Origin of the sequence: Polaribacter gochangensis, assembly GCF_046224025.1 — a bacterium.
GTDB lineage: Bacteria > Bacteroidota > Bacteroidia > Flavobacteriales > Flavobacteriaceae > Polaribacter > Polaribacter gochangensis.
Genome location: NZ_JBJXRF010000003.1, coordinates 1 through 57671 on the forward strand (window position 1 = coordinate 1; position 57671 = coordinate 57671).

The following is a 57671-nucleotide window of genomic DNA, read 5'->3' on the forward strand; positions in this document are numbered from 1 at the left end:
TACAAACAACAATTTATCCATTTAAAATTAAAGAAATATCAGTTGGAGCAACTCTAATCGCTTTTTCTAAAGCACGATTTAAATGTAGGTCGTTTCCAATAATTCCGAATCGTTGTTTTATTACTTGTAAGTTTTCCATTTTTTTTTTTTTTTTTTTTTTTTTTTTGAGGTTCAGAGGTTCATAGTTACAAAGGCTCAAAGTGAATTTTATTTTCGCTTTGTAACTTTGAAACTTTGCTGCTTTTTTTCAATTTAATTGTTATCAGAATAACCAACTGCGGTTCCAATTAAAGTTGCAGAAGTACAATCTTCTACTTTTACATCAACAAAATCACCTATTTTATAATGTTCTTTCGGAAAAACAATTACCATGTTTTGAGTGTTTCTTGCTTTCCAATGTAGATTAGATTTTTTAGACTCGCCTTCAATTAAGAACTCTTCTGTTTTTCCTAAATGTTGTTTTGTTCTAAATAAACTATGTGCTCTTTGTAACTCAATTACTTCTGCTAATCTTCGTTTTTTAACGTCAAACGGAACATCATCTTCCATTTTTTTTGCAGCCAATGTTCCTGGTCTTTCAGAGTACGCAAACATATAGCCGTAATCGTATTTTACGTATTCCATCAAACTTAAAGTATCTTGATGATCTTCTTCTGTTTCTCCACAAAAACCAATAATCATATCTTGTGATAAAGACATTTCTGGAACAATTTTTAGAACATTGTCAATCAATGCTATATATTCTTCTCTTGTATGTTGTCTGTTCATGGCTTTCAGCATTTTTGTACTTCCGCTTTGCACAGGCAAGTGTAAATATTTACACACATTTTTGTGTTTTGCCATCACATGAATTACATCTAAGCTCATATCTTGCGGATTGGAAGTAGAAAAACGAAAACGGGTTTTTGGGAAACGCGTTGCCGCCATATCTAACAACTGAGCAAAATCAACTGCTGTTGCTTGCGCCATTTCTGAGGCTTTCTTAAAGTCTTTTTTTAATCCGCCACCATACCATAAATAGCTGTCAACATTTTGTCCAAGCAAGGTAATTTCTTTGTAATTCTGATCTACCATAGACTGAATTTCTTCTAAAATACTTTGCGGATCACGACTTCTTTCTCTTCCACGCGTAAATGGTACTACACAAAAAGTACACATATTATCGCAACCACGAGTGATTGATACAAAAGCAGAAACTCCGTTGTTGTTTAAACGTACTGGAGACACATCTCCGTAGGTTTCATCCTTTGATAGAATTACGTTTACAGCATCTCTACCAGCGTCAATTTCTTCTAGTAAATTTGGTAAATCTCGATACGCATCTGGACCAACAACCAAATCAACAATTTTTTCTTCTTCTAAAAATTTTTCTTTTAATCGTTCTGCCATGCAACCTAAAACTCCAACTTTCATTTTAGGATTTGTCTTTTTTACCGCATTGTATTTTTCTAAACGCTTTCTAACAGTCAATTCTGCTTTTTCACGAATAGAACAGGTATTTACTAAAACTAAATCAGCATCTTCAAGATTTTGAGTGGTGTTAAAGCCTTGTTCTGCAAGTATTGAAGCAACAATTTCGCTGTCGTTCATATTCATTTGACAACCATAACTTTCTATAAAAAGTTTTTTGGTATTTTCAGATTTATTCTCTTTTACAAGTGCTTTTCCTTGTAAACTTTCATCTATTATCTTTTCAGCTTGTTCCATATTTGTATTCAAAATGAAAGGCAAAGATACAACCAAATTCTAAAAATTGTGACATATTGGCAGAAAATTAACGTTCATTTTTCAGCTAAAATGAGCTAAAAAGCAATAGTAAAATTTGAAATAAAAAAAAACTACCTACTTTTGCAAATCGAATTCACCTTAATGTATTAGGTGTACTTATTTTAAGAGAGCAGATTTTATGGCAAAGAATTTAGTAATAGTTGAGTCACCAGCAAAAGCAAAAACAATAGAAAAATTTCTTGGAAAGGATTTTCAAGTTGAATCTAGTTTTGGACACATTGCAGATTTACCATCCAAAGAATTAGGAATAAATGTAGAAGGCGATTTTATGCCAGAATATATTGTTTCGGACGATAAAAAAGCCGTCGTAAAAAAGCTGAAAGCACTAGCGAAAAAAGCAGATACTGTTTGGTTAGCAAGTGATGAGGATAGAGAAGGAGAGGCGATTGCTTGGCATTTAAAAGAGCAATTAAACTTAAAAGATGAAAACACAAAACGTATTGTTTTTCATGAAATCACAAAAAATGCCATCTTAAAAGCAGTAGAAAATCCGAGAGATATAAATTACAATATGGTAAATGCGCAACAAGCGCGAAGAGTTTTAGATAGATTGGTTGGGTATGAGTTGTCTCCAATTTTATGGAGAAAAGTAAAAGGAGGTTTATCTGCCGGAAGAGTGCAATCTGTTGCGGTTCGTTTAATTGTAGAAAGAGAGCGCAGTATTCAAGAGTTTGAAACATCAGCACATTATAAAGTTGTTGCACAGTTTTCTAATGATGAAGGAAAAACGTTTAAGGCTTCAATTCCTAAAAATTTTGAAACTAGAGAAAAAGCAGAACAGTTTTTAAAATCGTCTGCAATGGCTGATTTTACAATTGCAGATTTGCAAAAGAAACCAGCAAAAAAAGCACCTGCAGCACCATTTACCACATCAACATTACAGCAAGAAGCATCAAGAAAATTGGGTTATCCGGTTGCAAAAACCATGCAAGTTGCACAGCGTTTGTACGAAGCAGGTTTGATTACGTACATGAGAACAGATAGTTTAAACTTGTCTGATGATGCAAGAAAAGCTGCAAAAGAAGAAATTACAAAAAGCTACGGTGTAGAATATAGTAAGCCGAGAGTTTTTAAAACAAAAAATAAAGGCGCGCAAGAAGCGCATGAGGCAATTAGACCAACAGAAATGAGTCGTAGTTCTGTAAGTGTTGAATATGATCAAGATCGTTTGTACGATTTAATTTGGAAAAGAACCATTGCTTCTCAAATGAGCGATGCTAAATTAGAACGCACAAATGTTAAAATAAAGAACTCTAAAAATAGTAAGATTTTTACTGCTAACGGAGAAATGATTCAGTTTGATGGATTCTTAAAAGTGTATTTAGAAGGTGTAGATAATGATGAAGAAGAACAAGCTGGAATGTTGCCAAACTTAAGAGTTGGAGAAGAATTATCGTACGAATTTATCACAGCAACACAACGTTTTACGAGTCCGCCATACCGGTTTACAGAAGCTTCTTTGGTAAAGCAATTAGAAGAATTAGGAATTGGAAGACCATCAACATATGCGCCAACTATTTCTACAGTGCAACGTAGAGGTTATGTAGAAAAAGGAGAAACTGAAGGAGTTGAAAGAGAATACGAACAATTTGTTTTAAAAGCAGGAACAGTTGTGAGCAATTCTTTAACAGAAAAAACAGGATCTGATAAAGGAAAATTGATTCCGACTGATATTGGAAATATTGTAACCGACTTTTTAGTTGCTAATTTTTCTAACATTTTAGATTTTGGATTTACAGCGAAAGTAGAATCGTCTTTTGATGATATTTCTGAAGGTTTAGAAGATTGGATTGAAATGATTAAAGGGTTTTACAATGAGTTTCATCCAACAGTTACATTTGTTTCTGAAAATGCAGAAAGAGAAAGTGGAGAACGTATTTTAGGAAAACATCCAGAATCTGGAAAAACGGTTTTAGTGCGTTTAGGAAAGTTTGGAGCGATGGCTCAGATTGGAGATAGAGATGATGATGAAAAGCTATTTGCTAGCTTGCAAAAAGATCAGAATTTAGGAACCATTACATTACAAGAAGCCTTAGATTTATTCTTATTACCAAAAAATTTAGGAACTTATGAAGCAGAAGAAGTCATCGTTTCTAACGGAAGATTTGGTCCGTATATTAAATTCGGTGCAATGTATGTTTCATTGGGTAGAGGAGAAAATCCAATGGAAGTAGATTTAGACAGAGCAATAGAATTAATTGTTGCAAAACAAAAAGCAGATGCGCCCATTGCAGAATACGAAAACTTACCTGTTCAAAAAGGAGTTGGAAGATTTGGGCCATTTATCAAATGGAATAGCATGTTTATCAACGTAAATAAAAAATACGATCATGATAATCTTACGTATGATAATATTGTTGAATTAATTGAAGATAAGAAGCGTAAAGAAATAGAGAAAGTTATCCATAATTGGGAAGAAGCTGGTATTAGAGTTGAAAAAGCGCGTTGGGGAAGATTTAATATCATCAAAGGAAAAACAAAAATTGAAATGCCTAAAACTACAAACGCTAAAGACTTAACTTTAGAGGAGGTAGAGCAAATTATTGCAGCGAAAGCACCTAAGAAAAAAACAACTCGTAAAAAAACTGCCAAAAAGAAATAGCAATTAGTTATATTGCATGCCTTTAAGGACAATAAGTAAATGAATTTCGATTTTTTAATCCCTATAAAAGAAACGATTATTGCTCACTTAGTGCTTCAATCTGCACAAAGTCTGGGTAGAAATATTCAAGTACATTCAAGTCAGAATGGTTTTCCAAAATTAGATGCAATTCAAATTGCAATCTTTGGCGTTCAAGAGGATAGAAATGCAGTTGACAACATAAACTGTGGAGAAAATCTTGAAGAAATCCGTAAGCATTTATATCAATTATTTCCAGGGAATTGGCATACTAAAATTGCTGACTTAGGAGATATTGTAAAAGGAAACACTATAGAAGACACTTATTTTGCAGTAAATTCTTTAACAACGTATTTAATTAAAAATAAAATAATTCCAGTTATTATCGGCGGAAGTCAAGACATTACATATGCAAATTATAGAGCATACGATTCTCTTGAGCAAACTGTAAATTTAGTTTCTGTTGATAGTAAATTTGATATAGAATCTGCCGAAGAAGGATTAAACTCTCGATCGTATTTAAGTAAAATTATTTTAGACAAACCAAATAATTTATTCAATTTTAGTAATATTGGGTACCAAACATATTACAATTCTCAAGAAGAGTTAGATTTGTTAAATAGTTTATTTTTTGACACCTATCGTTTAGGTGAGGTGAAAGACTTAACTATTGTTGAGCCAATCATGAGGGATGCTGATATTGTTAGTATCGATATTGGTTCTATCCGTCAAAGTGATGCTCCGGCAAACAATAATACTTCTCCAAATGGATTTTACGGCGAAGAAATTTGTGCGATTTCTAGATATGCTGGTATCAGCGATAAAGTAACTTCATTTGGAATTTACGAATACAATTCTAAGTTAGATAACAACAATCAAACGGCGCATTTAATTGCGCAAATGATTTGGTATTTTATTGAAGGAGTGAATTTTAGAGCTAAAGATTATCCGTTTTGCACCAAAGAAACCTATCAAAAATTTATTGTTTTAATAGAAAATGATGACCCTATTAATTTCTATAAAAGTGATAAAAGTGGAAGATGGTGGATGGAGATAAATATCATTACAAATAATAAATACAAAAGACATGCGTTAATACCGTGTACATATCAAGATTACCTTGAAGCAATTGAACAAAAAATACCAGAAAGATGGTACAATGCTTTAAGAAAATTAATGTAAAATTTGATTTCGTTTTAATGCAACTTGTATAAATATAAAGTGTCAAAACGATTGGTTTTTATAAAAAAAAATAATAGGTTTACGAACTTTTTGAGGAAAGATTATATAAATATGAAGAGAGTAGCATTATTTGCACTGATAGTAACCATGCTTTATAGTTGTGGTTCTAATGATAGAGGAGAATTAACAGGTGTTAATTCTAAGAGGAAATGGTTCGCAGAAAAACCTATGGGAATGACATTAATTCCTGGCGGTTCGTTTACAATGGGTAAGCAAGATGAAGATGTTATGGGTACATTAAGTGCCCCAACAAAAACAGTTACAGTGCGCCCTTTTTATATGGATGAAACTGAAGTAACAAATAGCGAATACAAGCAGTTTGTATACTGGGTAAGAGACTCTGTCGTTAGAACAAAATTAGCCTATAAGGCTGCTGAAGTTAGTTTGCTTTCTGACGGAAACGCAGATGGGTCTCCTTTAAGTGGTGGAATTCACGATTATTCATTTGCAGTTATTGATACCACTGATGCAAATCCATATCACAAATACATGTTAGAAAATTATTATGATATTGGTGGAGGTTTAGATTCTTTAAGACCTTTAAAAAAAGACATTGATATTATTTGGAATAAAAATGAATATCCTGATGTAAATTATGTAGAAGTAATGGATTCTTTATATATTAAAAAAGATGAAGCTATTGATGGAAATAGAAGTTTTAATCCAAAGTTTTTAAATTATAGATACTTTTGGTTCGATAAAGAAGCTGCAGCCAAAAGAGGCGGAAATAGAAAAGATTTTTTGCGAACAGAAATGATAAATATTTACCCAGATACCACAGTTTGGGTAAAAGATTTTAATTATTCATATAACGACCCAATGCATCAAGATTACTTTTATCACCAAGCTTATGGAGATTATCCAGTAGTTGGAGTTAACTGGTATCAAGCAGGAGCGTTTTGTAATTGGAGAACAAAAAATAAAAACGATTATCTTAGAGCTAGAAAAAACACCGTAGCTGTTCCAAGTTTTAGACTTCCAACAGAAGCCGAATGGGAATATGCAGCACGTGGTGGATTAAACTTTGCGAAATATCCTTGGGGTGGACCAAGTACCACAAGTGATAGAGGATGCTTTTTAGCAAATTTTAAACCTGTTAGAGGAGATTATGCAGTTGATGGCGCTTTGTACACAATGGAAGGGAAATCGTTTAATGCAAATGATTATGGATTGTATAATATGGCAGGAAATGTAGCAGAATGGACAAATTCATCCTACAATATGTCTTCATATTACATGGGGTCTACCATGAACCCAAATGTAGAAGATAGAAATAATAAAAGAAAAATTATTCGTGGCGGCTCTTGGAAAGATGTTGCTTATTTTTTAGAAGTAAGTTCTAGAGATTACGAATATGCAGATACCGCAAGAAGTTATATTGGATTTAGAACCGTTCAAAACTACTTGGGTAAAATTTACGGAAAGTCAAATAACTAAATTAATTAACCCCCTAAAAATAGAAATTATGGCACAATCAAAAAAAGGAAAAAAAATAATGAATATGGCCTACGGCTTAGGAGCCGCAATCGTTATCCTTGGAGCACTTTTTAAAATCTTACACTGGAAATTTGGAAATGAAATGTTAATGATTGGTATGATTACCGAAGCATTGGTATTTACATTATCTGCTTTTGAACCCGTTGATGATGATTTAGATTGGAGTAAAGTATATCCAGAATTAGGTGATTCTGATGAAGAAGCTACCGGAGCACATGGATTACTTTCTCAGAAGTTAGATACTATATTAAGAGAAGCAGAATTAGACAACACATTAATTAAAGGTTTAGGCGACAGCATTAAAAACTTTAAAGGAGCTGCAGAAGGACTATCTGCTGCATCAGAATCTATTGCAACAACAAATAGTTATAATGAGCAAATGTCTAAAGCTGCTGTTCAAATGGAATCATTAACCAGTTTGTATCAAATACAAATGGAAAATGCAACAAAGCAAACAGAATTAAATAATTCGTTAGCTCAAAATTCTGAAAAATTAAAAGAACAAATGGAATCTTTAGCCAACAATATGGCTTCATTAAATGGAGTTTATGGTGGTATGTTATCTGCAATGTCAAGCAAATAATTAGTAATAATTTATAACTAAACTAATTAGATATGGCAGGAGGAAAAATGTCCCCAAGACAAAAAATGATTAATTTAATGTATCTTGTATTTATTGCAATGATGGCATTAAGCATGGGTAAAGAAGTGTTAACTGCTTTTGGTTCAATCAACGAAAAATTAACCGAAAACAATAACTCTACAACTCAAAAGAATGAAGCTGCCTATAGCAGTTTAAATACAAAAGCAACAGATCAACCAGAAAAATATTTACCTCTTAAACAGAAAGCAGATAGAATTAAAAATGCTTCAAATAAACTGAATGTTTATATAGATAGTTTAAAATCAAAAATGCTGTTTGATCAAGAAGATAAAAAGAATTATGAAGTTATGGATAGAGGAGATTTCTTAGATGAAAACTTCTTTGTTGGTGATAAATATTCTAAAACAGGAACCGAGTTTGTAAATGAAATAAACGAATATAAAGCAACTATTGCTTCAGCATTAGGAACTGAATATAAAAGTTTAGCAAACTCAATAACAGCTTTGTTTAGCACAGAAGATCAGGTAGATAGCGAAGGAGTCACAAAAAAATGGTTGAATTATCATTTTGAAGGTTTTCCTTTAATAGCTTCGTTAACTAAATTAACTCAAATGCAAGTTGATATTAAAAATAGCGAAAGCAATGTTTTAACAACCATGTTAGGCGGTCAACTTGAAAGTGAGGTTTCGTTAAGTAATTATAAAGGAATTGTACAGTTAGATAAAACAGCTTATTATGTTGGTGAAAAAGTAACCGGAAAAGTTGTTTTGGGTCGTTATGACGCAAGCATGGTTCCAGATAAAGTAACTTTAAACGGACGTAATTATACTAATATTGATGCTGGACAAGTAATTTTAGATTTAAGAGCTAGTAAACTAGGTGATAATGATATCAAAGGAAAAATAACCTTTAAAGAGAATAATAAAGATGTAGATGTTGAGTTTAATAGTTCATATACAGTAATTCCAGAACCAAACGATGCTGTAATTTCTGCAGATGCAATGAATGTTGTGTATCGTGGAGTAGATAATCCGGTTTCTGTATCTTTACCAGGTGTAAGTAATAATAATTTGAGAGTTACTGCAAGTGGAGGAAATATTATTCCGACTGGATCAAGTTATATTATTAAACCAGGAAAAGGAAGTGAGATGACAATTAATGTTGGAGCAACACTTTCTAGTGGAAAAAAAATAAACTCTTCTAAGAAATTTAGAGTGAAAGATATTCCAGCAGCAATGGGATCAGCAAGAGGAGAGTTTGGTTTGGTTAAAATGCCAAAAACAAGTGCTGCAAGAGTTGTTATTGGAGCTGGATTACCAGATTTTGTTTTTGATTTAAAATTAAAAGTAACTAGTTTTAAAGTAAAAGTACAAGGGCAATTAACGGTGTTGGTAAATGGTACAACGTTTAACGCAGCCGCTAAAAAAGCTTTACAACGTGCTCGTAGAGGAGATGTTGTTACAATTTTTGATATCGAAGCTGTAATTGAAAATAATACTTCTTACAAACTTAAAAAAGTATTGCCTGTAAGTATAGAAATTTCTAATTAAGATTAAACTAAGTAGTATGAATGGGAAACGTTTTTATATTGTTTTTTTAGCATTAATTACCTCAGGGATAATTAATGCACAAGCCAATTTATTAAACTCAACAAATGTTGATCAGATTGGTAAGAAAACAAAAGAACAATTGTTGGCAGATAATGATGCACCTTTACCTTATGGGTATATAGATGATAGAGATATACTATGGTCTAAAATTGTTTGGGAAGTTATTGATTTAAATCAAAAAATTAATCTTCCATATTATTTCCCTATTGATACTACTAATATTTCTAACAATCGTAGATCGTTGTTTGATACATTGTATAAAGGAATTAGAACCGGTAAAATAAAAGAAGCATATTCAGACTCTTTTTTTAGTTCTAAAATTACCAGACAAGAAATTGCAGGAATGTTATTTAATGTAAGGCAAACCGGAAACAATATTGATACATTTAAGATTAGCACACAAGATATTACTGCTTTTAAAATTAAAGGGATGTGGTATTTTGATAAAAGACAAGGAGAGCTAAAGTATAGATTGTTAGCAATTGCTCCTTTAGGTCCAGATGTGCAAACTTTAGGTGTTTCAGAAATTGAAGATGATAATTTATATGAATTATTTTGGATTTTTTATCCATCGGCAAGAGACATTTTGCACAAAGCAAAAGTGTTTAACCCGAAGAATTCATCGCACCCAATCTCTTTTGATCATTTGTTAAATGCAAGACGTTTTGCTTCTTTTGTTATACGAACAGAAAACATTTATGACAATCGTAAAATATCTGACTACGTAAGAGGAAATTCTTTGTTCCAATTACTAGAAGCAGATAAGATTAAGGAAGATATTAGAAATAGAGAAATTGATATGTGGAATTACTAATATCAATTGACAAATAATAAAAAAGCGTTCTGAATTTCAGAACGCTTTTTTGCATTTAATAGCGTATTTTTACAATATGAAAGTAGATTATATTGTTGTTGGTTTAGGCTTGGCTGGTTTGGCTTTTATAGAAGAACTAATTGCTGCTAAAAAATCATTCATTGTTTTTGAAGACGATTCTCAAACATCTTCTTTAGTGGCTGGCGGAGTTTATAATCCGGTTATTTTAAAACGTTTTACACCAGTTTGGAATGCCAATAAACAATTAGAAGTTGCATTGCCATTTTATAAAAAACTCGAAGAAAAATTAGAATTAACGCTTGATGTAAAATTTAATACTAGAAAAGTATTTAAATCAATTGAAGATCAAAACAATTGGTTTGAAGCTTCTGACAAACCATTGCTTTCTAGGTATATGAATCCAACGATTCTTCACGAAAAAACAAATGGAGTTATAACAGAATTTGGTTTTGGAGAAGTATTACAAACAGGAAGAATAGATACTGAAAAACTCGTTACGTCTTACAGAGAATATTTACAAAAAGATTCAAGAATTCTTTTCGAAAAATTTGATTACGAAAGCTTACAATTAGAAAAACACATTGTCATTTATAAAAACTTAGAAGCATCTCGAATTGTTTTTTGTGAAGGATTTGGAATCAAGCAAAATCCGTATTTTAATAACTTGCCTTTAAAAGAAGCAAAAGGAGAACTTTTAACGATTCATGCTCCAGCATTAGACATCGATTTCTTATTAAAATCTACGTTGTTTGTATTGCCTTTAGAAAATCATTATTACAAAGTGGGAGCAACGTTTAATTGGAAGGATAAAACCTCAAATCCGACTGAAGAAGGAAAAGAAGAATTGGTAGAGAAACTTAAAAAAGTAATTACTGTTCCGTATACAATTATTTCTCAATCAGCCGGAATTAGACCAACCGTAAAAGACAGAAGGCCTTTGGTTGGGGTTCATCCAGAACACAAACAATTGGCAGTTCTAAACGGATTAGGAACACGTGGAGTTATGATTGCGCCAACAGTTGCTAAAAACCTGTTTAATCATCTAGAAAAAGACGAGGTATTAGATAAAGAAATTGATATAAAAAGATTTTAGGGAGAAATAGTATTTTACTTTTTTTCTTCGTAAGAAATAAACATGTTTATCCAAAGTATTCTCGATAAACGTAAATTAATTGGAGTTAAAAGCACTAAAGCAATAAAAATTACAGCAAAAGACTGTAATAAACTTGCTCCAAAAATTAATGAAGCAATTAAAAATATAACAATTGATAAGCCAACTGTAACTCCATAGTTAACATACATAGCGCCATAAAAAAACGAAGGCTCTATCATGTACTTTAAATTACAATTTGGGCAACTATTGTTTAATTCGGTAATTTTTTTTGGTGCAAAAGTTAATTTATGTTTAAAAAAATCACCTTCCTGACATCTTGGACATTTATTGTTGATAATACTGTAGATTTTTGTGCCTTTCTTAAACATGATTACTCTAAATATTTTAAGTAGATTTGCACTCACAAAATTACAAAAAAAAAGATGCTTAACGTACATAATTTAACAGTCTCTTTTATGGGGACAGATTTATTTTCTGGAATCACTTTTAAATTAAATAAAGGAGACAGAATTGGGTTGATAGGAAAAAATGGAGCAGGAAAATCTACACTGTTAAAAGTACTGTCAAAAGACATTGAAACCAACGGTGGTACAATGGCTTTTGATAAAGATGTAAAGATCGGGTTTTTACGTCAAGATATCGATTTTGTTGCAGGAAGAACCATTTTAGAAGAAGCGTATCAAGCCTTTGAAGAAATTAAAGAAATTGAGCTAAAACTCGATGAAATTAATGAACAATTGGCTACAAGAACTGATTATGAAAGTGAAGAATACAGCCAGTTAATTCACGATTTAACAGACAATACAGAACGTTACGAATTGCTTGGTGGTTATAATTATCAAGGTGATACAGAAAAGATCTTACAGGGTTTAGGTTTTAAAAGAGAAGATTTTGACAAACTTACTGATACTTTTTCTGGAGGTTGGAGAATGCGAATTGAATTGGCAAAACTGTTATTACAAAATAACGATATTTTATTGTTAGATGAGCCAACAAATCATTTAGATATCGAATCTATTATTTGGTTAGAAAACTTTTTAAAAGGATATTCTGGCGCAATTGTGTTGGTTTCGCATGATAAAATGTTCTTAGATAATGTTACAAACCGTACCATAGAAATTTCTTTGGGACAGATTTACGATTACAAAAAACCCTATTCTCAATTCTTATTATTAAGAGGAGAAATCAAGGAAAAACAATTGCAAGCTCAGAAAAATCAAGATAGAGAAATCAAACAAAAGCAACATCTAATTGATAAATTTAAAGCCAAAGCAAGTAAAGCTTCAATGGCGCAATCTTTAATGAAACAACTTGATAAAGTTGAACGTATTGAGGTTGATCAAGACGATAATGCAACAATGAATATTCGTTTTGCAAAATCAAAAGAACCTGGAAAAATTATTGTTGAAGCAGAAAATTTAAGTAAAAGTTACGGAGATAAGCATGTGTTAGAAAATGTAGATTTATTGATTGAGCGTAACAGCAGAATTGCATTTGTTGGTCAAAACGGACAAGGAAAATCGACGTTAGCAAAAATGATTGTTGGAGATATTCCGTTTAAAGGACATTTAAAATTGGGACATAATGTTGAAATCGGATATTTTGCTCAAAATCAATCAGAACATTTACCGCCAGAAAAAACAGTTTTACAGATCATGGAAGATGCCGCAACAGATTCTAACAGAGCACGCGTTAGAGATATGTTAGGTTCATTCTTATTTGGAGGTGACGCAGTAGATAAAAAAGCAAAAGTACTTTCTGGAGGAGAACGAAATCGTTTGGCGTTGTGTAAATTATTATTGTCTCCGTTTAATGTATTAATCATGGATGAGCCGACAAACCATTTAGATATTGCATCAAAAAATGTGTTGAAAGAGGCTTTAAAAAGTTTTAATGGAACGTTGATTTTAGTTTCGCACGATAGAGATTTTTTACAAGGATTAACAGATACAGTTTACGGTTTTAAAGACAAAGTAATCAAAGAATATTTAGGCGATATTGATTATTTCTTAGAAGAACACAAAATGGAAAATTTACGTGAAGCTGAAATGAGAACCATTGTTAAAGAAGTAAAAGTAACTGCAAAAAAAGAAGATACTCAACTTAGTAGAGAAGAGGAAAAAGAACTGAAAAAGTTAAAAAATAAATTATCTAAAATTGAATCTGAAATTGCTGATTTAGAATCTCAAATAGAAAAAACAGATTTAGAATTGGCAAACAATTACGATGAAGTTTCCTCTAGACCGAATTTCTTTGAAAAATACAAAGCTAAAAAAGCAAAAGTAGATGCATTAATGGAAGAATGGGAATCAATTGAGGAGAAAGTTACAGCGATTTCGTAACTTACTTCCATGTTTAATTCTTTAATTAAATCTAAAAACCAAGAAATTCTTTTACCAGAGTTAAAAGACAAGAATCTTCAACTCTTTATCAAACGAGAAGATAAAATTCATCCGCTTGTTTCTGGAAATAAATTCAGAAAACTTACATACAATATTCAAGAAGCTAAAAGGTTAGAGCACGATACGTTGTTAACTTTTGGCGGCGCTTTTTCCAATCATATTTTAGCAACTGCAGTCGCTGGTAAATTAGCTGGTTTACAAACAATTGGTGTGATTCGTGGAGATGAATTGGCAAACGATTTACAAAAAACGCTAGCAAATAATTCAACATTACAACAAGCACACGAAAACGGAATGCAATTCCATTTTGTATCGAGAGCATTGTATCGAGAAAAAACATCAAAATCGTTTCTCAATTCCTTAAAAAATAAATTTGGCGAATTTTATGTCGTTCCTGAAGGCGGAACCAACGAGTTGGCAATAAAAGGTTGCACAGAAATTTTAACAAATGAAGATGAAATTTTCGATTATATTTGTGTGGCAGTTGGAACAGGAGGAACCATTTCTGGATTGATAAAATCAGCAAAAAGTCATCAAAAAGTGCTTGGTTTTCCAGCATTAAAAGGTGATTTTTTACAACAAGAAATTGAAAATTTTGTTGCTAAAACCAATAATTGGAGTTTAGTGCACGATTATCACTTGGGCGGTTATGCTAAATATAATGAAGCATTCATTTCTTTTATCAATCAGTTTAAAGAAGAAACCAATACTCCGTTAGATCCAATTTACACAGGAAAAATGCTTTATGGAATTGTAGATTTAATTAAAAAGAACTATTTTTCAGAAAATAGTAAAATTTTAGTCATTCATACTGGAGGTTTACAAGGAATAGCAGGTTTTAACGACAGGTTAGCAAAGAAAAATTTAGAATTAATTACAACTTAATGAAACTTAAATCGTACATAATTATTGCATTTCTTAGTTTCTTTATCGTTAGTTGTGGTACTAAAAAAAGTGTTGTTTCTTCAAAAAAGAAAGTCCCAAAAGAAACTACTTCAATTAAAAAAATGCCATCTGTAAAACAGAATGCGCATGTAAAAAATCTTACTAAGAAAAATAAAAACCTAAACAAACACACACTTACGTATATTAAAAAATATGCGCCGTTAGCAGTAATAAAAATGCATGAATATAAAATTCCGGCAAGTATTACGTTAGCACAAGGAATTTTAGAATCTGGAAATGGTAGAAGTACGTTGGCATCAAAATCTAACAATCATTTCGGAATTAAATGTCATACAGGCTGGACTGGAAAAAGAGTGTATCATGATGATGATAAAAAAGATGATTGTTTTCGAAAATATAAATATGTAGAAAATTCATACAACGATCATTCTAAGTTTTTAACAGGAAGAAAACGCTATGCATTTCTGTTTAATTATAGAACATCAGATTATAAAAAATGGGCAAAAGGATTAAAAAAAGCGGGTTATGCAACTGATAGAAAATATCCAACAAAACTGATTACCATTATTGAGAATTATAAATTGTATGAATTTGATAAGGTTAAAAAAAGTGATTTAAAAAAATATCAAAAAGAAGTAAAAAACACAAAGCCAAAAAGTACTTCTGTAAAAACAACTACAAAAACGACAAAAGTGCTTTCAGGAAAAACACATACTGTTAAAAAAGGAGAAACTTTATATTCTATTTCTAGAAAATATAAAATTACTGTTCAGCAATTAAAGAAAAGCAATAATTTATCAGGCAATACAATTAGTATTGGCCAGAAATTAATAATAAAATAAGATCATTTAATGAAAATCATTAAAGCTGTAAAAGGAAAGTTTCCGCAAATTCCAGAAGATTGTTTTGTTGCAGAAAATGCAACAATTGTTGGCGAAGTTTCAATGGGGAAAAATTGTAGTGTTTGGTACAATGCTGTAATTAGAGGCGATGTTCATTTTATAAAAATGGGCGATAAAGTAAATGTGCAAGACGGTGCAATAATTCATGCAACGTATCAAAAATCACCAACAACAATTGGCAATAATGTTTCCATTGGTCATAATGCAATTGTGCACGGATGTAGAATTCATGATAATGTGTTAATCGGAATGGGAAGTATTATTATGGATGATTGTGTAATAGAAAGTAACTCAATTATTGCAGCTGGTGCGGTTGTTTCTAAAAATACTAGAGTAGAAAGTGGGACTATTTATGCGGGAATTCCGGCTAAAAAAATAAAAGACATTTCTAAGGAATTAATTTCTGGTGAAATAGATAGAATTGCCAATAATTATGTAGAATATGCGAGTTGGTTTAAAGAATAGAAAATGAAAAACCCGATGAACTCTCACATAACACCGGGCTTTTTGTATTAATCAATCAAACAAATACATTTATTTTCTAACGCTTTCCTTTTCCGCGTTTTTTCATTTTTCCTTTCTTATTTTTCATTTTCTTTTTTGAATCCATTCTCTTTTTAGCATGACCAACTTTACGCTTTTGTAATTTTGTGAATTTTGCATATTGTTCTGGAGATAAGATTTTTTTCATTTTAGCTTGAAACTCAATTCTATTATCTAAAGCTTCATTTGCAGTATCAAAATCTATTTTTGCTCTTCCGCGTCCTCTTCTCATTAAGGTTGCATCTTCTTTTTTTAATTCTCCTGACTTGATAGCTTTTCCCACTCTTTCTTTAAAGTCAGCTCTGTCTTTACTTTCTTTTTTGATTTTTGCTAATTTAGTTCTAGACGCCAATGCATCATTTCTCATTTTGTCTCCCTTTACCTTTCTTTGTTTCCCCATTTCTGTATACAAAGCAGTAATTTTTTTAGTTTGATCTTTCGTTAAATCTAACTGTAGCGCCATTTTTTTTACAGATAATGTTGCGCGTTGTTCTGGAGTCATAGTATCAGCTTTTGCCATTCTTTTTCTTTGTTGAGAAAATCCTGACGAAACTGTAAATATAAATGCTAATGCGAATGCTATTTTTTTCATGGTTTAAAATTTTAAATGTTATTTAATATGCTTCTATGACATTAGAAAAATGAAAAGGTTTAAATTTGTGTTTTTTTTTAACATTCGATTAACATAAAAGAAGTCCTAAAATGAAAAGATTACTACTAATTTTTTTACTATTTACAGCAGTTGTATCTGCCCAAGATTCTATTAAAGTAAATCTTAAAAACCCTAATGCTACTGTATATACACATTTGTATTTTTTACAATCAGATTCTTATCAACCAGAGAAATCGGCACAAACTATTTTTCCGAATTCAACCAAAAAACCTAAAGTTGCTGCGATTAAATTAAAGCAGATTTTAGATGGAAAAGGATTGTTTGTAGATTTTAAACAAGTGCCAACAGATGCTAACTATAAAGACTCTTTAGCATATGATAATTCACATAAATATGTTTTATTTCCAGAAGTATTGCCTCTTATTTCCGTTGAGAAAATTGGAGGAAATTGGTATTATTCTCAAGAAACAATATCAAATTTAGATAAAATTTATAATGATATTTTTCCTTGGTATGTATTAGAATTTGAAAAAATAATGCCTGAGTTTGCTCAAAAAAAAATTTTAAATATTGAAATTTGGAAATTCTTAGGATTATTACTTATGTTGCTTATAGCAGTTTTATTACATGCTATTTTTAAACGTATTATTTACTTTGTACTTCATAAGATCCACAATTCTTTTATTCGAAATAACAGCTTAACTGTTGCAAAGGTATTAAAGAAATTAGCACATCCAATAAGTTTATTAATTGCGTTAAGTTTTATTGATAAAATTTATCCTTCTTTACAGTTCGGACTAGCAATTAACAAATGGGCGTTTATTGGATTGAATATAACACAAACTGTTTTTTGGATTTATATTTTCTTGCAATTAGTAACGGTAGCCATGCATGTGTATTCTGAGCTTACAGCAAAAACTCAAAGCAAATTAGACGACCAACTGGTTCCTATTTTAAATAACTTTTTAAAAGGAATTGTCATTTTTGTTGGAGTTCTAAAAATGTTAACAGTTTTCGGAATTGATACTACAGCAGTAATTGCAGGAGCATCAATTGGTGGTTTGGCTGTTGCTTTGGCTTCTCAAGATACGGTGAAAAATTTGATAGGGACTTTTATGATTTTCCTTGATAAACCTTTTCATATTGGAGATTGGATTGAAGCTGGCGGAGTAGAAGGTTCTGTAGAAGAAGTTGGATTTAGATCTTCAAGAATTAGAGCTGCGGATACTTCTATATTTCAAATTCCAAATAGTAAATTGTCTGAAATTGTCATCAACAATAAAGGTTTGCGTTTGTATAGAAGATATAACACCAATGTGGGTCTTCGTTATGATACACCACCAGAATTGATTGAAGCTTTTGTAAAAGGAGTTAGAGAAATTATTATTGCGCACCCAGAAACGCGTTCTGAGCCAGATTCTTATAATGTAGAGTTTACAGGTTTTGGAGATTCTTCTTTATTGATTTTAATTAACGTTTATTTTAAAAGTTTGGCTTGGGGAGTAGAACAATCTTCTAAACATAAATTGCATATTGCCATAGTAAAGTTAGCTAAAGAGTTAGGTGTTGATTTTGCATTCCCTTCTTCAACTGTTATGATAGAGCAATTTCCAGAGAAACAAAGTTTGGATTTAAAATACAATATAGATCAAAAACGAATAGATGAGGTTATTAAAAACCAATTAGAAAATTTTAACAAGAAGTAGTGTGAGAATTGAGCAAATAAAAAGCCTTACCAAATTTGGTAAGGCTTTTTTTATTGTAAAGTTAATTATTATTTAGGATCTAAAATAGCATCAATTCTTTCTAAAATATCTCTTAGGTGATATCTTGTAATTGTATTTGGCGCAGTAGCAACTGCTTTTCTAACTTCGGTTTTAATTCTATTTAACTCACCTCTAACAATAGGTTTAACATCAGAAATATCAACTCCTTTTTCCATTAAATCACCTAAAACACTAATATGTGTTCTTTGTAAATTTCTTCTGTAAGTATCAATCGACTTTCTAGAATATAATTCCGCCCAAATACCTCTTCTTAAATCATACATTAATGATAAAACCGTATATGCTTTTGAACCGTTTAACGTTTCGTTGTCAATCATTCTAACAATTCTTCGATCTCTTAAAAGATTTCTTAAAGTTCTTGTTTGCATTCCTTTTATTCTATCAGAAACACCAGAAGATTCTGTTCTATCAATAATTTCTTTGTTAATTACCCAAGTTGGTGTTTTAAACAATTGATCGTTTAAATATTTAACAGCTTCTTTTTGACGAGCTTTAGAAACATGTGTGTAAATTGCACCTGCTTGATCGGAAGTTTTATTGTCTTCTATAACACCTCCAACAATTGTTGTAACGTGTCCAGAATATCTGTTAAATTGAGAAAGTACATGTCCATACATATCTTTTAAATCAGAATAATTTTCTCCTTTTTTACTTGTCCATTTTATTAAGTTTGGTACAATACGTTTTAAGTTAGCAATACCATACATACTTGCTTTTACTCCGTCATCACCTAAATCTTCAGTTTGAGAACTAGGGTCAATTCCGTTATTTCTTCCAAAACGATACCATGGATTTCCAGCATGTTTTAAAATCCAACTATCTAAAATAGGTTTTTCTTCTTCTGCTGTTTTCCCTAAGATTGGACGATAACCCCAGTTGATGGCATGTTTATCATACACGCCAATATTTGGCATTAAAGCAACACCTTTATCTCCCGGTTGTGCAACGTAATTAAAACGCGCATAATCCATAATAGATGGTGCCGTTCCGAATTTTTTCGTAAAAGTAGCAGAACGTAAAGAATCTACTGGATATGCAGAACTACTTCCCATATTATGTGGTAAACCAATTGTGTGTCCTAATTCGTGAGAAGAAACAAACTTAATTAATTCTCCCATCACTTCAGTTTTAAACCCAACTCTTTGTGCTTCTGGATTGATTGCAGCAGTTTGTACAAAGTACCAACCTTGTAATAAACTCATAACATTATGATACCAGTTGATATCCGATTCTAAAATTTCTCCAGAACGTGGATCACTCACGTGAGGTCCGTTTGCATTCGGAATTGGAGAAGCCAAATAACGAATTACAGAATAACGAATGTCTTCTGGACTGTATTCTGGGTCTTCTTCTTCAGTTGGAGCTCTTTTTGCTACAATAGCATTTTTAAAACCTGCTGCTTCAAAAGCAACATTCCAATCGTTTACACCTTGTATAATAAAAGGAACCCATTCTTCTGGAGTTGCTCTATCTACATAATACACAATTTGTTTTTTTGGCTCAACTAATTCACCTCTATTAAATTTAGCAATATCTTCTTCTTTAACCTCTAATCTATAACGATCTAAGTATCTTACAGTTTTACTTTTTTGATCAGCTAAACCATAATCTACTTGAGATCTAGCAAACCATCCAACTCTTTCGTCTGCATAACGACGTTTCATCGGAACTTTTGGTAATAAAATCATTGAGTTACTCATCTCTAAAGAAATTGAACCTACGCTAGAGTTAGAAGGAGGAGCAGCCGAAGCATACGTTTTTACGTCTCTAATTTCTATATTCTGAGGATAACTGTTAATTCTATCAATAAAAGAGCGTTTAGCATCTAATCTTGACACCTTTAATCTTTTTCTGTAAAATGATGGTAACCCAATTGCAGCAACATCTGTAGTAAATAAAGTTGTTGCATCAATTACAGTGGCTCCATTATCTTTGTTAATTGCAAGGATAGGAAACGCGTACAATATTGGGGCAAAATTAGAATTTGCTACTGCCTCATGTACTGGTAAATTTTTATCAGCAACTACATTCTGAGAAATAACTCTTAATAAGATTTTTTTGTCTTTACGTTCCCAACGTAACATTTGTGTGTTTGTTTTTCCACCACCAAAACCTAGTCCGTTGGCAGTTTTAGCAATTCTAGTTACCATTAGCATATCTCTGCCTAAAAGCGAATCTGGAATTTCAAATAAATACGCTTCATCTTTTTTGTGAACGCTAAATAAACCTGCATCTGTTTTTACATCCTTTGTAACAACTGATGCATAAGGTTGAATGTCTCCTTTTTTAGGTTTTGGAGCCGGTTTTACTACTGTTTTTGTGTCTTTTTCGTTTTTTTTCTTCTTTCGTTGTGCATCAGCATTTACAGAAAAACCAAAAACAAATAAAACAACTAATACTCTCGAAATTACTTTTTGTATCATGATTTATATATTAAAGTTTGTGTTATTAAAAATAAGTTTTCGAATTTACCATTTATTAAAAATAAGAATCTTAAATAAATGTTAAAGACGTTATAAATTTAACCAATAAGATAGTTTTAAATTGATAGATCTAAAACGTGGACTTAATGGTGAATTGGTGTCGTAATTGTCGTTATAAGCAATAAATAAATCAGACAACGGAGCAAAACGCCACTGCAATCTTGAATTTACACTTAAGCTTTGTTCTTGATTGCTATATTGAATTAACGTATTCCAAAATAAATTTTTATTAAAGGTAACATCAAAACGAGGACCAACTAACCAAATAGAAGCGTTTGCATACGGATCTGGTAAACTAATATAATTGTAGTTTACTTGTACTTTTGTTTGGAAAAAAGGTTCTATTCTCCAATTTAAATTTCCTTCTAAAGAATATTTATTTCCGTTGTAAAATTGCCCAATTGATGGAGAAATATCAAAAGAGAATTGTTTTCTTATATCTGATCTGTATTTTGCTTCAAAACTGGTGTAAGAATAGCCAACATTTGCTGGCAATTCTACAGAGTTTGTTCTTGTTGGATCAAAACTATCATATAAATAGGTATATCGATTAAACATAGAAAACTCTAAATTGGTAGAATTGTTAAAGTCGATATTCCATTGACTGATAATTGTATAATCAGAATTTTTGTAACCTAATTCTGGTTTCCAAATGTAAATTGGTGTTACAGATAAAGTGTGTTTTTGAATTTCCCCTTTCTTTGGGTAAAAAGTATATTCAAAATTTGGATTGATTTTAAAGATGTCTGTTCTCTTGATAAACCCTAAATCTGACCTAAAATCATCTTCAATATAAATGCCACTCAATTTAATTTTAAAGTTTCTGGAATTGTATTCGGTAGAAATTCCTGCAGAAATATCTTTTCCAGTTGTTGTTGGCGAAAAAGATTTGTGAATAAAATATCTTCCGTTCCAAGTATTGTTTTCTGATGCTAAATTGTAATCAATACCAATTACTCTGTTGTATTTATCTTCTTGTTTTAAAAAACCATACTCTTTTGTTGCTTGTTTGTTGATGAATAAAAAACTTAGATTAGATCTACTAAATAATTTTTGTTGAATGGCAACAACCGAATTGTTTGTAGCCGGAATTTCATTTTCAACATCTTCTTCTGTTTGAACACTTAAAATTCCTAAACGTAAATTATTATTTAATTTTCCGCTTAATCTTGCGCCTGCAACAATTCCGTTTTCTATAGATTCACCACTTTTATTTTTTGCGATTCCGATACGCCGAGAGAAAAATGGATTTTCGTCTCTTGAATCTCCAAAATCTCCAAACAAATCGCTGTTTTCAATAAAAAACTGACGGCGTTCGGGCAACGAAATTTCAAAACGTGTTAAATTTGTTGTTTGCTGGTCAACTTCTACTTGAGAAAAATCTGGATTGATCGTTACATCTAAATTCATGCTATTTCCAATAGCAAATTTGGCATCACCACCAATTTTAACATCATTAATAGCACTGTTGTTTTCAAAATCTTTTCCAGAAAAAGTATTTATATATGGAATAATTGCTATGGGTGCTCTCGATTTTCCTAAAGGTTTTTCAAAAATCATTTCGCCCATATAAGCTAAGCTAAAAATGTATTGGTTTTGAGGAATATTCATCCACGTATTTTGTTCATTATCTTGTGTGTCAAACTGATAACTGTTAAACCGCCATTTGGTTTCTCCTTCTCTAAACTTAAAAGCTGTTAACGGAATTGCAATTTCTGCTATATATGCATCATCCAAAATCTGTGTTTTACAAACCCATTTTGTATCCCAAGCTAAATTAAATCCTCTTAAATCTGTTCCGCCACCAGAAAGCAAGGCTTCTCTTTTAACTCCTGCCGGATTTGTTCCAAAGAAAAAAGCATTAGAACCATCATTAAATGTATCAAAAATAAGTGTGACATTGTCGTTTCCAGAAGCTCTAAAATCTCTTCGCAAAGAAGGAATGATAAAATCGTTTGATTTTGCGTGTACTTTAATTGCTACATATAGATTTTTGTCATCAAACATCATTTTTACTTCTGTTTGATTATTTGCTTTTAAAGAATCTGATGGAAAATATTGCCAGTAGTTTGAGGTTGTTTTTGCTTTTGCCCAATGCGCTTCACTTAATAAACCATCAATTGATATTTCAGAAATATCAGTTTTTATATATTTTACAAAAACTTGCTTTGTTTTTTGAGCAAAAAGGGTTGTGCAGCTAATAATAAGAATTAGGAATAGATTTTTCTTCAAAACGGTAATTTGGTTAACGTTTCGAAAGATAAATAAAAATATAATAAAATCAGATTAATTTATTGCAGCTGAGAATACAAGAAAGTTCTTATTTCTACCAAACAAGAATTGCAGCTTAAAAAAGCATCATGTGTTCCGTTCTGAATTGTTTTTAATTCATTTTTTAATCCAAGTGAAGTGGCATACGGATGTAAAATTCCAGAACCATCAGCAATAATTCCTGTATTATTAACATCGCCTTGTAAATAAGGTACAACCGTATCATCAGTGCCGTGAATACTAAACAAACTTGGCTCGTTAGAATTGATAAAATTAGAATTAAATAAGGCTCCAGAAATATTGATGACTCCTTTTACTGTAGATGGAAATGATTCGTTTCCGCTTCTTCCTTCAATTCCTCCTTTTGAGTTTACATAATCAACAAAAGAACTTCCTCCAATGGTAGTTAATTCTACATTTGTATGCACATATGCGTACTGCAACGCGGTAATTGCGCCGGCAGAATAACCGCCAATAAACACTTTTGAAATGTCAATTTTATAAACATTATTTGTGGTGGCATCTTTTGTGAAATAACGCACAGCAGCTTTCATGTCTGCTACAGAATTTAGTACAACTTTTTTAAAAACTAATGGCGTTGGAGTAACATCTAACAATCTATAATCGATGGATGCCACAACATAACCTGCTTTTGCTAAAAAAGTAGCAAGCTCTTTAAAATCTGCTTTATTGCCAGATATATAACTTCCGCCATGTGCTAAAACGAGCAAAGGTCTGTTGATTTCTGTATCGTTTGCTGGTTGATAAATATCCATAGATAAACCAGTTGTTGCGCCACCTAACGTAACATTTGCTCCATACCGTACATCTTTAGAAACGGTAATTGTTTCAAAAATCTGACTATTGTATCGTTGTTGATTTTCTGCCTGATTGATGTAACTTATTTCACTTTCTAAACAAGAAGTAAAAAGGAATATAGAAAAACTAAGTAACAGTATTTTACGAATCATAATAGCAACTGATTGTATGAGCTTTATTTGATTTTAGGTTCTTTGTTTTAACGAAAAAAAAGGAATTACAACAATGTAATTCCTTTTTCTATATATTTAATTAAACAACTTCAACAAACAAACCTTCGTCTGTTTTAGAAACTTTGGCAACCTCTTTTTTGGTTAATCCTTTAATGGTTTTATCCCATTTCTTGTTCGATAAACCAGATTGTGTTTTCAGTTGGTTTAAATCTATTTTTTCTGCTTTAGTAATGATTGCTAGTAGCGCTTTCTCATCATCTGTAAGTGCAACATCAGCAGCGATTCGCTGCTCTGGTCGCATTTGCGGAAAGAATAATACTTCTTGTATGGATTGATTGTTCGTCAAAAACATAATCAAACGATCCATCCCAATTCCCATTCCAGAAGTTGGCGGCATTCCGTATTCTAAGGCACGTAAAAAATCTTCGTCAATAAACTCTGTAGCTTCATCGTCTCCTTTTGCAGCTAATTTTAATTGATGTTCAAAACGCTCACGTTGATCTATCGGATCATTTAATTCAGAATATGCGTTTGCAATTTCTTTACCACAAACCATTAGCTCAAAACGTTCTGTTAATTCAGGATTATCTCTGTGTTCTTTACAAAGTGGAGACATTTCCTTCGGATAATCTGTGATAAACGTTGGCTGAATATAATTTCCTTCACATTTTTCGCCAAAAATTTCATCAATTAACTTTCCTTTCCCCATTGTAGCATCAACCTCTATATTCATAGATTTTGCTGCAGTTCTAATTTCATCTTCTGTTTTATCAGTAATATCAAAACCTGTAAAATGTTTGATAGCATCTGCCATCGTAACTCTAGCATATGGCGCCTTAAAATCTATCTTGTGTTCTCCAAACGTTGCTTCCGTTGTTCCGTTTACGGCAATTGCACAATGTTCTAATAATTGCTCACAGAAATCCATCATCCAATTGTAATCTTTGTAAGCAACATAGATTTCCATTGCTGTAAATTCTGGATTGTGTGTTCTGTCCATTCCTTCGTTTCTGAAGTTTTTAGAAAACTCATAAACACCATCAAATCCACCAACAATTAATCGTTTTAAATACAATTCGTTGGCAATTCTCATGTATAACGGAATGTCTAAACTATTGTGATGGGTAATAAATGGTCTAGCTGCTGCGCCACCAGGAATTGGTTGTAAAATCGGAGTTTCAACTTCAAAATATCCAGCGGTATTAAAGAAACTTCGCATAGCGTTGAACAATTTTGTTCTTTTTACAAAAACTTCTTTTACATGTGGATTTACAGCTAAATCTGCATAACGTTGTCTGTAACGCATTTCTGGATCTGTAAAAGCATCGTAAATAACACCGTCTTTTTCTTTTGGTAAAGGCAACGGTTTTAATGCTTTGCTTAATAAGGTAAAATCTTTAACTCTTACAGTTTTTTCACCTACTTTCGTTGTAAATAATTCTCCTTCAACACCAATAAAATCTCCTAAGTCTAATAATTTTTTAAAGACATCGTTGTATTTTGTTTTATCATCGCCTTCACAGATTATATCTCTATTAAAATACACTTGAATTCTACCTTCAGCATCTTGCAATTGTGCAAAAGAAGCTTTTCCTTGTATGTTTATAGATACTAATCTACCAGCAATAATTACCTGTTTCTCTTCAGTAAATTTTTCCTTAATCTGTTTTGAAGTGTGATTTACAGGAAATAAATCAGCAGGATAAGGATTGATACCCAATTCGCGTAATTTTGATAGTTTTTCTCTTCGTACAACTTCTTGTTCTGATAATTGCATAATGCGGGATTCTTTATAGGATGATAATAAAGGCGCAAAGATACAATCAATTACATAATAAAGCAATCTAGTTCTTTGTAGAAATTTTGTAAATTTTTAGTTAAATATTGCTAGTTTAAAAAAATCTTGTATATTCGCAGGCTGCTTTTTATAAAAGTAGCATTTAGTTGTGTTGTTTTGGCACTTTCATAAAAGTGTCGTGGTTTTGTTAACCAATGGAAAGCTTCCCTGAGATGGGACGCTTTTTTTTTGCTTTTTTTTGAAGCTAATTCCCGCTTTCCGTTATATCTTTTTAATTTGTTCTCGACCTATCTACCGACAGGCAGGTACAAATTTACTCATTCTTCACAAATTCACTCGAACTGACAATTAAAAAGGATGCCACTTCAATCGGGGCTAAGCCAATCTATAAAGTTTTTGTTTTATAATAAATAATTATTGTTTTTTAAAAGCCAAAAGCCAAAAGCCAAAAGCCAAAAGCCAAAAGCCAAAATTAACTAAAGAAAGCCGACTTATATTCCCAAAAAGTGCTGATAAAAAACCATAAATACACCAAACCAACACCAAACTTTAAACTTGCGGATACAAAAAATCCGAGTAAAGAACCAAAAGAAGCTTTTAACGCTCGGCCTGTGTCTTTACTGTTGTGCATCATTTCGCCAATAAAAGCACCCACAAACGCACCAATTAAAATGCCAAACGGAATAGGAGAGAACAAGCCAATTAGTAAACCAATTGTGGTTCCGTACACACCATATTTACTTCCGCCAAAACGTTTTGTGCCCATTGCAGGAATAAAATAATCGAGCACCCAAACCAATGCGGCAACAAAAAGTGTAATGCTTAAAAAAGTCCAATCTTTTGGAACTGCAGTTGTAAAACTAAGTAATAATAACCCGAGCCAACCAGTTAATGGTCCAGGTAAAATGGGTAAAAATGCACCAATAATTCCGAGAATCATACAAATTAAGCCTAAAAAAAGTAAAAGAATGTCCATAAATTTTGCTATTGCGAGAATTAAAATAATTCTTGGCAATCTTTTTTGAGATTACTTCGTCATACTTCCTCGTAATGAGGATTTTTATTGATTAGACGAAAATACAAAAACTTTGTTACGGGTGTTTTTTAATTTTCATTGTAATTGGTTATCTTTCTACTTTTATTCTTATGAAATCTTTAAAACTTGTACTTTTTGCCTTTTTTTTATCAGTGAATTGTATCTCTCAGGTTGAAAATCAGGATGAAAATTCAGACTCCAACAATCAATCCACGAGTAGTATTCCTTTTACAAAGGTAGATGTTAAACCAGTTTTTCCTGGATGCTCGGGTTCGGATGATGAAAAATTTGAATGCTTTCGAATGAAAATTAATAACCATTTTATAAGTAATTTTAATGCAGATTTATCAAACGAATTAGGTCTCGCAAAAGGGAAATTACAAATTTTTATTTTTTTTAGTATTGATCAAAGTGGCAATTCGGAAATCTCCTTGGTGAGAGCCCCTCATCCAGGCCTAAAAGCTGAAGCTGAAAGGGTAGTTAAATTGATTCCTAAAATGATACCTGCAATTTATAAGGATGAATTTGTTGGTACAAAATATTTTGTTCCACTTGCTTTTCTTGTCGAATAATTTCTGACCTTTTTTTGGATAAAACACCATTTTTTAAAACAGTTTATAAATTGTACTTTTACCTAGTAAATTTATAACATGCGTTTTCGAGTACTTTCTCTTTTCTTACTTATTTTGGTTGGTACTTCTTGCGAGTATTTTAATTTAAATAAAAAATCGCAATTACAAGAAGTAGATACCATTATCGATTTTTCTTCTGTCGATGTTTTCCCAACATTCGAAGCGTGTAAAAACTTTATCGATAAAGCAAAAAAAACAAATTGTTTTAGAAACACCATTCATAAACACATTTCTGAAAGTTTAGCAAAACACCAATTAGAAGTTAAAAATCCTGTAAACGAAATCGTTGATGTTGTGGTTTTAATCAATAATAAAGGTACTGTTTCTATTCAGAAAATCACTTCTTCTGAAATTTTAAAAAAAGAAATTCCTACAATTGATAGTTTGATTACCATAAGCTTAAAAGGTTTGCCTAAGCTTTCTCCTGCAACCAAAAGAGGAATTCCGGTTGCTACTCAATATCAAATTCCGATTCAGATTACTGTAAATTAGGTTGTTGATTTAATATTGGTTTTGGCTACGAATTCACAAATTTTGTGATAATTATTTGTGAAATTTTACAACTAAAAAAACAAAATAGACTTCCGTTTCCGAAAATCTATTTTTTATTATTGCTTAAGGTTCGTTGCCATTTCGACAAAGCGAAGCATGAGCGACGAGAAATCTTAATAAATGAGATTCCTCAATCATGCCTCTTTTCGGAATGACGGTTGTTGAAACTTTAATTCAACATTTTCCAAAGTTGATCTTTCAATTCTACCAAACCTGTGTTTGCTATCGACGAGAAAAAGATATGCGGAACGCCATCGGGTAAATCCTTTGTAATTTCTGCTCTTAATTCATCATCTAACATATCATCCTTAGAAATTGCCAATAATCTATTTTTATCTAACAATTCTGGATTGTGTGTTTTTAGTTCGTTCAATAAAATTTTATATTCTTTATTGATGTCTTCACTATCCGCAGGAATTAAAAACAACAACGTAGAGTTACGTTCTATATGACGTAAAAAACGAAATCCTAAACCTTTTCCTTCTGCAGCTCCTTCTATAATTCCGGGAATATCTGCCATTACAAAAGATTGATGATTTCTATGTTCTACAATTCCTAAATTTGGTTTTAGTGTAGTAAATGCATAATCAGCAATTTTTGGTTTTGCTGAGGTAATTACTGATAATAAAGTAGATTTCCCAGCATTTGGGAATCCAACTAAACCAACATCGGCCAATAATTTTAATTCTAATAAAAACCAACCTTCAGCTCCATCCATTCCTGGTTGCGCATATCTAGGTGTTTGATTTGTTGAAGATTTAAAGTGCCAGTTTCCCAAACCACCTTTTCCTCCTCGTAACAAGACAACTTCTTGCTTATCATTAGTTACTTCAAAAAGAATTTCATTGGTGTCTGCGTCTCTAACAATGGTTCCAAGAGGCACATCAACATAAACATCCTTTCCGTCGTGTCCGGTACTTCTACTTTTACTTCCAGAACCACCATGATCTGCTCTAAAGTGTTTTTTAAACTTTAGGTGAAATAATGTCCACATATTTTTATTTCCACGAAGAATCACATGTCCACCACGACCACCATCTCCACCATCTGGTCCACCTTTGGTAATAAATTTTTCTCTGTGTAAGTGCATAGATCCGCTTCCTCCTTTACCAGAAGATGCGTATACTTTTATGTAGTCAACAAAATTTCCTTCAGTCATTATTTCTATTGTTTATATGTTGATTTGTCTAATAGTTTATTCGTGTTTGTGATAAACACATAAACGATTTAACGCATAAACAGTTATTTAAAGTTTGTCAAAAACCTCAGCTAAGCGATTTGTAATATCGCTAATACTACCAACACCATTTACCCCATAATAGTTCCCTTGCGCTTGGTAATAGTCTTTTAAAACTGCAGTTTTTGTGTTGTATTCGTTAAAACGATTTCTAATTTTTGATTCGTCAGTATCGTCTGTTCTTCCACTTGTTTTTCCTCTTTCTAATAAACGATCAACTAGTAAATCTTCAGAAACCTCTAAAGCCACCATTCCGTTTATTTTTTCTCCTTTTTCAGCTAAAAATACATCCAAAGCTTTTGCTTGAGACTCTGTTCTTGGAAAACCATCAAAAATAAATCCGTTTGCATCTGCATTTTTATTTACTTCTGCTTTTAACATTTCAATCGTCACTTCATCCGGAACTAAATCTCCTTCATCCATGTATTTTTTAGCCAATAAGCCTAATTTTGTTTGATTTTTAATGTTGTACCTAAAAACATCTCCGGTAGAAATGTGAATTAGATGGTATTTTTCTTTAAGCAATGTTGCTTGTGTACCTTTCCCTGCTCCTGGAGGGCCAAATAATACAATGTTTTTCATAATTTTTTATTGTTGTGTTGTTAGTTGATAAATGGCAGGATAGTTCCTTCCCAATCCATTGTAATCTAAGCCGTAGCCGACAATAAATTTATCTGTAATGCTTTTTCCGATATAATCTATTGGTAAATTTTTTTTAAACACCTCTGGTTTAAAGAATAAGGTTGCAACTTTTAATTGCTTTACTTTCTTATCTTTAAAGATGTCGTAAATTTCTTTTAACGTATTTCCTGTATCAATAATATCTTCTAAAATAACGACAGTTCTGCCTTCAATATTTTCGTTTAAACCTACAAGTTGTTTTACTTTTTCTGTTGATGAAGTTCCTTCATACGAAGCTAGTTTTACAAATGAAATTTCACAATCTCCTTTGTACGCTTTTGCAAAATCAGAAACAAACATAAAAGAACCATTTAAAATCCCGATAAACAATGGAGTTTCTCCTTCACAATCTTTGGCAATTTGTTGTGCTAAAGAGCTAACGATGTTATTGATTTCAATTTCATCAATAAATGGGTTAAAACTTAAATCGTGCAATTTAATGGTGTTCATTTTGCAAAGATACGTTCTTGTTATTGAATGAAAAAACCGTTTTGAATTAAGTTCAAAACGGTTTTTTTATTTTAGTCTTTTCAGATTATTCTTTTTCTGCTACTTTCTTAGAAGTATCAAACATGATAGGAGTTGCAATAAATAATGAAGAGTATGTTCCAACTACCACACCAACAATTAATGCAAACATAAATCCTTTAATAGAATCACCACCAAATAAGAAAATGGCCATCATTACTAATAATGTAGTTAAAGAAGTGTTGATTGTTCTTCCTAAGGTAGAACTTAATGCTTTGTCAACTACTTTTGTGTAGTTCCATTTTGTATGAATTCCTGCAAATTCTCTAATTCTATCAAAAATTACCACGGTATCATTTAATGAATAACCAACTACAGTTAATATCGCTGCAATAAATGATTGTCCAACTTCCATATCAAATGGCATAAACTTGTATAATATTGAGAAAATCCCTAATACAATTAAAACATCGTGGAATACTGCAACAACAGCACCTACACTAAATGATATTTTTCTGAAACGCAATAAGATATACAAGAAAACTACAATTAACGAACCTAAAACTGCCCATAAAGCTGATGTTTTAATATCATCGGCAATTGTTGGGTCAACTTTCATATAACTCATAATTCCGCTACCAGCTTTTTCAAAACCTGGTTTAAAGTTTTCGTAAGTTGTAGTTCCTAAATGAGATTTTAATCCGTTGTATAAAGCAGATTGTACTTCTTCATCAACAGTTAAACCTTCATCATCTATTTTGTAAACAGTAGTTATTTTTAATTGATTAGAAGTACCATATGTTTTTACTTCTGGAGCAGAACCAAATACTGCTTTTAAATCTTCAGCAACTTCAGTTGAGTTCATTGGTTGATCGAAACGAACAACATAAGAACGACCCCCTTTGAAATCAACACCCTGTTTTAATCCAAGAGTTGCCATTGAAACAATTCCACCAAGAATGATAGCACCAGAAATTACGTAAGCTATTTTACGTTTTCTTAAGAATTCTATATTTATATTTTGGAACCAGTTTTTAGAAATTGAAGTGTTAAATGTTAAGTTTTTATTCTTGTTAACAGCACCATCAATTAGCATACGAGTAATAAATACTGCAGTAAATAATGATGTAGCGATACCGATCATTAACGTTAAAGCAAAACCTTTAATTGGTCCTGTTCCAAAAACGTATAAGATAATACCAGTTAATAAAGTGGTGATATTTGCATCAATAATTGCAGATAAAGCTCCTTTTACACTAAAACCATCTTCTACAGCAAGTTTTAACCCTTTTCCGCCGTTTAACCCTTCTTTAATTCTTTCGAAAATAATAACGTTAGCATCTACAGACATACCAATTGTTAAGATAATCCCTGCAATTCCAGGTAACGTTAATACCGCGCTAAACGAGGCTAAAATTCCGAAGATGAATAAGATATTTACTGCTAATGCAATATTTGCGAATAAACCAGCTCTTCCATAATAAAAGAACATCCAGATTAATACCAATCCGATTGCTAATCCAAATGAGTTCAAAGATTTATCAATTGATTCTTGTCCTAATGATGGACCAACAACTTCTGCTTGAATAATTCTAGCAGCAGCAGGCAGTTTACCAGCTTTTAAAACTGTTGCAATATCTTGTGCTTCTGTAATGGTCATCAATCCACCAGAAATAGAAGTTCTACCGCCAGAGATTGGTTGGTTTACAGAAGGAGCAGTATAAACATAATCATCTAAAACAACAGCGACAAATTTACCAGCATTGTCTGTGGTCATTTTTTCCCATTGTTTAGATCCAGTAGAGTTCATTGTCATGCTTACTTCTGGTTTGTTTCCTAACTGGTCAAAAACCTGGGCAGCATCTACAATTACATCGCCTTCTATAGTGGCAACATCTTTTCTGTTCGATTTGATTGCGTATAAACTAATAACTTCTGCAGTTTTATCTGCATTTGGTTGTGCTTTATAATCCCATAAAAACTTAACGTATCTAAGGTTGCTTGGCAATAAAGCCCTAACTTCTTTTCTGTTTAATAATTTATTTACCATTGCTGTATCAGAAACTTTAGCCATAGCAACTAAAGAACTTACTTGTTGTTGGCTCTGAGCAATGTTTGGAGATAAATAAGTAAATAATGTTTTTTGACTGTTTACGTTTGTAGAGTCTTTCTTTCCTAATAAGTTATCGATATCATCTTTTTTGATGGTGTCTGTTGCTATAGGGTTTTCATCTTTTAAAAGTTCAGTAACTTTCGTATTTGCTGTAAAGAAGAAGTTTTGTACTTCTGTATTTGTAAACACTTCCCAAAATTGTAATTTGGCAGTACTCTCTAATAACTTCTTTACACGCTCAATATCTTTTGCTCCAGGCAATTCAATTTGAATTCTACCAGAGTTTCCAACACGTTGTATACTTGGTTGTGTTACACCAAACTTGTCAATTCTACTACGTAATACTTCAAAAGCAGTATCAATAGAGTTGTCTATTTCTGTTTGAATAATTGGCTTAACCTGAGCATTTGTTTTGTTAAAGTTAATTCCTTTATCAGCTAAGGTTTTTGTCCCAAAAATAGATGGATCACTTAATTTAACAGTTCCGTTACTTAGTTTTTCAAACTCCGAAAAGAATAAATCTAAATAGGTGTCTGTACTGTTTTTTTGTGCAGCATCTGCAGCTTCTAAAGCTTGGTTAAAAACAACATTTTTGGTTTCGTTAGTCAATCCTATTAAGATATCTTTTACAGATACTTGTAAAATTGCATTAATTCCACCTTTTAAATCAAGACCAAGATTCATCTCTTTGTCTCTAATGTCATTGTAGCTATATTCAGCAAATCCTAGATTTATAATCTTAGCGTTTCCAACACTGTCTAGATATTTTTTTTCAAAATTAGCTAAAGCTTTACCGTCATTATCGGTAACTTTTCCTTTCGCATATACCTTTGCGGCATCTTCAACATTCCCTGCGAAATAGGTAAATGATAATTGATATAAACTTACTAATCCAAAAAGGATAGCGAATAATCTGATAAGTCCTTTGTTTTGCATCTTCTATTTAATTTTAATCGACTTCTTTGTAAAAACGTGCAAATATAGTATTTCAAAAAAGAGTAGCCAATTGTTTTGTCATATTTGTAGCATAAGATTCTTGTTTTTCAAAGCTTTAAAAAAAATGACAAAAAAGAACCTTTAATTTTTTATATATTTACTCACCAAAAATAAGAGAATTAATCAATAAAAATCATTTTAAATGGCATATCAATCGGATATTGAAATAGCACAAGCTAAAACCTTAGTGCATATTAGAGAAATTGCAGCAAAATTAAATATAGATGAAGATACTATGGAAATGTACGGCAAGTACAAAGCTAAGTTGCCTTTAAGTTTAATTGATGAAGATAAAATAAAACAAAACAATCTTGTTCTTGTTACTGCACTTACTCCAACTCCCGCAGGTGAGGGAAAAACAACTGTTTCTATTGGGTTAACTGAAGGATTAAATAAAATTGGAAAACAAGCAACTGTGGTTTTAAGAGAGCCATCTTTAGGTCCGGTTTTTGGAATAAAAGGCGGTGCTGCTGGTGGTGGACACTCACAAGTTGTGCCGATGGAAGATATCAATTTACATTTTACAGGAGATTTTAATGCCATTGAAAAAGCAAATAATTTATTGTCAGCTTTAATTGATAACAATTTACAAAGCTCGGTTAATAATTTAAATATTGATCCGCGTACTATTTTATGGAAACGTGTGATTGATATGAATGATAGAGCTTTGCGTGATATAACCATAGGTTTAGGTGGAACAGGAAACGGAATTCCAAGACAAGACGGATTTAACATTACGCCAGCATCAGAAGTGATGGCAATCTTGTGTATGGCAACAGATTTTGAGAATTTAAAGAAACGTTTAGGAGATATTTTTATCGGATTTACTTTTGATAAAAAACCCGTTTTTGCGCGCGATTTAAAAGCAGAAAACGCCATGGCAATTTTATTAAAAGATGCCATTAAACCAAATTTAGTGCAAACCTTAGAAGAGAATCCGGCAATTATTCATGGCGGACCGTTTGCAAATATTGCACAAGGAACGAATACGCTTTTAGCTACAAAAATGGGGTTAAGTTTATCGAATTACGTAGTCACTGAAGCTGGTTTTGGTGCAGATTTAGGTGCAGAAAAATTCTTAAATATCAAATCAGCTTTTGGAGGATTAAATCCAAAATGTGTGGTGTTAGTTGCAACAATTAGAGCATTGCGTCATCATGGAGGCGCAAAACCAGATGAATACAATACGCCAAGTGTAGAAAAAGTTACAGAAGGATTTAAAAATTTAGAAAAACACATCGAAAACATTCGTAAGTTTAATATTGAACCCGTTGTGGCAATCAATTCATTTGTGTCAGATTCTGATGAAGAAGTGCAGTTTATAAAAGATACGTGTGCAGGGTTAGGAGTTCATGCAGTATTGTCTGAAGGTTGGGCAAAAGGAGGAGAAGGAACCAAAGAATTAGCAGCAGCGGTTGCTGATGTTGTAGAAAATAAAGCAACACAATTTAAACCTTTATACGATTGGAAGAGTCCTGTAAAAGAAAAAATAGCAATTATTGCAAAAGAAATTTACGGAGCAGATGATGTGATTTATGATAAAAAAGCAGAATTAAATTTACGAAGAATTGATCGTTTAGGATTTAATGATTTTGCTATTTGTATGGCAAAAACACAAAAATCTTTTTCTGATGATGAAAAATTAATTGGAAGACCAACAGGTTTTTCTGTAACTGTTCGTGAAATTGAAATTGCAGCAGGAGCACAATTTATCATTCCAATTCTAGGAAAAATGATGCGTATGCCAGGTTTACCTGCAAAACCAGCATCAGAAGGAATGACCATTGATAATAACGGTGTTATTTCTGGGTTGTCTTAAATAAAGAAACAGGAAAATAGAGAAAAGAAAAAATCCAGCCATTTGGCTGGATTTTTTTTTAGAACTAATAGCTAAAGGCAAATTGCCAAAAGCAAATCAGTTACAATTCTAACAATCTGTTGGTTTTTTTAACACCTTCTGCAGATGCTTCTAAATGCGCTCTTTCAGCATCACTTAAATGAATCTCTACAATTTTTTCAATTCCGTTTTTACCTAAAACTACAGGAACTCCGATACATAAATCATTCAGTCCATATTCACCTTCTAATAAAGTAGAGCAAGGGAAAATCTTTTTAGTATCACAAGCAATTGCTTGTACCATTCCGGAAACTGCTGCACCTGGTGCGTACCATGCAGAAGTTCCTAATAATCCAGTTAAGGTTGCGCCACCAACTTTAGTGTCTTCTAAAACTTGTTGTAATCTTTCTTCAGAAATAAATTCAGAAACAGGAACAGAATTTCTAGTTGCTAAACGCGTTAATGGAACCATTCCTTTATCAGAATGCCCACCAATTACCATTCCGTCAATATCAGAAATTGGAGCATTTAATGCTTCTGCTAATCTGTATTTGAAACGAGCAGAATCTAAAGCACCACCCATTCCAATAATTCTATTTTTTGGTAAGCCAGTTGTTTTATGAACCAAGTAAGTCATTGTATCCATAGGATTAGATACCACAATGATAATTGTATTTGGAGAATGCTCTATTAAGCTAGCAGAAACCATTTTTACGATTCCGGCATTAATTCCGATTAATTCTTCACGTGTCATTCCTGGTTTTCTTGGAATTCCAGAAGTAATTACACAAATATCTGAATTTGCTGTTTTAGAATAATCACTAGTAGAACCAGTAATTTTAGTATCAAATCCGTTTAAGGAAGCTGTTTGCATTAAATCCATTGCTTTACCTTCGGCAAAACCTTCTTTAATATCTAAGATTACAACTTCTGAAGCGAAATTTTTAATAGCGATGTACTCTGCACAACTTGCGCCCACAGCACCTGCACCTACAACTGTTACTTTCATTTTATTTTGTTTTGTGTGTTGAATAAATTTTGTTGTACAAAAGTACTATAAATAATTGTAAAATGTACCTTTGATATAATTCAAAAAAAGGCCGCGAAATTCGCGGCCTTTTTTATTAATGTTATTTAGTTTATTATCTAATACTTAATGCAATTCCTGCACTAACAGTATTGTATTCTTGTATGGTATAATCTGCAAATATTTTTAAAAACCACAGGCTAAATCTAGCTCCAATAGTAGTTTTAAGTCCACCAGCATCAAATTCCATATTTGGAGGTGTTAAAGTTTCTTCATAGGTGTATGTTTGTCCGCCTTCTGAGTATGTAAACTCTCCTTTATAAGTTCCTGTCATTTTAAATTTAGAAGTACCACCACTATAACCGATACCACCATAAAAATTAATAAAAGGAAAATTTAAAGAAGCAATTGCTTGAGCTGTATAAGAACGTAATTCAAAATCTGCAGAAGCATTTGCCATTTGAAAGTTTCCAGAATTTACATCTGCAAATCCATAATTAACATCCATAGAAGTGTAAGCTGCTAATAAAGAAACATGTAATGGTAATCTTTTTAACGGTCCAAACCAACTTGTGATTTCCTTTTTAAGACCAATTCCATACATGCTTGCTTTTCCACCATCATCTCCTAAATCTGTTTCTGGAAAAAAACGAACCATTGCTTCCATTTTAAAGGGCAATCCAACATTTAGTTGTGCTACAGGAGCAGGGATTGCATTTAAAGGTAATTCTCCAGTAACTCCACCAGGCATATCAAAATTTGCAGTAACAGTTCTAGATTGTCCGTTTGCCGGAGAACTAGGGTCATTAATTGTTACAGTTTTGGTAACGGTAAAAGTTGTTGGTGTATCTGGTCCTCCAAAAGTTGATGCATTAGTTGCATTTGTACTAAGAGCGCTAGATAACCCTAAGGCAGAAATAGAAAAAGTTTCTTTTTCGCTTGGTACCATTGCGGCGCTTAAACCAACAGTTAAATCAAAGCCTAATATTTTGTGAACTTTCGCTGTATGATACCAACCGTTATTCATTCCGTAAATAAAACCTTCCATTGCAGGAGTAAAATAAGCACTCATTAGTTTATTTGAATCGCTGGATGGTGCAAGAAGTATGTTCTCAAAACCATCTTGTGCTTTTGCATTAAAACTTAACGCTAAAACACTTATAAAAATTAAAATGTACTTTTTCATATTATAAAAATTTAGTTAAAATTAGTTGTTTTTATATTATAATGTTAGTGCTAATATAGTAAGAAAATAAAAAACACACCTAAAAAGGTGTGTTTTTTGATAAAAATACGACAAATGACGTAGTTTTTTATGCATCAATATTTGCATATTTTGCATTTCTTTCAATGAAATCTCTTCGTGGTGGAACTTCGTCTCCCATTAACATAGAGAATACACGATCTGCTTCAGTAGCGTTGTCAATAACAACTTGTCTTAAGGTTCTAAATTCAGGATTCATAGTGGTATCCCATAATTGTTCTGCATTCATCTCTCCAAGACCTTTATATCTTTGGATATTAACACCACCACCTAATTTTTGAGCGATTAAATCACGTTGATTGTCGTCCCAAGCATATTCTCTTTTTTGTCCTTTCTTTACTAAATATAGAGGTGGAGTTGCAATATAAATATATCCTTGCTCAACCATTTCTCTCATATATCTAAAGAAGAAAGTTAAAATTAATGTTGCAATATGCGATCCATCTACATCGGCATCACACATAATCACCACTTTATGATAACGAACTTTACTTAAGTTTAATGCTCTTGGATCATCTTCTGTTCCGATTGAAACACCTAAAGCGGTAAACATATTTTTAATTTCTTCGTTTTCAAAAACTTTATGTTGCATTGCTTTTTCAACATTCAAGATTTTTCCACGTAATGGTAAAATTGCTTGAAAATTTCTATCTCTTCCTTGCTTTGCTGTTCCACCTGCAGAATCTCCCTCAACTAAGAAAATTTCACATTGAGAAGGATCTGTCTCTGAACAATCTGATAATTTACCAGGCAAACCACCAATGCTCATTACGGTTTTACGCTGTACCATTTCACGAGCTTTGCGAGCTGCGTGACGCGCTTGAGCGGCTAAAATTACTTTCTGAACAATGGTTTTTGCATCATTCGGATTTTCTTCTAAGTAATCTGTTAGCATTTCAGAAACAGCTTGAGAAACTGCTGCAGTAACCTCTCTGTTTCCTAATTTTGTTTTGGTTTGACCTTCAAATTGTGGTTCTTGCACTTTTACAGAAATAATGGCTGTTAATCCTTCACGGAAATCATCACCAGCAATTTCAAATTTTAAGTTTTTTAACAATCCAGAATCATCAGCATATTTTTTTAGAGTAGCTGTTAATCCACGTCTAAAACCAGATAGGTGTGTTCCACCTTCGTGTGTGTTGATATTGTTTACATACGAATGTAAATTTTCTGAATACGAAGTATTATAAACCATCGCAACTTCAACAGGAACACCATTTTTTTCTCCTTCAATAGAAATAACATCACTAATTAATTGTTCTCTTGTGCTGTCTAAATATCTGATAAATTCAGGCAATCCAATTTCGCTATGAAAAACCTCAGAGATAAAGTTTCCTTCATCATCTGTGTTACGTTTATCTGTAAGTGTAATGGTAATTCCCTTGTTTAAATAGGATAGCTCACGCATACGAGTAGATAAAGTCTCGTAATTGTATTCTGTTGTTTGTAAAAAGATTGATTTGTCTGGAGAAAAAGTTACAATGGTTCCTGTAAAATCGGTTTCTCCAATGGTTTTAACAGGATATAAGGCTTTTCCTTTTTCGTACTCTTGTTCCCAGATTTTTCCATCTTTATGAACCGTTGCTCTTAAGTGTTCTGAAAGTGCATTTACACAACTTACACCAACTCCGTGTAAACCTCCAGAAACTTTATACGAATCTTTATCAAATTTACCCCCAGCACCAATTTTTGTCATTACAACTTGCAGTGCAGAAACGCCTTCTTTTTTGTGAATTCCAACCGGAATTCCACGTCCGTTATCTTTTGTTGTGATAGAATTGTCTTCGTTGATGGTAACATCAATAGTATCACAATATCCACCCATTGCTTCATCGATAGAGTTGTCTACAACTTCGTAAACTAAATGATGCAATCCTCTAATACCAATATCTCCAATATACATTGATGGACGCATTCTAACATGCTCCATTCCTTCTAATGCCTGAATACTGTCGGCTGAATAATCGTGTTTTTTTTCTTCGCTCATTATAAAGTGAATTTTTAAATTTAATTTTAAAAAAAATCGCCTTTAGTAAAGACGAATTACTATCTAACAAAGTTAAGAAAAAAGCTGTTTTAATCAAAGGAAATCCCCTTTTATCAATGATAATTATCAACATTTGTTAATTACTAAAAAGTCGCTTAAATCGCTTAAAAATGACCTTATTTTTAATGTTTGATTTTTAAAATTTGTTTGATTTTTTAAAAATAAAAAAAATCCCACAGAAGTGAGATTTTAGTATTTGATATTTTCTAAAAAATGTTAAATATTTTACTTTTTAAGACAGTTTAATAATCAAATCTTCAGAATTTACCATAATGCCTGGTTTTAAAACTACTTGTTGTATAGTAGTCGATTCATTGGCTGTAATGGTAGTTTCCATTTTCATGGCTTCAATAATAAATAAAGGTTGATTTTTAGTGATCTCTTCACCTTCTTTTACTAAAATTGTAGATAACATTCCTTGTAACGGAGCGCCAATTTCTTTTGGATTTGATTTATCAGCTTTTACGTGTTCTACTTTATCAACTTTAATAGATGCGTCTTTTATTTGCACAGATCTACCTTGACCATTTACTTTAAAATACACCGTTACAAAACCGTCTTCATTCGGTTCTCCAACAGAATCTAAAGTGATAAGCAGTGTTTTTCCTTTGTCTAATTCAACAATAATTTCTTCGCCAATTTCCATTCCGTAAAAGAAATTCTTAGTTGGCAAATTCATTAAATTGTCATATTTCAAATGTTTGTTATAAGAATCTGTAAAAACTTTTGGATACAATTTGTACGACAGAAAATCAGTAATATTAATTGGTCTGCTTAAATCTTGTTCAAATATTTTTTTAAATTCTTCGTATTCAGCTTCAATATCTAAAGGAGCCATGTGTGCATTTGGTCGATCCGTATACGGTTTTTCATCTTTTAAAATCAACTTCTGAAGCTCTTTTGGAAAACCACCAACAGGCTGACCTAAATCTCCTTTAAAGAAGCTTACCACCGATTGCGGAAAGGAAATTGAATCTCCTTTTTCTAAAACATCCTGAACCGTTAAGTTGTTGCTCACTAAATATTGTGCCATATCTCCAACTACTTTAGAACTTGGTGTAACTTTTACAATATCGCCAAAAAGCATGTTTACATCAGCATACATTGCGGTAATTTCATGAAATCGATCTTCCAATCCTAACGCTTGTGCTTGTGGTTTTAAATTGGAATATTGTCCGCCCGGAATTTCGTGTTTAAAGACTTCTCCAGAGCCTGCTTTTAAACCAGATTCAAACGGATAATAAAATTCTCGAACGGTTTCCCAATAGTTAGAATATTCGTTCAATGAATCAACATTCAACGGATTTTCGCGTTCGTGAAACTTCATCATTTCTACAACCGAATTAAAATTAGGTTGCGATGTCAATCCAGATAAACCACCAAGAGCTACATCAACCACATCTACACCAGCTTCAATCGCTTTTAAATAGGTTGCAGATTGAATTGACGAAGTATCGTGCGTATGTAAATGAATTGGAATGTTAATTTCTTGTTTTAATGCCGAAACCAATTCAAAAGCAGCATAGGGTTTTAACAAACCAGCCATGTCTTTAATTGCTAAAATATGTGCTCCGGCATTTTCGATGTCTTTGGCTAAACTTGTGTAATATTTTAAATTGTATTTTGTGTTCTTCGGATTTAAAATATCGCCAGTATAACAGATTGACCCTTCAGCTAAACCTTGCGTTCTGTTTCGAACATGTTCAATACAAGGAGCAATGGATTTCATCCAGTTTAGAGAGTCAAATATTCTAAAAATATCAACACCATTTTCCCAAGATTGTTCTACAAATTTTTCGATTAAATTATCAGGATACGCCGTGTAACCAACTCCGTTTGAGCCTCGAAGAAGCATTTGTAAAAGCGTGTTTGGCATTGCTTTACGTAATAATTGTAAGCGTTCCCAAGGATTTTCCTGTAAAAAACGCAAACAAACATCAAAGGTTGCTCCGCCCCAAACCTCCATACTAAAAATATCAGGATTGTTTTTAGCATAGCCTTCGGCTACTTTTAGCATGTCAAAAGTTCGCATTCTTGTTGCTAACAAACTTTGATGCGCATCACGCATTGTGGTGTCTGTATAATGTATTTTATTTTCAGCTTTTAACCATTGAGAAAATTTATCTGGACCTAATTCTGTCAATAAATCTTTTGTTCCCTTCGGATGTGCGGCGTTCACATCAAACTTTGGAACAATAGGTTTTACAAATGTTTTTGTAGGATCTATTTTTTTGACATCCGCATTTCCGTTAACGATGATATCACCTAAATATGTGACTAATTTGGTTGCTCTATTTCTAGGAGCTTTAAAAATAAATAAATCTGGATTTTGTTTGATGAAATTAACAGTTACTTCTCCTTTTCTAAAAGTTTCGTGTTTTAAAATATTATCTAAAAAAGGCATGTTTGTTTTTACGCCTCTAATTCTGAATTCTGTAAGTGCACGACGAACTTTTCTACAAGCTCCATCTAAAGTTCTGCTATTTGCAGTTACTTTTACCAACATAGAATCAAAAAACGGAGACACAATTGCACCTTGATAAACAGATCCTGCGTCTAAACGAATTCCGAATCCTGATGCACTTCTGTACGTTGTAATTTCTCCATAATCTGGTTTAAAATCGTTCTGTGGATCTTCGGTTGTAATTCTACATTGCAACGCGTAACCAGTAACTTTAATTGCTTCTTGATTTGGAATTTTTATTTGTTGATCGGCTAATTTATATCCTCCAGCAATAAACAATTGTGTTTTTACCAAATCGATATTGGTTACCACTTCTGTAACGGTGTGCTCAACTTGAATTCTCGGATTTACTTCTATAAAGTAAATAGAACCATCATCGTCAACTAAAAATTCAACCGTTCCAATATTATTATAATTTACGGCTTTACAAATATCAATTGCATATTGATAAAGTGCGTCTTTTGTTGCTGGTTTTAAATCGTAAGAAGGAGCAAATTCAATCACTTTTTGATAACGACGTTGTACCGAACAATCGCGTTCAAATAAATGAACGGTATTTCCGTAATTATCGGCTACAATCTGAATTTCTATATGTTTCGGATTTTCAACAAATTTTTCTAAAAAAACTGTATCATCTCCAAACGCATTTAAAGCTTCACGTTTACTTTCGTTAAAAGCGCCTTTTAATTCTGAGGATTCTCTAATCACTCGCATTCCTCTTCCACCACCACCAGAAGCGGCTTTTAGCATAATCGGATAGCCGATAATTTCTGCTTCACTCAAAGCAGTTTCAATATCTTTTAACGGTTTTTTGTTGCTTCTAATAATAGGTATATTATTAGCAACAGCTACTTCTTTCGCAGTAATTTTATCGCCAAGCGATGTAAGTACAGATACTTTTGGCCCGACGAAAATAATGCCGTTTTCTTCACATTTCTGAGCAAATAGTGCATTTTCTGATAGAAATCCGTAACCAGGATGGATTGCATCTGCGCCACATTGAAGTGCAACTTTTATCAATTCATCAATATTTAAATACGGTTTTAACGGCTCATTATCTTCTCCAATTTGATAAGATTCATCCGCTTTATATCTGTGAAGTGAATAGCGATCTTCAAAGGTATAAACACCAACAGTTTTAACTGTAATTTCTGTACAAGCTCTAAATATTCTGATGGCAATTTCACCTCTATTGGCAACAAGTACTTTTTTAATTTTCATATTAATTTTTTTATGAGATAAAGTTATTGATTTAAGAAGCTATTACGGAATAAAGATTTTAATAATTATTAACAAGCTTCTTAGTTATTCTTTTTAATACGCATCTTCATGAACCATTTTAATAGCTCTTCCAGAAGGCTCGTTTTGGTTTTTAAAACTTTCGTCCCATTCTAAAGCGATTCTTGAACTACATGCAATTGATGGTTCTTGCGGAACACACAATGCAGCTGTATCACTCGGAAAATGTTCTGCAAAAATGGAGCGATAATAAAATTCTTCTTTTGTTGTTGGCGTTTGAATTGGAAATCTAAATTTAGCATTTGCTAATTGTTCATCAGAAATTTTAGAATTTACAACTTCTTTTAACGTGTCAATCCAATCGTAACCAACGCCGTCAGAAAATTGTTCTTTTTGTCGCCACGCCACACTTTCTGGTAAATATTTTTCAAATGCTTTTCTGATGACCCATTTTTCCATGCGTTCTCCATTGATCATTTTATCTTTTGGGTTGATGCGCATCGCAACATCCATAAATTCTTTGTCTAAAAACGGAACACGGCCTTCAATGCCCCAAGCTGCTAAAGATTTGTTTGCTCGCAAACAATCGTACATGTGTAATTTGTCTAATTTACGAACGGTTTCTTTATGAAACTCTTGTGCATTTGGTGCTTTGTGAAAATATAAATATCCACCGAACAATTCGTCTGCGCCTTCGCCAGACAACACCATTTTTACGCCCATAGATTTGATAACTCGCGCCATTAAATACATTGGAGTAGAAGCTCTAATGGTTGTGATGTCGTAAGTTTCTAAATTGTAAACAACATCTTTTATAGCGTCTAAACCTTCCTGAATGGTAAATTTAATTTCGTGATGAACAGTTCCAATATGATCAGCTACTTTTTGGGCTGCAGCCAAATCTGGCGAACCTTCTAATCCAACCGAAAACGAATGCAATTGTGGCCACCAAGCAGCTTGTGTATCATCAGATTCTATTCTTTTTTCAGAATATTTTTTAGCGATAGCAGAAATAATTGAAGAATCCAATCCGCCAGAAAGTAACACTCCGTAAGGAACATCAGACATTAATTGTCTGTGAACAGCAGCTTCTAATGCATCGTGAATTTCATCAATCGAAGTTTCATTTTCCTTTACAGCATCAAATTCCGTCCAATCGCGAGCATACCATTTTTTGTAAACTCCATCTTTGCTAGACAAATAATGGCCTGGAGGAAATAATTCGATTTTTGTACAAACGCCTTCCAAGGCTTTTAATTCTGAAGCTACATAAAATGTTCCGTTTTCATCCCAACCAACATATAATGGAATAATTCCCATGTGATCTCTTGCTACAAAATACTCGTCTTTTTCGACGTCGTAAATTGCAAAACCGAAGATTCCGTTTAATTCGTCTAAAAACGACGTTCCTTTTTCTTTGTACAAAGCCAATATAACTTCACAATCTGAAGCTGTTTGAAAATTGTAAGAGCCTTCAAATTGTTTTCTTAACTCTCTGTGATTGTAGATTTCTCCGTTTGCCGCTAAAATCAATTTTTTATCTTCACTAAATAAAGGTTGTTTCCCTGATGATGGATCAACAATTGCCAAACGCTCGTGCGCTAAAATGGCTTTTTCATCACTGTAAATTCCGCTCCAGTCTGGCCCACGATGTCTAATTTTTTTAGACATTTCTAATAGTTGAGGTCTTAATATATCAGCTTTTTCTTTTAAATCGAACGCACAAACAATTCCACACATAATCTATCTATTTTGTAATTTTTATTATAATTATGATGCAAATAAACAATTACTATTGTTGTTATTAAATGTAAACATCATTATTGATTTAAAAAATATACTTTAAACGTATAATTTAAGATAATATGTAATTTGTGGTGGAAAAAAAGAGCTAAAAAATAGAAATTTGTTATCAAGATAAATTTTTTTAAAAGATTTGTTTGGTCATTTAAAAATCTATCATACATTTGTAGCTCAATGATGAATACACAAAACATATGGTGGTGGAACTCTCTTAAACGTTAAGTGAGGAAAAACCTATATGTATATAAAACATAATTAAAAAGGCTTATCTCACGATAAGCCTTTTTTGTTTTTAATGTTCAAATGTCACCTCGAGCGCAGTCGAGAGGTTATTAAGGAGGATAAAATTAAAAAGGTCTCGACTGCGCTCAACCTGACAAAAGGATACTGAAATAAATTCAGCATACATGAAAAAATTACAATTTAAAACGACTAGCACAACTCGAATATCAGATACAGTAACTCCGGTTGGTTTGTACTTAAGATTTAGAGATGCATACGCCAATTCGCTGTTATTAGAAAGTTCAGATTATCACAGTAAAGAAGAAAGTTTTTCTTTTATATGTATTGAACCAATCGTAACCATGAAAGTTGAAAATCACAATTTTGTGGTTTCGCAAAAAGGAAAAACAATTGATAAGCATTCTATTGATAAAAATTTTTATGAATTGTTTGATAATTTTTCAAAGTCTATTGATTTAGATTGTGATGCAAAACTAAAATCATTCAACGGATTGTACGGATATACAACCTATGATAGCGTTCAGTATTTTGAAAATATTCAACTGAATGTAAAAGATGCGCCGTCTAAGATTCCGTTGATGCAATACAGTTTTTATCGATTTATTATTGCTATCAATCATTTTAATGATGAAATGACTTTGATTGAAAATATTGAACAAGGAAAGGAATCAAGAATTTCAGAAATTGAAACCATCATAAAAGCGCAAACTTTTAATACCCAGAAATTTGAAATTAAAGGAGAAGAAACCTCCAATTGTACCGACGAAGATTTTAAAGAATATGTAGTCAAAGCAAAAGCACATTGTAAACGTGGTGATGTTTTTCAATTGGTATTATCGCGTCAGTTTCAACAAGCATTTAAAGGCGATGAATTTAATGTGTATAGAGCATTGCGTTCTATAAATCCGTCTCCTTATTTGTTTTATTTTGATTACGGATCTTTTAAATTGATGGGTTCTTCGCCAGAAGCACAAATTAAAATATCCGCAGGTAAAGCAATCATCAATCCAATAGCTGGGACGTTTCGAAGAACTGGTGATATGGCTGAAGACATCAAATTGGGGAAGAAATTATCCGAAGATAAAAAAGAAACTGCAGAACATGTAATGTTGGTAGATTTGGCTAGAAATGATTTAAGCAAACACGCTGAAAATGTAAAAGTTGAAGTGTTTAAAGAAGTGCAATATTTTAGTCATGTAATTCATTTGGTTTCTACAGTAAAAGGAAACATAAAAGGAAATCCGATAAATATTGTTGGAGATACGTTTCCTGCCGGAACGTTGAGCGGCGCACCAAAATACAAAGCGATGCAATTAATTGATCAATATGAAAATCAATCTCGCGGATTTTATGGCGGAGCAGTCGGAATTATAGGATTGGATGGTTCGGTAAATTTAGCCATCGCAATTCGTTCTTTTGTGAGTAAAAGCAATGTGTTGTATTATCAAGCAGGCGCAGGAATTGTTATCCATTCTGATGAAGAAAAAGAATTACAAGAAGTAAATAATAAATTAGCAGCGTTAAAAAAAGCGTTGTTTTTAGCAGAAAATATTTAAAAATAGCCTTTAGCCTTTAGCGAATAGCTAATAGCGAAAAGCCAAAAGCTTTACAATGAAAATATTAATATTAGACAACTACGATTCTTTTACCTACAACCTAGTTCACATGGTAGAAGATATTACTGGAAATTTGCCAGATGTTTTTAGAAATGATGAAATTGATGTAGAAGAAATTCAGCGATACGATGTGATCATTTTATCTCCAGGTCCTGGAATTCCGAATGAAGCAGGAATTTTAAAAGAAGTCATTGCTACCTACGCAGGAAGAATTCCAATTTTTGGAGTGTGTTTAGGATTGCAAGCAATAACAGAAGTTTTTGGAGGTAAAATTGAAAATATGGGAGAAGTTTTTCACGGAGTTGCAACCGAAATGGAAATCATTAAAAAAGAGGCTATTATTTTTAAAGGAATTCCGCAAAAATTTGAAGCAGCCAGGTATCATTCTTGGATTGCATCCAAAGAAAATTTCCCATCAGAATTAGAAATTACGGCAATAGATGAAGACGGAGCAATTCAGGCAATTGAACACACAGCGTTTAATATTTCGGCAGTTCAGTTTCATCCAGAATCTATTTTAACAGAAGTTGGCGAGCAAATTGTTCGAAATTTTTTAGAAAACATTAAAAAGTAAATTGTCTCCTCGAGCGCAGTCGAGAGGTTTTAATTAGGTCTCGACTGCGCTCGACCTGACAAAAAGATACTGAAATAAATTCAGCATAAAATGAAAGCAATTTTAAACGATTTATATCAACAAAAAACCTTGTCAAAAGCGCAAGCAAAAGAGATTTTGATACACATCTCCACAGAAAAATACAACGACGCACATTTAGCATCGTTTATGACCGTTTTTATGATGCGTCCAATTACAGTCGATGAGCTTTCTGGTTTTAGAGATGCTTTAAAAGAATTGGCAATAAAAGTAGATTTGTCAGATTTTAATACGATTGATATTGTAGGAACTGGCGGCGATGGAAAAGACACGTTCAATATTTCAACTTTAACCTCATTTATTGTTGCTGGAACTGGACAAAAAGTGGCGAAACATGGAAATTATTCGGTGTCTTCACAATCGGGTTCTTCTGATATGTTAGCCAGTTTTGGATATGAATTCACCAATGATGAAAACATTTTAAAACAACAATTAGAAGCCGCAAATATTTGTTTTTTACATGCACCAAAATTTCATCCAGCGATGAAAGCTGTTGGACCAACACGAAAAGCATTGGCGTTGAAAACATTTTTTAATATGTTAGGTCCGTTGGTAAATCCGAGTTCGCCACAGAATCAATTGTTGGGAACTTTTAATTTAGAAGTAGCGCGTTTGTACAATTATATTTTACAAGAAGAAGACATCAATTACGGAATTGTACACGCATTAGATGGTTATGATGAAATATCATTAACTGGTGCATTTAAATTGTTTACAAAACAAGGAGAACAATTAATTACTCCAGAAGAATTGGGTTTTAAAAACTTAGCACAGTCAGAAATATTTGGAGGAAATTCAGTTGCTGATGCAGCAAAAATTTTCAAGAATATTATTGAAGGAAATGGGAGCGAATCGCAAAATAATGTAGTATTGACAAATGCTGCTTTTGCATTGAAAGTAGTTGATTATAAAAAATCATTTGAAGAAGCGTTTGAGGAAGCAAAAAGTTCACTTTTTGGTTTGAAAGCAAAAGAAAGTTTGAGTAAAATAATAAAATAGAGTTCTCGATACAATTTTCTCATAAAATCGAAAATCACTCGAACTGACAAACGTATTGTCACATCGAGTGAATTTATGAAGAATGAATAAATTTGTATAGAGATGTAATTAAAATAAAGATGACAATTTTAGACAAAATAATCGCATTTAAAAAGAAGGAAATCGCCAAGATAAAAGCAGAAGTTCCTTTAAAGAAATTAGTAGAAAGTCCGAATTTTGACAGAAAAGTATTTTCACTGAAAAAATCGTTGTTAGAAGTTGGTTCAACCGGAATTATTGCCGAGTTTAAACGTCAATCGCCATCCAAAGGAATTATCAACGACAAAGCAACTATTGCTGAGGTAACTAATGGATATTTGGACGCAAATGTTGCGGCGCAATCTATTTTAACGGATACTTCGTTTTTTGGCGGAACGATGGCAGATTTGATGGAAGCAAGAGTTATCAACCAGCAAAAACCAATCTTAAGAAAAGATTTTATTGTTGATGGATTTCAAATTGTGGAAGCCAAAGCAATCGGAGCAGATGTGATTTTATTGATTGCTTCTTGTTTGACTTCTGTAGAGTTAAAAAACTATGGAAAACTTGCTTCTGAACTTGGATTGGAAGTATTGTACGAAGTACATACACAAGAAGATTTGGATAAAATCAATGATTTGGATAATAAAATCATCGGCATCAATAACAGAAATTTAAAAACCTTTGAAGTTGATTTAGAACATTCAATCAAGTTGGCAAATCAAATTTCTGATACTTCTGTAAAAGTTTCTGAAAGCGGAATTTCAGATCCAAGAATTATTACAGGATTAAAAGAATACGGTTTTCAAGGATTTTTAATCGGAGAAAATTTTATGAAAGAAGAAGATCCAGGTTTGGCATGTCAAGAGTTTATTAGTCAAATTAGATAATATATAAATGTCAGTTAAATTTTGAGGAACGAAAAATTTGTATAGAGAACAAATGAGACTTCTCGATACAATTTTCTCATAAAATCGAAAATTACTCGAAGTAACAAAAAAGAATAAAATGAAACTAAAAGTTTGCGGAATGAAATATGTAGAAAATATCCAACAGGTTGCGGATTTGCAACCTGATTACTTGGGTTTTATTTTCTATGAGAAATCAAAAAGAAATTTTGATGGAATCATTCCAGAACTTCCAAAATCAATTAAAAAAACGGGCGTTTTTGTCAATGCAAAAATTGATGAAGTGGTTTCAAAAATAAAACAATACAATTTACAAGCCGTTCAGTTGCACGGTGATGAAAGTGTGAATTATATTAATGAACTAAAAAGTTGTCAAAAGAACCTGAAACGAGTTCAGGTTGAAGTTATCAAAGTGTTCGGAATAAAAGACAAATTCGATTTTGATGTTTTAAAACCATATCTAGACGTTGTCGATTATTTTTTATTCGACACCAAAGGAAAAGAACGAGGCGGAAATGGAATTACGTTTGATTGGAAGGTTTTAGAGAAATATCCATTTACAAAACCGTTTTTTTTAAGCGGTGGCATTGGATTAGATGAAGTTGAAGGCGTACTGTCATTCCTGCGAAAGCAGGAATCTAAATATTGTTACGCATTAGACATTAATAGTCAATTTGAAATAAAAGCTGGTTTAAAATCAGTAGAAAATATAGAAAAATTTAAAAATGAAATCAAAATTTCAACCCACTAAAGAAGGATATTACGGGCAGTTTGGAGGAGCGTTTATTCCGGAATTGTTATATCCAAATGTAAAAGAATTGGAAGATAATTATTTAGATATTTTATCTTCTGATGCATTCCAAAAAGAATACAAGGATTTGTTACAGCACTATGTGGGTCGCCCAAGTCCGTTGTATTTAGCAAAGCGATTGTCAGAAAAATATGGCGCAACCATTTATTTAAAACGCGAAGATTTAAATCATACAGGAGCGCATAAAGTAAACAATACAATCGGTCAAATTCTAGTTGCCAAACATTTAGGAAAAACGAAGATTATTGCAGAAACTGGTGCAGGACAACACGGAGTTGCAACCGCAACTGTTTGTGCATTAATGAATTTAGAGTGTGTGGTTTTTATGGGAGAAACAGACATCAAACGTCAAGCGCCAAATGTAGCTCGTATGAAAATGTTAGGAGCAAAGGTTGTTCCAGCAACAAGCGGAAGTAAAACCTTAAAAGATGCTACAAATGAAGCGATTCGTTATTGGATTCAACACCCAGAAACCTATTATTTAATAGGTTCAGTGGTTGGGCCACATCCATATCCAGATATGGTTGCGCGTTTGCAAGCGGTAATTTCAGAAGAAATGAAAGGGCAACTAAAAAAGCAAACTGGAAATGAAAATCCAGATACAATTATTGCATGTGTTGGAGGCGGATCTAATGCAGCTGGAGCATTTTATCATTATTTAGAGGATGAAGATGTTGAATTAATTGCTGTTGAAGCTGCTGGTTTAGGAGTAGATTCTGGCGAAAGTGCTGCGACTTCTCAGTTAGGCGATGTTGGTGTTATTCATGGAAGTAAAACGATTTTAATGCAAGATGAATACGGGCAAATTACAGAGCCGTATTCTATTTCTGCTGGATTAGATTATCCTGGTGTTGGACCTTTACATGCTTATTTACACGAAACAAAACGCACAAAATTTATGAATGCTACGGACAAAGAAGCGTTGGGTGCTGCTTTTGAATTGACTCAGCTAGAAGGAATCATTCCAGCTTTAGAAAGCGCGCATGCGTTGGCGGTTTTACCGAAAATGAAGTTGAGAAAAGAGCAAGTTGTGGTGATTAATTTATCGGGTAGAGGCGATAAAGATTTAGAAACGTATATCAATCATTTAGAAAAATAAAATAATTGTCACCTTGAGCGCAATCGAAAGGTTATGACAATTATGATAATAGTTCTCGATACAATTTTCTTTTATCTCGACTCCGCTCGATATGACAGAAAATCACTCGAACTGACAAATACAAAAAAACATGAAATTATTAAAAAACATATTTCAAGAAAAAGAAAATTTATTGTCGATTTTTTTTACGGCAGGTTATCCAAATTTAAATGACACAGCACAAATCATTTCAGAATTAAGTAAAAATCAAGTTGATTTTATTGAAGTTGGTTTGCCTTATTCTGATCCTTTAGCAGATGGCCCAACGATTCAAGAAAGTAGTCAAGTTGCGTTGCAAAACGGAATGAATTTAGACATCGTTTTTGCGCAATTAAAAGCAATAAAAGACACAAATTTAACTCCGTTAGTTTTAATGGGGTATTTGAATCAGCTATTAAAATTTGGCGAAGATAAATTTTGTCAAGCTTGTGTAGATTGCGGGATTGAAACCCTAATTCTTCCAGATTTACCCATGATTGAGTATGAAAATCATTATCAACAATTGTTTAAAAAATATGGTTTGACCAATGTGTTTTTAATTACGCCACACACATCCGAAGAACGAATAAGAAAAATAGATGCCTTAACAGATGCTTTTATTTATGTAGTTGCTTCGGCTTCAATAACTGGCGCAAAAGGAGAAATTTCAAATCAGCAAATCGATTATTTTGAGCGCATAAAATCTATGAACTTAAAAAGTAATTTAGTGATTGGTTTCGGGATTTCAGACAAAGAAACTTTTGATACTGCCTGTCAATATGCAAATGGAGTTATTATTGGTTCGGCGTTTATAAAAGAATTATCTAAAAACGGAGTGAATGGGATTGATAATTTTATACAATCTATCCGTTAATCATTTACTTTTAATAAATGTATGCTAAAGATTAAAACAGATCCACCCGGTATAGAACTAGAACCATTACTTCCGTAGCCTAAATGAGAAGGAATCAACAACCAACCTTGCGAATCTTCATTAAAATAAGTCAATCCTTCTGTCCAACCGTCAATTACTCCTTGTAAATTAAAGGAAACGTTTTGACCTTGATCAAACAATCTATCATCGGTAAAATATCCTTTATAATTTACAGTTACATTAGAGTTTGATGTTGGTTTTACTCCAGTACCAACATCTGTAATTACATAATATAAACCAGAAGCAATTTTTTTAGCGTTTAAATTCTTGGCTTTTATATATTCTTGAATCTCAAGATCGTTTTCTGAACTATAATCTTCTTCATTATTACTACATGAAACAAAAAGGAAGATTAAGAATAAAGGGATATATGATTTCATTGTTGTTTACGGGATTAGTTTAAAGTTGGCGAAGATAGGAGATTTTGTTTAAAAGTTAATTAATGTAGAAAATAACGTTAAAGAAATCTCGATATTCAGAGATTAAAATTATATAGTTTATTTTAGTTGCTCTAAACTTTATATTATGACTAAAAAAGCTTTATTTTTTTTAGCAGTCTTTCTTAATTGCGGATTGTTAATTTCTCAAAACACACTTATTCGTGAACCATCAATAAGTCCAGATGCTAGCCAAATGGCATTTAGTTTTCACGGAGATATTTGGGTTTATAATTTTTCGAATAACCAATCAAAAAGAATCACGATTCATCAAGCTTATGAAAGTAATCCTATTTGGAATGCGAAAGGAAATCAACTTGCATTTACTTCTAACAGAAGAGGAAGTACCAACATTTTTACTACTGATGTAAATGGAGGAATCCCAACTCAATTAACCTATTTTCCTACGACAGATACTCCATCACAATGGAATTCTAATGGAGATATTTTATTTAATTCAAATAGAATGTACAAAGGCCCAGAATGGGATCCTGCTATGTATTCTGTGAATGAAAAAGGAGAAACACCACAGCGTCTGTTAGCCGCTTTAGGAAGTCAGCCAACAATTTCTCCGAATGGTAATTTTATTGCTTTTGTAAAAGGTGCTTGTAAAATTTCTAGAGAAGATTATAGCGGGCCAGCACAAAGAGATGTTTGGATTTATAATTTAAAAACAAAACAGTATCATCAAATTACAACAAGTAACAAAAATGATCATACACCACTTTGGGACGCAAATAACAACTTGTATTATGTGGGTGCAGAAAGTGGGCGCTATAATATTTATAAAACGGCAATTAATGCAAACGGAACTGCTTCTAGAAAAGCACAGCGTTTAACGAAATTAAATAGAGACGGAGTTTGGTCTTATTCTGTAAGCAACAACGGAACTATTGTGTACAATAGTGAAGTGAATGTTTATAAATTACAAAATGGTTCAACTCAAAAATTAAACTTAAACATTGCAACAGACAATCGTTTTGAATTGGAAGAAACAAAAACAGTTTCAAACGGAATAGGAGGTTTGAGTGTTTCTCCGAATGGAAAATTGATTGCGCTAAGTATCAATGGAGAAATTTTTGTAAAAGAGAACAACAAAGATAAAACGAGTACAAACAATGTAAGTAATCATTTTTTTAGAGACGATAATCCTTTCTGGATTGATGACAATACGTTAGGATTTTTATCAGATAGAGATGGGCAAAACGAATTGTATAAAGTTGTTTCTATGGATGAAAAGGTAGATTTAAGTAGAAGCTTAAAAACGAAAGTTACGAAACTTACAAAAAGTAAAATTGATGTTTTTGAGCCCTTACTTTCTCCTGATAGAAAGAAGGTTTCTTATAGAATTGGTAGAGGTCAATTGGTCATTGCTGATGTAATAGATGGAGCGATTAGTAATATTAAAAGTTATTCTGATACTTGGGCAGCAGCAGAAGGAGTTAGCTGGAGTCCAGATAGTAAATACATTGCATATTCTCAAGAAGATTTAAATTTTGATAGCGAAGTTTATATTCAGTCGGTTGCAAATCCTACAATTAAAATGAATGTTTCAATGCATCCAAGATCAGATGTTGGCCCTGTTTGGAGCCCTGATGGAAAAAAACTTTCATTTGTTTCGAATAGAGCAGGAGATAGAGGGGGAATTAATTTTGACACATGGATGGTTTGGTTGCAAAAATCTGATTGGGAAAAATCTAGAACAGATTTTAAAGAAGGTGACTATTACCAACCGAAAACAGACCCGAAAGCTAAAAAAGAGAAAAATGAAGTGGTTGTAACGATTGATGAAGACAGAATTTTTGATCGTTTGGTTCAGGTAACAAGTTGGGCAGGAAATGAATTTGGTGCAATGTTTAGTGCAGATAGCGAAAGTATTTATGTTTCTGCGACTGATCCTGCAACAAACCAAAATGGTTTTTACTCTGTAAAATTAACAGGAGGAACTCCAACTCCAGTAAAAGGAGTCTCTAATGTTGGAGCAACAAGTTTTAATAAAGGAACTTTGTATTACTCCTCTAGAGGAAGATTAAAATCATTGAATTTAAAATCAAATAAAGTGGCTTCTTTTACCCATTCAGCAACATACACAACAGATTTTAGTAAGCTAAATGAACAAATATTTGAAGAAGGAGTTAGAGCAATTACTGCAGGGTTTTATGACCCAAGATTTCATGGTTACAATTGGAGTGGTATTGTTAATAGATATCGCCCTTGGGTATTATCCGCAAAAACAAAACAAGAGTATACATTTATGTTTAACAATATGCTTGGTCAGTTAAATGCAAGCCATATGGGATATAGAGGTTCAAATCCAGAACAAGTTTCAAGTGATCGAGTTGGCTTGTTAGGATTGGATGTTACAAATATTAAAAATGGTGTTCGAATAAATTATATATTACCAAATTCAGCAGCAACAAAAACCAATGTTTCTTTAAATGTTGGCGATGTCATTACTGCTGTAAATGAAAATAAAATTGATGCTAGAACAAATTTTTATAGCTTGTTGAAGAACACCTCAGACAAAGAAGTATTGTTGACCTTGTCAACTGGGAAAGAAATTGTTGTAAGAACCGAGTCTACAGGGAAAATGGCGCAATTGCGTTATGAAGAGTGGATCAATTCTCGTAAAAAATTAGTGGATCAATTTTCGAACGGACAATTAGGATATATTCATATTCAAGGAATGAATTTACCAAGTTTTGAACGTTTTGAACGCGAATTAAAAGCGAGTGGTTACGGAAAAAAAGGAATTGTGATTGATGTGCGTTATAATGGTGGAGGTTGGACAACCGATCGTGTGATGACGGTGTTAACAACACAACAACATGCGTATACAGTTCCAAGAGGAGCAACAAATAATTTACAACGTGATAACAAAAAGTATGCAGGCAATTACCCATATAATGAGAGAGCTATTTTATCGGTAAACACAAAGCCTTTAGTTGCATTAGCAAATGAAAATAGTTATTCGAATGCAGAAATTTTCGCACATGCTTTTAAAAGTTTTAAACTAGGGAAGTTGGTTGGACAGCCAACCTTTGGGGCAGTTATTTCTACGGGAAGCCATAGATTGCAAAATGGCGCCATTAGAATGCCTTTTAGAGCTTGGTATGTAAAAGAATCTGGAATGAATATGGAACATGGACCAGCAGTTCCAGATTATTTGGTAACGAATAAACCAGGTTGGAAAGCTAGAGGAGAAGATGATCAATTGAAAAAAGCCGTTGAGGTTTTATTACAAGGAATGAAATAAATTATGTGTCATTTCGAGCTTGTCGAGAAATCTTTAGAATTGAGATTCTTCCGTTACAGTCGGAATGACATGAGTTAACAAAAAAAGGCAAACCAATTGGTTTGCCTTTTTTGTGCTTTCTTTTAAAATGAAAAAGAAATGATATCGTTTTAGTCTTCAATCCTAGAAATAGTGAAAGAAGGAATGGAATTGCAGTTCGAAGAATTAAGCATGAAATTCCGAAAGAGAACGGTCTGAAAGAATTTCATAAGGATTGAATTGATTTTTTGTTCCGTTTTGTAACAAGACAAAATGAAAAGAAGTAAAAAAAGCGAACCATTTGGCTCGCTTTTTTAAATCTATAAATATTTGTACTACATTTTTATTGATTCAGTAATAATTAAATAAATTCCAATTACAACTAATCCAAAACCGCCATTTCGAAGCTTAAAAGATAAACCTCCGTTTCCAATTTTTCTTTTCAATTTTTCATAACCAATAATTATAAAAACACCAGAAACTATAAAAATTATGCCAATAATTAAATATTCAAAATCCATTTAAATAAAGTAATTAATAAACCTTCTCGCCATTTACATAGGTAGCAACCACTTTTGTTTTATGAATTTTACTTCCTTCAACTTCCATGATGTTTTGGTTTAGAATCACAAAATCAGCAAACTTACCAACTTCAATGCTTCCTTTTTCGTTTTCTTCAAAGTTAGAATGTGCTGCCCAAATGGTCATTCCGCGTAAAGTTTCTTCTCTGGTTAAAGCATTTTCCATTTGAAATCCACCTTTTGGATATCCTTCTGTGTCTTGGCGAGTTACTGCGGCAGAAAACGTTAAAAACGGACTTACTCTTTCTACAGGAAAATCAGTTCCTAACGCTACACTTCCGTATTTGTTTAATAAATCTTTAAATGCATAGGCACCTTTCATTCGTTCTGCTCCAATTCTATCGCCTGCCCAATACATATCAGAAGTTGCGTGTGTTGGCTGAATAGAAGGAACAACATTGTCAAACAAATCAAAATCTTCTGGAGAAATAATTTGAGCATGCTCAATTTTCCAACGTCTGTCTTTTTGGCCTTTTAAAGCTTCTTTATAGGTTTTTAAAATATGAGTATTTGCAGAATCTCCAATGGCATGTGTATTCATTTGATAATCTGATTTTGCAATTTGATTTGCAATTTCTGTATATCTAGTTGGATTAAAAATCATGGCTCCAAAATGATTGTCTCTATCGCTATAAGAATCACGCATTGCAGCTCCACGAGAACCTAAAGCACCATCGC

At 32.5% G+C, this 57671-nt stretch carries 41 protein-coding genes and 2 pseudogenes (1 of these 43 running past the window's edge); 23 read left to right on the top strand and 20 right to left on the bottom strand.

Annotated features, from left to right (window positions below):
- Positions 1-16: 16 nt before the first annotated feature.
- Positions 17-139, bottom strand: a pseudogene (locus ACEWL1_RS09335) (sigma-54-dependent Fis family transcriptional regulator); the annotation flags it as partial.
- 113 nt (positions 140-252) lie between these two features.
- Positions 253-1707 carry a tRNA (N6-isopentenyl adenosine(37)-C2)-methylthiotransferase MiaB gene (gene miaB, locus ACEWL1_RS09340; RefSeq protein ID WP_409233050.1) on the bottom strand — a complete coding sequence of 485 codons (1455 nt, stop codon included), beginning with the start codon at positions 1705-1707 and terminating at the stop codon, positions 253-255.
- A gap of 199 nt (positions 1708-1906) precedes the next feature.
- Between miaB and topA the strand changes: the two genes are divergently transcribed.
- From topA to ACEWL1_RS09375, 7 genes are all read left to right on the top strand, one after another.
- On the top strand, positions 1907-4390 hold the full coding sequence (topA, locus tag ACEWL1_RS09345; protein WP_409233051.1) for a type I DNA topoisomerase: 2484 nt from the start codon (positions 1907-1909) through the stop codon (positions 4388-4390).
- Between the two features lie 39 nt (positions 4391-4429).
- Positions 4430-5590, top strand: coding sequence for a formimidoylglutamase (locus ACEWL1_RS09350; protein ID WP_409233052.1), 1161 nt, complete (start codon positions 4430-4432; stop codon positions 5588-5590).
- Between the two features lie 111 nt (positions 5591-5701).
- Positions 5702-7087 carry a T9SS ring complex lipoprotein PorK/GldK gene (gene porK / locus ACEWL1_RS09355; RefSeq protein ID WP_409233053.1) on the top strand — a complete coding sequence of 462 codons (1386 nt, stop codon included), beginning with the start codon at positions 5702-5704 and terminating at the stop codon, positions 7085-7087.
- A gap of 28 nt (positions 7088-7115) precedes the next feature.
- Complete coding sequence (gene porL / locus ACEWL1_RS09360; RefSeq protein WP_409233054.1) at positions 7116-7730, top strand: type IX secretion system motor protein PorL/GldL; 615 nt, start codon at positions 7116-7118, stop codon at positions 7728-7730.
- 32 nt (positions 7731-7762) lie between these two features.
- Entirely contained in the window at positions 7763-9301 is a 1539-nt protein-coding gene (porM, locus tag ACEWL1_RS09365; protein WP_409233055.1) for a type IX secretion system motor protein PorM/GldM, read from the top strand.
- 16 nt (positions 9302-9317) lie between these two features.
- Positions 9318-10175, top strand: coding sequence for a type IX secretion system ring subunit PorN/GldN (gene porN, locus ACEWL1_RS09370; RefSeq protein WP_409233056.1), 858 nt, complete (start codon positions 9318-9320; stop codon positions 10173-10175).
- Positions 10176-10251: 76 nt separating this feature from the next.
- A complete protein-coding gene (locus tag ACEWL1_RS09375; protein WP_409233057.1) occupies positions 10252-11289 on the top strand; it encodes an NAD(P)/FAD-dependent oxidoreductase in 1038 nt (345 codons plus the stop codon).
- Positions 11290-11303: 14 nt separating this feature from the next.
- Here ACEWL1_RS09375 and ACEWL1_RS09380 read toward each other — a convergent pair whose 3' ends face one another.
- On the bottom strand, positions 11304-11678 hold the full coding sequence (locus tag ACEWL1_RS09380) for a DUF983 domain-containing protein (RefSeq protein ID WP_409233058.1): 375 nt from the start codon (positions 11676-11678) through the stop codon (positions 11304-11306).
- Positions 11679-11732: 54 nt separating this feature from the next.
- Between ACEWL1_RS09380 and ACEWL1_RS09385 the strand changes: the two genes are divergently transcribed.
- From ACEWL1_RS09385 to ACEWL1_RS09400, 4 genes are read left to right on the top strand one after another with little or no spacing between them, the layout of a single operon-like run.
- Positions 11733-13652 carry an ABC-F family ATP-binding cassette domain-containing protein gene (locus ACEWL1_RS09385; protein ID WP_409233059.1) on the top strand — a complete coding sequence of 640 codons (1920 nt, stop codon included), beginning with the start codon at positions 11733-11735 and terminating at the stop codon, positions 13650-13652.
- A 9-nt stretch (positions 13653-13661) separates the two neighbouring features.
- On the top strand, positions 13662-14597 hold the full coding sequence (locus ACEWL1_RS09390) for a 1-aminocyclopropane-1-carboxylate deaminase/D-cysteine desulfhydrase (protein WP_409233060.1): 936 nt from the start codon (positions 13662-13664) through the stop codon (positions 14595-14597).
- On the top strand, positions 14597-15460 hold the full coding sequence (locus ACEWL1_RS09395) for a glucosaminidase domain-containing protein (RefSeq protein ID WP_409233061.1): 864 nt from the start codon (positions 14597-14599) through the stop codon (positions 15458-15460). The genes ACEWL1_RS09390 and ACEWL1_RS09395 overlap by 1 nt, the downstream gene beginning before the upstream one ends.
- 9 nt (positions 15461-15469) lie before the next feature.
- Positions 15470-15985 (top strand): gamma carbonic anhydrase family protein, encoded by a 516-nt coding sequence (locus ACEWL1_RS09400; RefSeq protein ID WP_409233062.1) that lies wholly within the window; start codon positions 15470-15472, stop codon positions 15983-15985.
- Positions 15986-16061: 76 nt separating this feature from the next.
- Here ACEWL1_RS09400 and ACEWL1_RS09405 read toward each other — a convergent pair whose 3' ends face one another.
- The gene (locus ACEWL1_RS09405) at positions 16062-16655 is read right to left on the bottom strand and encodes a hypothetical protein (RefSeq protein WP_409233063.1); all 594 of its coding nucleotides are present in this window, start codon (positions 16653-16655) and stop codon (positions 16062-16064) included.
- 110 nt (positions 16656-16765) lie between these two features.
- Between ACEWL1_RS09405 and ACEWL1_RS09410 the strand changes: the two genes are divergently transcribed.
- Positions 16766-18382, top strand: coding sequence for a mechanosensitive ion channel family protein (locus tag ACEWL1_RS09410; protein ID WP_409233064.1), 1617 nt, complete (start codon positions 16766-16768; stop codon positions 18380-18382).
- A 68-nt stretch (positions 18383-18450) separates the two neighbouring features.
- On the opposite strand, the gene ACEWL1_RS09415 is transcribed toward ACEWL1_RS09410, so the two are convergent.
- The 5 genes from ACEWL1_RS09415 to ACEWL1_RS09435 all read right to left on the bottom strand — a co-directional run bounded on the left by ACEWL1_RS09415 (position 18451) and on the right by ACEWL1_RS09435 (position 26947).
- On the bottom strand, positions 18451-20886 hold the full coding sequence (locus ACEWL1_RS09415; RefSeq protein WP_409233065.1) for a zinc-dependent metalloprotease: 2436 nt from the start codon (positions 20884-20886) through the stop codon (positions 18451-18453).
- A gap of 90 nt (positions 20887-20976) precedes the next feature.
- On the bottom strand, positions 20977-23178 hold the full coding sequence (locus ACEWL1_RS09420) for a DUF5916 domain-containing protein (protein ID WP_409233066.1): 2202 nt from the start codon (positions 23176-23178) through the stop codon (positions 20977-20979).
- Positions 23179-23237: 59 nt separating this feature from the next.
- Positions 23238-24188 (bottom strand): alpha/beta hydrolase, encoded by a 951-nt coding sequence (locus ACEWL1_RS09425; RefSeq protein WP_409233067.1) that lies wholly within the window; start codon positions 24186-24188, stop codon positions 23238-23240.
- 100 nt (positions 24189-24288) lie between these two features.
- Positions 24289-25986 (bottom strand): lysine--tRNA ligase, encoded by a 1698-nt coding sequence (gene lysS, locus ACEWL1_RS09430; RefSeq protein ID WP_409233068.1) that lies wholly within the window; start codon positions 25984-25986, stop codon positions 24289-24291.
- Between the two features lie 493 nt (positions 25987-26479).
- Entirely contained in the window at positions 26480-26947 is a 468-nt protein-coding gene (locus ACEWL1_RS09435; RefSeq protein ID WP_409233069.1) for a DUF456 domain-containing protein, read from the bottom strand.
- Positions 26948-27153: 206 nt separating this feature from the next.
- Between ACEWL1_RS09435 and ACEWL1_RS09440 the strand changes: the two genes are divergently transcribed.
- Positions 27154-27615, top strand: a complete 462-nt coding sequence (locus ACEWL1_RS09440) for a hypothetical protein (RefSeq protein ID WP_409233070.1) — start codon at positions 27154-27156, stop codon at positions 27613-27615.
- A 78-nt stretch (positions 27616-27693) separates the two neighbouring features.
- Positions 27694-28167, top strand: coding sequence for a hypothetical protein (locus tag ACEWL1_RS09445; protein ID WP_409233071.1), 474 nt, complete (start codon positions 27694-27696; stop codon positions 28165-28167).
- Between the two features lie 229 nt (positions 28168-28396).
- On the opposite strand, the gene obgE is transcribed toward ACEWL1_RS09445, so the two are convergent.
- From obgE to secDF, 3 genes and pseudogenes are all read right to left on the bottom strand, one after another.
- The gene (gene obgE / locus ACEWL1_RS09450) at positions 28397-29386 is read right to left on the bottom strand and encodes a GTPase ObgE (protein ID WP_409233072.1); all 990 of its coding nucleotides are present in this window, start codon (positions 29384-29386) and stop codon (positions 28397-28399) included.
- 87 nt (positions 29387-29473) lie between these two features.
- Positions 29474-30595, bottom strand: a pseudogene (locus tag ACEWL1_RS09455) (adenylate kinase).
- A gap of 85 nt (positions 30596-30680) precedes the next feature.
- Positions 30681-33662 (bottom strand): protein translocase subunit SecDF, encoded by a 2982-nt coding sequence (secDF, locus tag ACEWL1_RS09460; protein ID WP_409233073.1) that lies wholly within the window; start codon positions 33660-33662, stop codon positions 30681-30683.
- A gap of 202 nt (positions 33663-33864) precedes the next feature.
- Between secDF and ACEWL1_RS09465 the strand changes: the two genes are divergently transcribed.
- The gene (locus tag ACEWL1_RS09465; protein ID WP_409233074.1) at positions 33865-35541 is read left to right on the top strand and encodes a formate--tetrahydrofolate ligase; all 1677 of its coding nucleotides are present in this window, start codon (positions 33865-33867) and stop codon (positions 35539-35541) included.
- A gap of 100 nt (positions 35542-35641) precedes the next feature.
- On the opposite strand, the gene mdh is transcribed toward ACEWL1_RS09465, so the two are convergent.
- The 5 genes from mdh to asnB form a co-directional block, all read right to left on the bottom strand.
- Positions 35642-36568, bottom strand: coding sequence for a malate dehydrogenase (gene mdh / locus ACEWL1_RS09470; protein WP_409233075.1), 927 nt, complete (start codon positions 36566-36568; stop codon positions 35642-35644).
- A 133-nt stretch (positions 36569-36701) separates the two neighbouring features.
- On the bottom strand, positions 36702-37772 hold the full coding sequence (locus ACEWL1_RS09475) for a DUF6588 family protein (protein WP_409233076.1): 1071 nt from the start codon (positions 37770-37772) through the stop codon (positions 36702-36704).
- A 127-nt stretch (positions 37773-37899) separates the two neighbouring features.
- Positions 37900-39837, bottom strand: coding sequence for a DNA topoisomerase (ATP-hydrolyzing) subunit B (gene gyrB, locus ACEWL1_RS09480; protein ID WP_409233077.1), 1938 nt, complete (start codon positions 39835-39837; stop codon positions 37900-37902).
- A gap of 292 nt (positions 39838-40129) precedes the next feature.
- Positions 40130-43582 carry a pyruvate carboxylase gene (locus tag ACEWL1_RS09485; protein ID WP_409233078.1) on the bottom strand — a complete coding sequence of 1151 codons (3453 nt, stop codon included), beginning with the start codon at positions 43580-43582 and terminating at the stop codon, positions 40130-40132.
- A 93-nt stretch (positions 43583-43675) separates the two neighbouring features.
- Positions 43676-45340 carry an asparagine synthase B gene (gene asnB / locus ACEWL1_RS09490; RefSeq protein WP_409233079.1) on the bottom strand — a complete coding sequence of 555 codons (1665 nt, stop codon included), beginning with the start codon at positions 45338-45340 and terminating at the stop codon, positions 43676-43678.
- Positions 45341-45810: 470 nt separating this feature from the next.
- On the opposite strand from asnB, the gene ACEWL1_RS09495 reads away from it, so the two are divergent.
- The 7 genes from ACEWL1_RS09495 to trpA all read left to right on the top strand — a co-directional run bounded on the left by ACEWL1_RS09495 (position 45811) and on the right by trpA (position 52641).
- Complete coding sequence (locus ACEWL1_RS09495) at positions 45811-47202, top strand: anthranilate synthase component I family protein (protein WP_409233080.1); 1392 nt, start codon at positions 45811-45813, stop codon at positions 47200-47202.
- A gap of 55 nt (positions 47203-47257) precedes the next feature.
- A complete protein-coding gene (locus tag ACEWL1_RS09500; protein ID WP_409233081.1) occupies positions 47258-47836 on the top strand; it encodes an anthranilate synthase component II in 579 nt (192 codons plus the stop codon).
- Positions 47837-47926: 90 nt separating this feature from the next.
- On the top strand, positions 47927-48913 hold the full coding sequence (gene trpD / locus ACEWL1_RS09505) for an anthranilate phosphoribosyltransferase (RefSeq protein ID WP_409233082.1): 987 nt from the start codon (positions 47927-47929) through the stop codon (positions 48911-48913).
- Positions 48914-49032: 119 nt separating this feature from the next.
- Positions 49033-49821, top strand: coding sequence for an indole-3-glycerol phosphate synthase TrpC (trpC, locus tag ACEWL1_RS09510; protein WP_301401558.1), 789 nt, complete (start codon positions 49033-49035; stop codon positions 49819-49821).
- A 118-nt stretch (positions 49822-49939) separates the two neighbouring features.
- On the top strand, positions 49940-50590 hold the full coding sequence (locus ACEWL1_RS09515) for a phosphoribosylanthranilate isomerase (protein ID WP_409233083.1): 651 nt from the start codon (positions 49940-49942) through the stop codon (positions 50588-50590).
- Positions 50565-51749 (top strand): tryptophan synthase subunit beta, encoded by a 1185-nt coding sequence (gene trpB / locus ACEWL1_RS09520; RefSeq protein ID WP_409233084.1) that lies wholly within the window; start codon positions 50565-50567, stop codon positions 51747-51749. Before ACEWL1_RS09515 ends, trpB begins: the two co-directional genes overlap by 26 nt.
- 130 nt (positions 51750-51879) lie before the next feature.
- Positions 51880-52641 (top strand): tryptophan synthase subunit alpha, encoded by a 762-nt coding sequence (trpA, locus tag ACEWL1_RS09525; RefSeq protein ID WP_409233085.1) that lies wholly within the window; start codon positions 51880-51882, stop codon positions 52639-52641.
- Here the strand turns inward: trpA and ACEWL1_RS09530 are convergent.
- On the bottom strand, positions 52638-53081 hold the full coding sequence (locus ACEWL1_RS09530; protein ID WP_409233086.1) for an FKBP-type peptidyl-prolyl cis-trans isomerase: 444 nt from the start codon (positions 53079-53081) through the stop codon (positions 52638-52640). The two genes, trpA and ACEWL1_RS09530, sit on opposite strands and share 4 nt — an antisense overlap.
- Positions 53082-53226: 145 nt before the next feature.
- On the opposite strand from ACEWL1_RS09530, the gene ACEWL1_RS09535 reads away from it, so the two are divergent.
- Positions 53227-56394 carry a S41 family peptidase gene (locus tag ACEWL1_RS09535; protein ID WP_409233087.1) on the top strand — a complete coding sequence of 1056 codons (3168 nt, stop codon included), beginning with the start codon at positions 53227-53229 and terminating at the stop codon, positions 56392-56394.
- A gap of 353 nt (positions 56395-56747) precedes the next feature.
- Here ACEWL1_RS09535 and ACEWL1_RS09540 read toward each other — a convergent pair whose 3' ends face one another.
- Positions 56748-56933 carry a hypothetical protein gene (locus tag ACEWL1_RS09540; RefSeq protein ID WP_409233088.1) on the bottom strand — a complete coding sequence of 62 codons (186 nt, stop codon included), beginning with the start codon at positions 56931-56933 and terminating at the stop codon, positions 56748-56750.
- Positions 56934-56946: 13 nt separating this feature from the next.
- A protein-coding gene (locus ACEWL1_RS09545) for an amidohydrolase (RefSeq protein WP_409233089.1) crosses the window boundary here: on the bottom strand, positions 56947-57671 show its end. The gene runs 898 nt beyond the window's last position; 725 of the gene's 1623 nt are visible here — the last part of the coding sequence; its start codon lies beyond the right edge, outside the window; its stop codon occupies positions 56947-56949.

What these genes read in the sequence shown, in the direction of transcription:
- porM (WP_409233055.1), top strand. Translation starts at nt 7,763, where the DNA reads ATGGCAGGAGGAAAAATGTCCCCAAGACAAAAAATGATTAATTTAATG.
- trpD (WP_409233082.1), top strand. Translation starts at nt 47,927, where the DNA reads ATGAAAGCAATTTTAAACGATTTATATCAACAAAAAACCTTGTCAAAA.
- ACEWL1_RS09410 (WP_409233064.1), top strand. Translation starts at nt 16,766, where the DNA reads ATGAAAAGATTACTACTAATTTTTTTACTATTTACAGCAGTTGTATCT.
- ACEWL1_RS09380 (WP_409233058.1), bottom strand. Translation starts at nt 11,678, where the DNA reads ATGTTTAAGAAAGGCACAAAAATCTACAGTATTATCAACAATAAATGT.
- gyrB (WP_409233077.1), bottom strand. Translation starts at nt 39,837, where the DNA reads ATGAGCGAAGAAAAAAAACACGATTATTCAGCCGACAGTATTCAGGCA.
- ACEWL1_RS09495 (WP_409233080.1), top strand. Translation starts at nt 45,811, where the DNA reads ATGAAAAAATTACAATTTAAAACGACTAGCACAACTCGAATATCAGAT.
- trpC (WP_301401558.1), top strand. Translation starts at nt 49,033, where the DNA reads ATGACAATTTTAGACAAAATAATCGCATTTAAAAAGAAGGAAATCGCC.
- ACEWL1_RS09445 (WP_409233071.1), top strand. Translation starts at nt 27,694, where the DNA reads ATGCGTTTTCGAGTACTTTCTCTTTTCTTACTTATTTTGGTTGGTACT.
- topA (WP_409233051.1), top strand. Translation starts at nt 1,907, where the DNA reads ATGGCAAAGAATTTAGTAATAGTTGAGTCACCAGCAAAAGCAAAAACA.
- ACEWL1_RS09425 (WP_409233067.1), bottom strand. Translation starts at nt 24,188, where the DNA reads ATGATTCGTAAAATACTGTTACTTAGTTTTTCTATATTCCTTTTTACT.
- ACEWL1_RS09350 (WP_409233052.1), top strand. Translation starts at nt 4,430, where the DNA reads ATGAATTTCGATTTTTTAATCCCTATAAAAGAAACGATTATTGCTCAC.
- ACEWL1_RS09475 (WP_409233076.1), bottom strand. Translation starts at nt 37,772, where the DNA reads ATGAAAAAGTACATTTTAATTTTTATAAGTGTTTTAGCGTTAAGTTTT.
- ACEWL1_RS09435 (WP_409233069.1), bottom strand. Translation starts at nt 26,947, where the DNA reads ATGATTCTCGGAATTATTGGTGCATTTTTACCCATTTTACCTGGACCA.
- trpB (WP_409233084.1), top strand. Translation starts at nt 50,565, where the DNA reads ATGAAATCAAAATTTCAACCCACTAAAGAAGGATATTACGGGCAGTTT.
- ACEWL1_RS09405 (WP_409233063.1), bottom strand. Translation starts at nt 16,655, where the DNA reads ATGAAAAAAATAGCATTCGCATTAGCATTTATATTTACAGTTTCGTCA.
- ACEWL1_RS09530 (WP_409233086.1), bottom strand. Translation starts at nt 53,081, where the DNA reads ATGAAATCATATATCCCTTTATTCTTAATCTTCCTTTTTGTTTCATGT.
- lysS (WP_409233068.1), bottom strand. Translation starts at nt 25,986, where the DNA reads ATGCAATTATCAGAACAAGAAGTTGTACGAAGAGAAAAACTATCAAAA.
- ACEWL1_RS09485 (WP_409233078.1), bottom strand. Translation starts at nt 43,582, where the DNA reads ATGAAAATTAAAAAAGTACTTGTTGCCAATAGAGGTGAAATTGCCATC.
- porK (WP_409233053.1), top strand. Translation starts at nt 5,702, where the DNA reads ATGAAGAGAGTAGCATTATTTGCACTGATAGTAACCATGCTTTATAGT.
- miaB (WP_409233050.1), bottom strand. Translation starts at nt 1,707, where the DNA reads ATGGAACAAGCTGAAAAGATAATAGATGAAAGTTTACAAGGAAAAGCA.
- ACEWL1_RS09415 (WP_409233065.1), bottom strand. Translation starts at nt 20,886, where the DNA reads ATGATACAAAAAGTAATTTCGAGAGTATTAGTTGTTTTATTTGTTTTT.
- ACEWL1_RS09500 (WP_409233081.1), top strand. Translation starts at nt 47,258, where the DNA reads ATGAAAATATTAATATTAGACAACTACGATTCTTTTACCTACAACCTA.
- ACEWL1_RS09375 (WP_409233057.1), top strand. Translation starts at nt 10,252, where the DNA reads ATGAAAGTAGATTATATTGTTGTTGGTTTAGGCTTGGCTGGTTTGGCT.
- secDF (WP_409233073.1), bottom strand. Translation starts at nt 33,662, where the DNA reads ATGCAAAACAAAGGACTTATCAGATTATTCGCTATCCTTTTTGGATTA.
- ACEWL1_RS09400 (WP_409233062.1), top strand. Translation starts at nt 15,470, where the DNA reads ATGAAAATCATTAAAGCTGTAAAAGGAAAGTTTCCGCAAATTCCAGAA.
- ACEWL1_RS09390 (WP_409233060.1), top strand. Translation starts at nt 13,662, where the DNA reads ATGTTTAATTCTTTAATTAAATCTAAAAACCAAGAAATTCTTTTACCA.
- asnB (WP_409233079.1), bottom strand. Translation starts at nt 45,340, where the DNA reads ATGTGTGGAATTGTTTGTGCGTTCGATTTAAAAGAAAAAGCTGATATA.
- porN (WP_409233056.1), top strand. Translation starts at nt 9,318, where the DNA reads ATGAATGGGAAACGTTTTTATATTGTTTTTTTAGCATTAATTACCTCA.
- ACEWL1_RS09540 (WP_409233088.1), bottom strand. Translation starts at nt 56,933, where the DNA reads ATGGATTTTGAATATTTAATTATTGGCATAATTTTTATAGTTTCTGGT.
- ACEWL1_RS09515 (WP_409233083.1), top strand. Translation starts at nt 49,940, where the DNA reads ATGAAACTAAAAGTTTGCGGAATGAAATATGTAGAAAATATCCAACAG.
- ACEWL1_RS09440 (WP_409233070.1), top strand. Translation starts at nt 27,154, where the DNA reads ATGAAATCTTTAAAACTTGTACTTTTTGCCTTTTTTTTATCAGTGAAT.
- ACEWL1_RS09395 (WP_409233061.1), top strand. Translation starts at nt 14,597, where the DNA reads ATGAAACTTAAATCGTACATAATTATTGCATTTCTTAGTTTCTTTATC.
- trpA (WP_409233085.1), top strand. Translation starts at nt 51,880, where the DNA reads ATGAAATTATTAAAAAACATATTTCAAGAAAAAGAAAATTTATTGTCG.
- obgE (WP_409233072.1), bottom strand. Translation starts at nt 29,386, where the DNA reads ATGACTGAAGGAAATTTTGTTGACTACATAAAAGTATACGCATCTTCT.
- ACEWL1_RS09465 (WP_409233074.1), top strand. Translation starts at nt 33,865, where the DNA reads ATGGCATATCAATCGGATATTGAAATAGCACAAGCTAAAACCTTAGTG.
- porL (WP_409233054.1), top strand. Translation starts at nt 7,116, where the DNA reads ATGGCACAATCAAAAAAAGGAAAAAAAATAATGAATATGGCCTACGGC.
- mdh (WP_409233075.1), bottom strand. Translation starts at nt 36,568, where the DNA reads ATGAAAGTAACAGTTGTAGGTGCAGGTGCTGTGGGCGCAAGTTGTGCA.
- ACEWL1_RS09535 (WP_409233087.1), top strand. Translation starts at nt 53,227, where the DNA reads ATGACTAAAAAAGCTTTATTTTTTTTAGCAGTCTTTCTTAATTGCGGA.
- ACEWL1_RS09385 (WP_409233059.1), top strand. Translation starts at nt 11,733, where the DNA reads ATGCTTAACGTACATAATTTAACAGTCTCTTTTATGGGGACAGATTTA.